This is a genomic window from Gilliamella sp. LMG 34359 (assembly GCF_984569085.1).
Genome location: NZ_OZ474906.1, coordinates 1,038,087 through 1,095,757, shown reverse-complemented (window position 1 = coordinate 1,095,757; position 57,671 = coordinate 1,038,087). Strand labels below are relative to the sequence as shown.

Sequence of the window (57,671 nt, the reverse complement as noted above, 5' to 3'; positions counted from 1 at the left end):
AGAAAATAGATCACAATCAAAGTAATCACTAAAAATAGATTCAAGAAAACAGATCTTCTTAAAAAATTAGGCTAATAATTGCGTTAACTAAGCCTTAATATAAAAGTTATTTAAATTTGATCTATTTTTATACTTTTTTTAAAAATGTGATCTCGCCAACAGATTTTACTTTTCCAATTTAATATACTCGAAAAATATAAATAACTAATGAAACCGGTTTCTTTGCAAAAGAAACCGGTTTCATTGGAAATTTCAAGGAATTTCCAGCAGTTATTTTTTTAAAACCAAAATTAAATTAACTCGATCTAGAGATGAATAGGAGCACTACCAATGGCAGTAGTTTTAACCACCGCTAGAGCATTTGCAACATGCGATGCGGCCAAAAAAGTTTTAGAAGATGCCGGACACGAGATCCGCATTGTTACTCCAGATAAACCATTAAAAGCTGAAGAATTAATACCTTTAGTAAAAGATATTGATGCGCTTATAGCTGGTTTAGATTTTATAACTTCTGACGTGATTAATGCCGCAGCAAATTTAAAAATCATTGCCCGAAACGGGGTCGGTTATGATCGTGTAGATTTAATCGCCGCAAAAAAAAATAACATAGTGGTTACCGTCACGCCAGGTACAAACAGTTTATCGGTTTGTGAACTTGCCTTTTCCTTTATTACCGGATTGGCGCGTAAAATCCATGTTATGGACACAAGTGTCTGTTCTGGCTCATGGAAAAGAGAAGATGGTGTTGAATTAAGTGGTAAAACTATTGCCATTTTCGGAACAGGCTCTATTGGTCGAAACCTTGCCATCCGCTGTTCGGCATTTGGTATGAAGGTTATTGCATATGATCTCTATCCAAATGTAGAACTTCAAGAGAAATATGGTGTGACATATTATGACTCTATGACACCGTTATTCGAATTAGCAGATTTTATCTCCCTACATCTTCCGGCAACCGAACAAACTCGAGGAATGATCAACCAAGAAAACATCAGCAAAATGAAAAAAGGTGTTTACATCATTAATACCGCGCGTGGAGATTTAATTAATAATGATGATCTCTATGATGCTTTAACCAGTGGTTATGTCGGCGGTGTTGGCCTAGACACCTTCACTGAAGAACCTTTCACCGATTCTCGATTTTTTAATCATAAAAATGTCATTTTAACACCACATACAGGGGCATTTACCCAAGATGCCATTGTAAAAACATTAGTTATGGCAGCGCAAGACGTTGTCAGAGTACTTAACGGCAATAAACCATTACATTCAGTAAATCAGTAAAGATTAACCATGAAAAGTCAATATATTCAATATTGATGATTTTGGTATAAGACAAATAAAATTTTATTCATTATTAGAGGTTAATAACATGAAAAATTGGAAAAAATCAGCAGAAGCAGTTTTATCTTTAGGGCCAGTAGTTCCGGTAATTGTAATTGAAGATATTAATGATGCCGTGCCATTAGCAAAAGCACTTATTGCCGGAGGGGTAAAAGTGTTAGAAGTGACTTTACGTACTGCATGCGGGCTTGAGGCAATTAAAAAGATTATTGCTGAAGTTCCTGAAGCTGTAGTAGGCGCAGGAACGGTCACCTCGGTTGAACAACTTAAAGAAGTCACGAAAGCGGGGGTTGAGTTTATTATCACACCAGGATTAACGCCGGCTATTCTAAAAGCAGCTGTTGAAGGTCCGGTACCGGTAATTCCGGGTATAGCAACTATTGGCGAATTGATGACAGCTAAAGAAGCGGGATTAACGGCATTTAAATTTTTCCCGGCAGAAATAAATGGCGGTATAGCAGCACTTAAAGCATTTGCAGGTCCAATTCCAGATGCAAAATTTTGCCCAACAGGCGGAATTAATCTAAACAACTACCGAGATTATCTATCACTTAAAAATGTAATTTGTGTTGGTGGTTCTTGGTTTGTGCCAACTGATTTTATTCGCGAAGGAAATTTCTTAGGAATAACTACATTGGCTAAAGAGGCGGTAGAAGGTGCCCAAAAATTGGCCGGCCAGCATAAATAACTACATAAATAAATACATGAATAACTAAATGAATAAATTTTAGTTATCAAGTCATGTGATGTGTTTTTTATTAACTTATCACAATAAATATTTAAACAATGGAATAAATATATGCATGTAACTTTTCTTCAAGCATTACTAGTTGCTATTTGGATAGCACTAGTTATGTCAAGAGCCTTTCTTGGCGGTGCGACAACTACACTCAGATTTTCACCTATGATGACTGGTTTAGTAGTGGGTATAGTATTTAATGATGTTCATAATGCCATGATAGCCACAGCTGCTATCCAGTTAATTTATATGGGAGTTTTTTCACCGGGGGGGCAAATGCCATCCGAGCCTGCAATTGCAACGGCAATAGCTGTACCTGTGACACTGCTCGGTAACATGTCGCCGGAAACTGCTGTTGGCGTTGCGGTACCTGTCGGTCTATTGGGATCTTACTTATATCAATTAAGATTTTTCGTAAATACATTTGCTATGCAACGATTCACTGACAAATTTGCAGCCAAAGGTAGTAGTACCGGATTAACTTTCTCAATTATTGGTATTCCGATTATCATTGCTTTCATTATCTTTATACCATTTATGTTTACTGCTTTATATTATGGCGCCCCATTTATTGCAGATTTAATCAAAACAAATTCAAGTAGTTTTATATTCCATATCCTTAACGTTATTGGCGGAGGTTTAGCCGCTGTAGGTATAGCTGTAACTGTCTATGTTATCGGTAAACGTAGTTATATTATTTTCTTCCTATTAGCCTATTTTGTTGCTGTTATTGCCAAACCACTAAGTATAACTATGGTCACCTATGCGATTCTTGGTGCCATTATTGCTTTCATTTTTGTTCTAGCTAAATCTGAAACCTTTAATGCGATTAAAGATAATTTAGGTTCTGGTAGTCCAGGAGCAGGGTTTAATCAAGACGAAGATGATTATTAATAGTATCAGATTAATAAGCAAATTTTTAAAAGGTATATACTATGACAGAAATTCAACAAAAAAGTATCGATTTAAAACCTGAAGAGATCACCCAAAAAGATGTCGTGATTGCATGGTTAAGATTTTATTATGCTAACGAAATTCCACATGCGTTTGATCGCTATATTGCCGCTTCACTATTGTGGGCATTAATGCCAATTCTTAAAAAACTTTATAAAGATAAAAATGATTTAATAGCTGCTTATCAAAGACATTTATTATTTTTTAACACCCAGTTAGCTTGGGGTGGCGGTACTATCACCGGTATCATGGCTTCGCTCGAATCTGTCCGCGCTAACGATACTTATGAGGGAAAACCACTTAGTATTGATGATAATTTATTATATAACACTAAAGCTGGATTAATGGGCGCATTAGCCGGCATCGGTGACTCCATAGATTCAGGCACTATGCAATATATATTTATTGCAATCGCCCTACCATGGGCGCAAGAAGGCATGGCAATAGGTGCTTTATTCCCATTCATTGCATTTTCGCTGTATCAAATAATGATTGGTTATTACTTCAGTCAATTAGGTTTCAAACTTGGTAGAAACGCAGCAACTGAAGTGGTGGGTAACAGTATGCAGATGCTAATTGAAGGGTTATCTATTCTAGGATTATTCATGATGGGGATTTTGGCCGCAAACTATATTAAAGTCACCTCAAGCCTCTCTTTTGAACTCTCTGGCAAAAACTTCGTTATCCAAGAAACACTAGATAAGATCCTCCCGGGAATTTTACCGTTAGTTGTTGTTAGTGGGTTATATCTCTATTTTGCGAAAAAAGGACTGAAAGTTACCAATGCTTTAATTGGCCTCACGGTAATTTTAGGTGTGCTAGCCGCAATAGGGATTTTGTAATTTAACTTATTATATAAAGGAAGAAGCTTAATTATGGGTAAAGTTGTTTTAGCTCGTGTTGATAGTCGGTTAATTCATGGACAAGTTGCGACCAATGTTTCAAAGTCAGTTGGTGCAAATGCTCTCTTTGTTGCTGATGATGTATCTGCACATGATGAATTTACTAAAAATATTATTTTGGGTGCAGCATCACGTACCGGTTACAAAATCCGCGTATTAAAAGAAGATGGTGCAATAAGATATTGGCAGGATAGGCAATATGACGATTTTAATGTCATGCTAATTACTAAAAGTATTGAAGTTATGCATAAAATTATTAAAGGTGGTGTGCCGGTGGAAAATCTCAATCTTGGCGGAATTCCACAGTCACCGGGAACTACACCTGTGATTAGTCAAGTTGCCATAACCAAAGCGCAATTAGATCTATTAGTGGATTTACAAACTCGTTACCCTAACATGAATATTTTTTTCCAAGCAACGCCTTCACTAAAAAAAGTAACTTTAGCTGAAGCCGTTAAACTATTTTCCTAAGTAAGAGGAAGTTAACATGATTGGAATCTTATTAATAAGTCATGGAAAAATGGCTGAGGGAATAAAAGATAGTGTTGAGATGATTGTTGGTCAAGCTGAGCAGTTTGAAACATTAGCATTAATTCCCGGGCAAGACATTGAAGAATTGAAAACTAATATCCGAAAAAAAACTGAGCAGTTAAATTCTGGTAATGGTGTGATTATTTTAGTCGATTTGTATGGTGCCTCACCACACAATGCTTCAATGGCATGCATTCCAGAATGGGAAAAACAAGGTATGAATATACGGGTGATCTCGGGTATGAATTTACCAATGACGATAACCGCAGTTTGTAATCGTGATTTCTCAACAATATCGGATCTCACCTTAGCGATTATTGAAGCTGGTCAACAAGATATTAGAGATGTCATTTCAGAACTTCAAGCTTCAAAAAAAGTTATAAGTAATGACGATTATTAATAAATGAAATAAATTAGGGAATTACTAATAATGACTGATAGTGATAAAACGGCTATCAGTCATTCATATAGTTTTCTAATTGAGTGATATAAGTGCCTATGAACAGTTTAAAAGATTTAATATTTCGCTACTGCGTTTTATTTGGCAAACGGTTTTCATATAGAGAAAAAATAGCTTTTTTAAGAGTTATCTCTAAAGAGTTAATCCAGCTAGGTTATTATGTTGATGCAAAAATAGCTAAATTACAATTAGCTAAAAAAAAGTATGAAAATTACTATAATGCTTATATTGGCGATTTAGATAGTGCAGATGTGATTGTTTGTACCTATTATGATACTGGCGTCAATTACTTTAATTTGACTAAAATTTTTGCTTTTGAACAACGTTTCAATAAGCGACGCTACTTTGGGGGACTAATCCCAGTATTCATGCTATTGGCTATCGCAATAAGCCTGAACCTATTTATCTTTCTTCCCAATATTAAAGCATCAGGAATTTATAGTATATCGGGCGCACTAGCGGCCATCGTTACCCTATCTGCCTTCTATATTATTTTGAAATTTAAAAATGGTATTTCCAATAAAAAGAATTTTGTCTGTAATACTTCAAGTATTTTGGTCATGTTAAACACAATAAATAAAATGAATAAATACCAAAAAAAGAGAGTTGCCTTTGTGCTATATGACGGCGGATGTTCAAATCAATATGGTCTTAAAATGATTGAACATTATTCCGATAAGCTAAAAAAGAAGAAGTTTATTTTTCTCGATAGTTTAGGCAATAGCGAATCGTTATTATTTTTTAAACCAAAATCCTTTGAGTTTGCTGCCGAACATATTAATTTTTTAGACGGTAAACTTGAAACAACACTAAAAAAATACTTAATGATTACAGCCGGAGCCCTAAACGAATACAATCAAGTTCAGATAAATAATGCGCATTCACGAGGTGACAATATCTTAGCGGATAGCATTATTGAAAAGCATTCGAAATCGCTACATTCATTATTAACGCTATTAATAACCCCTGAAAAAAGCAAAAACCTAACCGATAAAGTTATCTTGGATAAGTAGTTATGTTGGAGATGCAATTATGTTGGAAATATAGTTATGTTGGAGATGTCGCTAACTTAAGACATCTCCACAATCTTTGTTAACTAATCATCGCTGATCATCAATAGTTACCCCAGCTGGTGGAGTGAATTTAAATTTATCAAGCGGAACTTTACCTAAAGTTTGTTTAGATAAATCATAAAAACTACGCTGACCATCCTCTTCAATAATCGTAAAATTGGAAATCATCCCTGTAGGTAAAACCGATATAACATAATCTTGATTAGAACCGTCAGTTGGTTTAAGCGTAAAAGAGTCCTGTTTTCGTGTTACAGTATAGGTGTTCCAGATAGGATTATGACTATCAGTAATGAGTAACATTAAACGATTATCTACCATTTTTTTCAAACTCATTACACTCACTTGCTCAACCGCTGGAGTATATACCCACATATTTTTCCCATCAGAAATAATCGATGTTTCATCTGGCTCAGTCATGCTCCAATTAAAGTAATAAGGTCTTGTCACCCATAAATCACCTTTACCTTGTTGAACCGGTTGTTTATCTGCCGTTTTGACATCTTGAGAAAAACGGGCATAAAATCCATCAATTTTTGCTAATCGTTCTTGTAACACTTCTTTATCTCCAGCCCATGCTGAAGCAGTTGTTAGTAATCCGATTAAGATTAAAAACTTCTTCATTACCAATCCTTATTCGTTTTGTTTAGTGTAGTATTTTAATAACTCATTTAGGTCAAAATATTACCGTTTTTCTATTAGCGGGGAAAGATATTTTCTTTTCTTTTTCACTTATCAGTTAAGCAGTATATAATAGCCATATTTTGTAAATTTGGATAACGATGCACCATGCCTAGTCTCTCTTTTGAATTTAGCTCAGATGAATTTCAACCTTTAGCAGCAAGGATGCGTCCACGTAATTTATCCGAATACATTGGTCAAAGCCAACTGTTAGGTAAAGACAAACCTTTACCTAAAGCTATTGCAGCTGGTCATTTACATTCAATGATCCTTTGGGGCCCGCCTGGTACTGGTAAAACCACTTTAGCTGAAATCATTGCACACCATGCTAATGCTAAAGTTGAACGTATATCAGCAGTAACGTCCGGTATAAAAGATATTCGCGAAGCAATTGAACGTGCCAAAATTAATCAACAATCAGGAGTAAGAACCATCTTATTTGTTGATGAGGTTCATCGTTTCAATAAAAGTCAACAAGATGCTTTTTTGCCCTATGTGGAAAATGGTACGGTAACCTTTATTGGTGCCACCACTGAAAACCCCTCTTTTGAGTTGAATTCAGCACTTTTATCGCGGGCTAGAGTCTATTTGCTCAAATCATTAACTAACGAAGATATCGAGCAAATTTTACAACAAGCGATGGATGATCCTGAGCGTGGTTATGGCAAGCGAAACATTACCTTGCTTGATGAAACCAAAAAACAGATTGCCGAATTTGTTGGTGGTGATGCGAGACGAGCCCTCAACACGCTTGAATTGTTGGTTGATATGTCAGATGGCAAAACACTCACCTCAGAATTACTTAAAGAAGTCATTGGTGAACGTAGTGCAAGATTTGATAATCAAGGCGATCGTTATTACGACCTCATCTCTGCGGTGCATAAATCAATTAGAGGATCAGCTCCTGATGCCGCACTTTATTGGTATGCAAGAATCATTTCTGCTGGAGGAGATCCGCTGTACGTTGCCCGCCGATTATTAGCTATTGCATCAGAAGATGTCGGTAATGCCGATCCTAGAGCAATGCAAGTCGCCTTAGCTGCTTGGGACTGTTTTACACGAGTGGGGCCTGCAGAAGGCGAACGAGCTATCGCCCAAGCAATTGTCTACCTTGCTTGCGCACCAAAAAGTAATGCGGTTTACCTTGCATTTAACCAAGCGATGAAAGATGCGACATCAAAACCCGATTATGACGTCCCTGAACATCTACGCAATGCGCCAACCAATTTAATGAAAGAATTAGGTTATGGCGCTCAGTATCGTTATGCTCACGATGAGCCTAATGCCTACGCAGCGGGTGAAAACTACTTTCCCCCTGAAATGGCTGATAGCAAATATTATCATCCAACACAACGTGGTGCTGAAAAAAATTACGCTGAAAAACTTGCTTGGTTAGAAGCGCAAAATAAAGCCAGCCTGATCCAACGCTATAAATCTTAAATAATTTAGTCGGTTTTTTAAAGTTAACTAAAGTATGGCAATAATGATAACTATCATTCTCGCTAACTTAAGTAATTAACTATTAATGTAATAGGCATAATATAATATTTAAGATGTAATTTGATATTAATCAAAATATTATCATGGTTAATTAACAGGATTTTATTATCTTCATTTATTAGTAATCATTGTAGTTACTCTATTCACTAATATCATTTAATTACGTTATAATGATTAACATTATGAAGTAGGCAGGATGCTTACCGAATAATAAATAATTAGGATAATTAAAGATAAGAATAAAAAGCAATAGGATATTGAGAATTTAAAGTGAATGGATTTCCGAGAAGTAGATTTTTTATAAGTTGGTTTTATTTAATATTATTCATCTGTAGTCAACAGGCTTTTGCTAGTCTATCACAAACAACCGCTAGAGTAATTGAAGGAACCCCTCCTCATTTATCATCAACCTTAGAAGCGAATATTGATGATTTGGACTTATTTGGTTTAAAAATTGATAACCATAATTATTATGGTGATGAAGTCAATCAATCACCAATTACTAGCAATTACCCTTTTAAAAATAAAATTCAATTAGCGCCGATAAAACAACCAAATGGTCAAGAATATTTTGATGCAGATGGTGATGAATTATTATCTCTTACTGAAAGTCCATATGTTATTGACATGACTTGGTATTATACCGATGTCAATGGCAACCAAGTAGAGTTTACTCCAAGTGATACCGACACCTTTTGTAATTTAGCTAGACAAGATATTCACGCACCATTCAAAATAAAATTATCCACTGATTTTTTAACCCTATTTTCCAAATATGGCACCCCAGACTATTATCAATATCCTAATGCTGATATAACAACAAAACCATCAAAAACTTATACCATCATGCATGATGTTGGAATTTGTTATGCTAAACCAGAAATAAATCCACCAGAATCTGGGATAAATGCCCAAGGACAATGGGATGCTACTTATGGTTTTCTACCGCAATCAAGAACTGACGCTAGCAAAAACTTTCCTTCAACCGGTTTTTATGGTGCTCGATTTCAGTTAATTTTGAGTAATCCAGAAATGGCTAAAGATTATGAATGGTCGATTAAACAAGGCGGTGAGTTAGTACAAGTTAACAAAGATCCAACTACGCACGTTATTACAGTATCATTTGATACGCCAGATGCTAGAGACCCAGCAAAAGCTTGGCAATACATTATGGGTTCAACAGATGGTCATACGGTTATTGTAGAAGGAAAAAATCCTCAAAAAAATACCACTATTAAATATTCATTTACCCTCGTAAAATGGTTTGTCGGTTGGGACGAAAGTAATATTGGCAAACCGCAAGCTTCTATCGGGAGTGCTCAAGATGTTGTTGATGGTTGTAACTCATTAGCTGGAGGTGGTAAATATCGAATTAGTTATAGTCAAGAAGTGGTTAATTCAAACTTAATGTCCAATAAAACATATTACACTAGAGAAATAGGCACACTATTTAGTGAATGGGGGGATCCTAGCCAAAAAGCATATCCAAATTCATGGGCGCCAGCTGAAAACCAGAACAATAAAACAAGACGTATTTGGTTATATGATCCTGATAAAGATGATCTTTGCGACTTGCATACTTACAATGCAAAGTATCACTGTATGCCGGAAACTGGTGCAAAAAATGGATTATGCACTTCAATACGTTGATTGTAAATAACCACTGTGGAAGACAGCGAGTGATTAACCATATCTGAAAATCTACTCGATTCTTTAGAAAAGATGAAAATAATAGATCAAAAATATTTTGATTTATTTTACGTTAATACTTCGACAAATAGATGGATCGAGTCATTTAGTTTATATCTGAAAATCAATTAGATAATAAATTTTCAATGTAAAATAACAAGCCAACTTTTATAAGTTGGCTTTGTTCTTTTTAAGCGTTCAACTTATCTAAGAGTTCTACAACAAAATTTTACTGTCGGCTTAAAAACAAATGTTATTTTCGCTGATTTGACTCATATAAAAGTGGGGCCAAAATGGAATTATCTGGACAGATTACTCGAACTCTCAGCACGAAAGACAATCGGATTCAGTGTTGGGCAACACAAAACAGCCAAGCTTGTTATGCAAACATTAAGGCAAATTAAAGCACCATTATCCTCAATCGCACTATTTCATTCAGACCGAGCAAAAGTGTTTAATAATCAATTATTGGATAATCATTAGGTTACTTAACGCCTATGGCATTTAATAAACAGTTACCCCTTAATTTTGTTGTATGAAAAAGTGTAAACATTCCAAAACCACTATACATAAAAATAAAAAATGGTGATCTGTATCTGGAATAAACGAGTGATTGTCTTAAATATAACTAATTAACAGATAATAAATAACGCCAATATTTCAAATTTAGGCTTGAATACTACAATTAATCGATAGTGTGATTTACAGCGATATGATAGCAAACACCATGGCAACAATGCGAACCAAGATAAAAATAGCTTGTGTAGATATATCAATACTCATTAAATTTGCCTTTTATATTCGAACTCTATTTATTCATAGGTAAAACTTATCATCGACAATTATTACTTTCTACTGCTACTACCTACTGTTACCTTTTTTTATAAAATCCACGCCATTTACTAATCTGTAGCCGTAATCATTGATTTTCGTTAATAAATTTAAAATCGCTGTTTATTAAACACACTATATATAGTAATAAAATGATTAATAGGCACTATATATTGTATATTTTGATAAATATCAATTATCATAAGCGCTATTAAAAATAGATAAACGGATGAAAAATGAACAAATCAATATTGGTAACCAAACGTAATGGCGAAAAAGAACCCATCGACCTTGATAAAATCCATAAAGTGATTACTTGGGCTGCGGAAGGGTTAGATAATGTGTCGGTTTCTCAAGTTGAGTTACGCTCACATATTCAATTCTATGATGGTATTCGCACTTCCGATATTCATGAAACCATCATTCGTGCGGCAGCAGATTTAATTTCTCAAGATACACCTGATTACCAATATTTAGCTGCTCGCTTAGCAATCTTCCATTTACGTAAAAAAGCCTATAACCAATTTACTCCACCACCGCTTTACGAACACGTAAAAAAACTGGTTGCGAGTGAACGTTATGACCAACATCTTCTTGAAGATTATAGCCAAGAAGAGTTTCAACAGATGGATAACATTATCGACCATTGGCGAGATATGGACTTCTCTTACGCCGCGGTAAAACAACTGGAAGGTAAATATTTAGTTCAAAATCGCGTAACCGGTGAGATTTATGAAAGCGCTCAATTTCTCTATATTTTAGTCGCGGCATGTCTATTTGCTAATTACCCTAAAGATACTCGACTAGCCTACATTAAACGCTTCTATGATGCTGTTTCGACATTTAAAATCTCTTTACCTACGCCAATAATGGCGGGGGTACGCACACCTACTCGGCAGTTTAGTTCTTGTGTACTCATTGAATGTGATGATAGTTTAGATTCTATCAATGCCACCGCCAGTGCTATCGTCAAATATGTGTCACAACGCGCGGGTATTGGTATCAATGCCGGTCGAATTCGCGCTTTAGGTAGCTCAATTCGTGGTGGCGAAGCATTCCATACCGGTTGTATTCCTTTTTACAAATATTTCCAAACCGCAGTTAAATCTTGTTCACAAGGTGGTGTACGTGGTGGTGCGGCAACGGTATTTTATCCACTCTGGCATTTAGAAGTAGAAAGTTTATTAGTATTACGTAACAACCGTGGAGTTGAAGAAAATCGCGTTCGACATATGGATTACGGTGTACAAATCAATAAATTAATGTACCAACGCCTGATCAAAAACGAAAACATCACACTATTTAGCCCCTCTGATGTACCGGGACTTTATGATGCCTTTTTTGCTGACCAAGACAAATTTGATGCACTTTATCATCAATATGAACAGGATGTGAATATTCGCAAACGTGTGGTTAAAGCGGTAGAACTTTTCGCACTATTAATGCAGGAACGCGCATCAACTGGGCGAATTTATATACAAAACGTCGATCACTGTAACACTCATAGCCCGTTTAATGCACAAGTTGCGCCAGTACATCAATCCAACTTATGTATGGAAATTGCGTTACCAACCAAACCACTGAATAATATTAATGATGAGAAAGGCGAAATCGCGCTTTGTACCCTATCCGCCTTCAATTTAGGCAAAATTGAATCGCTTGATGATTTCGAAGAGCTAGCTGACTTAACGGTTCGCGCTCTTGATGCATTACTTGATTATCAAGATTATCCTGTACCAGCGGCTAAAAACTCATCACTTAATCGTCGCACCCTTGGCATTGGGGTGATTAACTATGCCTATTATTTAGCTAAACATGGTGTTAAATATTCTGACGGCAGCGCTAACAACCTTACTCATCGTACTTTTGAAGCAATGCAATATTATCTATTAAAAGCTTCCAATAACTTAGCTAAAGAGAAAGGTGCCTGCCCACTATTTAATGAAACCACTTACTCACAAGGTATCTTACCTATCGATACCTATAAGCGAGATCTGGATAGTATCACCAAAGAGCCGCTCCATTACGATTGGCAATCGCTGCGTGAATCAATTAAAACCTATGGTTTACGTAATTCAACTTTATCGGCATTAATGCCATCGGAAACATCATCACAAATCTCTAATGCCACCAATGGTATTGAACCACCTCGCGGTTATATCAGTATCAAAGCATCGAAAGATGGCATCTTGAAACAAGTGGTACCTGAATATAACAAGTTAAAAGATCTCTATGAGTTACTCTGGCAAATACCAAATAACACCGGTTATCTGCATTTAGTTGGCATTATGCAGAAGTTTGTTGATCAATCAATTTCGGCGAATACCAATTATGATCCGACCAAATTCCCGAATGACAAAGTACCAATGAAACAACTGTTAGCTGACTTACTAACAGCCTATAAATATGGTGTAAAAACGCTTTATTACCATAACACCCGCGATGGTGCTGAAGATATTCAAGGGGATATTCAACCCGCATCAAGTGATGATGGTTGTGAAGGCGGAGCATGCAAAATTTAATTGCCCGGCTTAGCACTAAACTAAATGTAGTGGATAACCAATTAGTTATCCCTACTATAGCTACTTTTTCTGAATATTTCATGAAAAGCCACCAAATTTAGGAGTTCAATTATGAGTATGAATTACAGCACCTTCTCACACGTCCACAATGACCAACTGAAAGAACCGATGTTCCTTGGACAACCGGTTAATGTTGCTCGTTATGATCAGCAAAAATATGAAATGTTCGAAAAGTTAATTGAAAAACAACTTTCCTTCTTTTGGCGTCCTGAAGAGGTCGATGTGTCCCAAGATCGTATCGACTATGCTGCCTTGCCGGAACATGAAAAGCATATCTTTATCAGTAATTTAAAATATCAAACATTACTTGATTCCATTCAAGGTCGAAGCCCAAATGTGGCGTTACTCCCTTTAATTTCGATTCCCGAACTTGAAACTTGGGTAGAGACTTGGTCGTTTTCAGAAACTATCCATTCACGCTCTTATACCCATATCATTCGTAACATCGTTAATGATCCTTCAGTGGTATTTGACGATATTGTGACAAATAAAGAGATCCAAAAACGCGCTGGTGATATTGCCGGTTACTATGATGATCTTATTAGCTATGCCAGTTATTACAACCTACTTGGTGAAGGTAAACACATTGTCAATAATCGAACCATCACGATCGACTTGCGCGAACTAAAAAGACGACTTTACCTATGCCTAATGAGTGTTAATGCCCTTGAAGCGATTCGCTTCTATGTGAGTTTTGCTTGCTCATTTGCCTTTGCAGAACGAGAGTTGATGGAAGGTAATGCTAAAATAATCAAACTGATTGCCCGTGATGAAGCCCTTCATCTCACCGGCACCCAATTTATGATCAACACACTACGCAGCGGTGAAGACGATCCTGAAATGGCAGAAATCGCCAAAGAGTGCGAACAAGATTGCTATGACCTCTTCTTACAAGCAGCCAATCAAGAAAAAGAATGGGCTGAATATCTATTTGAAGGTGGTTCAATGATTGGCTTAAACAAAGATATCCTTTGCCAATATGTTGAATACATTACCAATATCCGTATGCAAGCGGTTGGCCTTAAACTACCCTTTGAAGTAAAATCCAACCCAATTCCTTGGATCAACAATTGGCTAGTTTCCGACAACGTACAGGTTGCGCCACAAGAAGCAGAAATGAGCTCATATCTAGTTGGACAAATTGACGCCGAAATCAGTGAAGACGATTTAAGCGACTTCACATTATAATTATCTCCCGAAAAAATCCCTCTCCTTAACTTTTTACTAAAGGAACCTGAAAGGGTTCCTTTTGGTTTGAAATTCGCTAAATTCAGGAAAAGCTAATCAAAACCCAATATTGTATACAGCGAAGCAAGACTAAAAGAGAATCTTGCATATCATATTTTTCAATATTTTCTTGAAAAAAACAACCAATTAACTTTCTGGTTAAAATGGCATATCAGAAATTAAGTAAATAAAAAAGAGAAATTAACCGAATAATTTCTCTTCTTTTTATTAGGAAATAGAGCAAAAACTATTTATTTTTTTGAGATAAATAATTTTCACCATATTGATTAGCTGCAATTAGAGCCGCATAAACATCTTGAGGTTGAACATTACCCGGCATGTTTTTCATCGTATCGTTGTCAGAACAAGATTCTGTTGCAACTTTCTGCATTTTCTTTTCAATATCAGTAGTTACACCAATTTGAGCTAATGAGATAGGTAAGCCAAGATCATAGCAAAAACTGGTAATTTGCTCTAACTCTTCATCACTGGCATTTTCTAAAAAGAGTTGTGTTAACACACCAAAAGCAACTTTTTCGCCATGTAAATACTTATGGGTTTCATCAAGCGTTGTTAATCCATTATGTACTGCATGAGCAGCAGCTAAACCACCACTTTCAAAACCGACACCACTAAGATAAGTATTAGCTTCGACGATTTTTTCTACCGCTGGTGTAACGACTTTATTTTGCACAGCAATCATTGCTTTTCGGCCTTCAGCCATTAAAGTATCAAAGCAAAACTTAGCTAAACTTAGTGCCGATGAAGATACCAATTCACCTGCCATGGTTTTTGCTCCACTTCGATGACAAGCGCGCGCTTCAAACCATGTCGCCAATGCATCGCCCATTCCTGCCGCTAACAAACGACTCGGCGCGTTAGCCACAATTTGAGTATCAATAAGCACAACATTGGCATTGTTTGGTAAAAATAGGTAAGAATCAAAAATACCATCATCAGTATATAAAACAGAAAGTGCAGCGCACGGAGCATCTGTCGAAGCAACTGTTGGGCTTAATACGATAGGATATTTAGCATAAAAACCCACTGCTTTTGCGGTATCAAGCGTTTTACCGCCACCAATACCTAAAATAGCTAAACAATGATTTTCAATCGCCAACTGCATAACACGGTTAACTTCGGAATGACAACATTCACCACCGAATTCCACAATAATATATTTAAGGTCTTGTGATGAAAGACTCTGTTCTAACCGATCTTTAATTAATGGTAAAACAAAAGAGTCGACCAAAATGACAAACTTATTCGCCACTGGTGACAAATATTTTGCAATATCATTGTAAACCCCGGCACCTTGTATATATTTACTTGGTGATTGAATAGCAACTACACTCATTTTTTTCCTATTTTAAATAATAATATTAACGATCTTTTATTGAATTTAAATCCAACATCCTTGTTTAGCTTAAAATAATAATTTTTAATTTATTCCATCAAAGTAAATGATTAAAAAGATAACGTTCCGTAAGCTTTTGTCCAATCATCTTCAAACTTACGAATTGCAGCATCAACCGCTGGATCAGCTAAAAACAATTCAGCTACATCTACTGGTAAAGTAATAGACTTACACCCACTTAATAAGCAATCTAAAGCTTGTCTAGGTGTTTTAAAGCTAGCAGCTAAAATCATTGAAGAAGGAGCATGTAGATCTAGCAAAGTTTGTAACTCATTAACCACATCAATACCACTGCCACTTTGAGCATCAATACGATTTACATATGGCGCAATATACTTTGCCCCGGCTAAAGCAGCTAATAGGCCTTGACCAGCACCATAAACAGCTGTACCTAATGTCGGAATTCCTTGCTTGGTTAACTCTTTGATGGCGATAAGACCTTCGGTTGTAACTGGAATTTTAGTTACGATAGAAGGAATTTTACTGCGTAATTGTTCTGATTCTTTAATCATATCTTTTGCGGTATTACCAATTGTCTGGGCAAAAAGCTGACCTTTAGGACCAATAACCTCTTGTAATGCGAGTAGCACGTCAAAAATAGGTTTACCAGATTTAACAATAATACTTGGATTGGTTGTTACCCCTTTAATAGGAAATATTGGGGCTAGTTTTTTAACGGCTGCAACATCAGCTGTATCTAAGTAAAGTTCCATAACAACTCCTTATTTGTTTTCTTTCGAAAGTTATTTTACTTACTGTAGAAAATATTTCTACTATTTTTTGATATTTATTGGTAAAAATAATTTAAGAGGACAAGATTGAATACTGAAATATAACCACAGTGGAAATATCTTACGATTTTAGGCAGATAAGATAAAAAAACATTCTTTTGTTTGGTTTATTAACAAAAGAATGCTATCAAAAAATATAATTTTAAGTCTTTTTAAACTATCAGACTTTTATTATTAATGAAAATAATTTACGAATTAGCGGCTAACGCCTCTTGTTGTTCTTTGGCATACGCAATGGCATCCATCTTCTTAAAGAAAGGATAATAGCCTACGATAGAAATGACTAAGATAATAGCTTGCAGTAATGCACCTTTCCATCCCGCGACTAAAAATCCGGAAAGAATTCCGGGGGTACTCCATGGAAGCATAACCCCTGAGAAAGGTTCTAAAAAACCAATCACAAACGCAAAATAAACTAATAAACCACTTAAAATCGGTACAACAATAAATGGAATAAACATAATTGGATTAAGCACAATACCAAAGCCAAATGTGATAGGTTCATTAATATTAAATAGTGTTGGAAAGACCACCGCTTTACCTAAAAACTTATATTGCTTAGATTTTGCAGCAACAATCATAGCAAACACAATCCCAAAGGTAATACCAGAACCCGTTAAAAGAATAAAAGAATCTAAAAATTGTTGAGTAACAATGTGTCCTCCGTTACTTAGATCCAAATAACCTTTTTCAGCTAAAATTTTAGTATTATCAATTGCATTGGCGGTTAAGATTGATGTCACTATTCCATTGACAATCGATTGTCCATGCACACCAAACCACCATAAAAAAGAGATAAAAAAGGCAATCGCAATCATACCACCTAATGAATCGGTTAATCCTTGTAAAGGGACTTGTACTAAACTATAAATCGCCTCTAATAAAGTGGTTTGACCAAATGTTTTAAATAGAGCATAAGTAATTAATGCACAGGTAAAAATACAAGCTGCCGGTAAAAACGCCGTAAATTGAACCGCTACCGTTTTGGGTACTGCTTTCGGCATTTTAATCACAATATTGCGACGTAAAAAAAGCGAATAAATATAACCAACGACCAAACCAATAATGATGGCTGAAATCATCCCCTGTCCACCGATCCAAGCTTTAGATACCGTATTATCGATAATTTCACTCGAAATCGGTGCCACCACATAAGAGTTGGAGGTGATAAAAAAAGCTGAAACAGCGAGTACACCAGCTGGTAACGGCTCAAATCCCTCATTTTTGACATAAGCATAAGCAATGGCAAAACAGGAAATTAAGCCCATTATGGCGAAAGTCCCTCCATAAACTTGCATAAAAGGCTCTGTCCAATGTTCACCAAAAATACTCGCTATAAAATTATTAATATCTTTTGAAGGGATTTGACCAATAACTAAAAAAAAACTTCCAACAACGGTTAATGGTAAAATACTTAGCATTCCATCTTTGACAGCAATAATGCCTTTGCTGTTCACAAATACCAAAATTTTGGGCAATACTTTAGTATTGATAAAGTTGACAATTATACTCATCGTTATTCACCCTTTTTCTTATAAAGATTTAGCGCAAATTCAAGTACTTTTTGCCCATCCATTGTGCCATAATCGACCATTGGTATAACTTCTACCGGTAATCCGACCGGATCACAAACTTCTTTTGCCTTAGCTAAAGCATATCCAACTTGTGGACCGAGTAAAGCAACATCAGTATCATTAATATAATCTCGTAAGTTAGCATGAGAGTGTGCTTGAATATCTACTTCAAGGTTTTGTCCTTTCGCTGCTTCCACCATTTTTTCAACCAACATGCTAGTAGAAAATCCTGCTGCACAAAATAATTTAATTTTTATCATAATACTCACCTTCTTATCTTTAAATAATTAATTAGCTATTAAACTGTTAACCGTTTTTCTTAAATCAATAATCTGTTCTAATAATGTAATTTCTGATATGGCTGCCATTAGGTGATCTTGTGCATGAATGAATAAAGCACTAATGGCAATTTTTTCGCCATTGGCTTCCATTGTGAGTAATGCGGTTTGTTCATTGTGGGCTAATTTTAAATATTCATGAGCTTGTTGAAGATCTGCATCGCAACCTAGGTAATTTTTTTCGTTAACTTTGGTTAACGCATTGTAAGCAAAAGATTTTGCCGTACCTGAATTAACAATTAAATTCATAATCACTTGTTCTATATCAGTCATATCATTGTTCTCCTTTTTAACTTACATTTTTGTTATAACTTTCGTTTATTAGAAAATAGCACGAAATGCACTTTCAAAAAGTTGAACTTGATCACATAAACGTAAATAAAATAACTTTCTAATGAAAATATATTTATTTATATATGTAATATCAATGCATTACCTAGTGGCAATAACTTATCTGAAGTTACGATTTGTTAAGGTTAAGTAAGAAAAGATGTAAATTAAGATTTATGAAGGCTACACAATGTTGTTAGCCAAAAAGAGATATATTTGAAAGGATAAATTGATTAATTAGGAATAGATAGCAAATTATCAGCCATTGAAGATATTATAAAAGGTTAACTTATGGCCATTACTATACTTTATGAACAATAATTCCCCTATCTTTTAGTGATTTTTCCATATCGGCGCTGATATTTTTATCGGTAATTATTTGTTTAAAATTATCGGAATCAATAGTATATGGATAAACAAGACCAAATTTAGAGGAATCTGAAATTACAAAATTTTCCGCACCTTTATTCAACACCGCATTAATTACTTCAGCACGCATCATGTCTCTTCCTGTAAAACCGATATCCGGAGTGTAACCATCAATTCCCAAAAAGCTTTTATTGAAGTGAGTTTGATTAATACAAGTTCGGGTTAAAGGACCTATCAAACTTTCGCTTTTCGCTTGTAACAAGCCCCCAAATAAAATGACATCAAATGGTGCATCACGTAATAGCGATGCTATATAGGTACAAACAGTTATAACAACTATTTCACCTTTGAAGTTGAGCAGTTCTCGAGCTAATAATGAATTGGTACTACCGCCTTCGATAAATACAGAATCGCCTTCATTGATTAGGCTTAATGAATATTTGGCTAATTTCTGTTTTAGTGAAAAGTTGACATCTAACCTTTCGCTCATTGAATCACGATCAAGGATCTCAGCAAAACCATGGGAACGTTTAACATAGTTTTGCTGTTCAAGAATGGATAGATCATTACGAATAGTAACCAGTGATACATTAGTTAGTACCGCTAACTCATTCACACTAATCTTCTTTTTACTATTAATCAACTCTAAGATTATTTGGTGACGCTTATTCATATATCCTATCTATTCTGTCAATTTAGAGATAATCAATATGATACCCAAATTTGACCAAATAGGTAAGATCAATTGTTAGTAATTGATAGCTCAGCTTGACTAAATTTAGCTAATTCTAATTTTTTATGGCAACTTAAGGTAAATAAAAAGCCGACTAAAAATCCTACCATTACAGCTGCTATAAACCCCCAAAATGCCACCCCCATAAATACCGGCAATGTAACCAGTCCAGGGAAAGCAAATGACATTGCCGAATTAGCAAAATAGCCCGTCATAGCACCACCAATCGCACCGCCAAGGCAGACACCTATCATCGGTTTTTTAAGTGGTAAATTAACCCCATACATGGCGGGTTCAGTAATGCCAAATAACGCTGATATTCCTGCTGAAAAACAGATAAATTTGAATTGTTTATTTTTAGCTAACAAGAATACGGCAAACGCTGATCCTGCCTGAGCAAATACAGCTGGTCCCATCATGGCGAGAATCGTATCAAATCCATTTAAGTTAATATTATTTAAAGCCAGTGGGATTAAACACCAATGAAAACCAAAAATGACCATTAACTGAATAAGACCACCCAATATAAAGCCAGCTAAAATCGGACTGGTTTGATAGACCGATTGATATCCAATTGCCAGATATTTACTAATCCCAACCCCTAATGGTCCCAATGTGGATAATGTTAAAGTAGAAATAAGAATAATACTAAGTAGTGGTGTTAAAAAGCCACTCACAACATCCGGTAATATTTTCTTAAACAATAATTCAACATAATGCAAAATGCCAACTGCTAATATGATCGGAATCACGCTAGCACTATAGGTAACTGGATAAATAGTTAAGCCGATAAAGTTAATCGTCTCACCTTTATCTAACATCTCAACAAGACTTGGATAAAGTAAAATTCCAGCAATAACCACCGCGGTATAAGGGTTAGCTCCAAATTTTTTAGCTGAAGTATAAGCAAGTAGCATCGGTAAAAAATAAAAAAGACTATTTGCCATTGCATGTAAAATTTTATAGGAGTCACTTTCCATAGCGATACAATCTGTAGTTTGCAAAATAGCTACGATTCCAATCAAAATACCACATGCACATAATTGATTAACAAACGGGAGAAAAATACCCGATATGCCATCTATCAGTACATCAATAACCACTAAAAATTTAGCTTTTGTAGGGGGATTCACTTCATCAATGGTGATTGTGTTCATCATGATTACCTCAAATTAAAATAGTAACTCGGCAGCACCAACTATGCCGAAATCATCGCCTAATTCAGCTTCTTTAAAATAGACAGATAAATCACAATGATTCAAATCATTAAACATACTCTTAACTGGATCAAATAATTTATCACCAATATTTAACAATCCGCCACCAAGCACAAAACAGTTAATATTTAATGCTGAATAAAGGTTATAAAGCCAAACTGCCATATATTTAGCCATTTGATCTATCGCCCAAATAGATAATGAATCGTCTAAATCATAAGCCTGACTAATATGTAACACATCAATAGCATCGTGCGAACCTGCCATATCAAGCATAATGGTTTTATGACCTTCAAGGATCTTTTGTTTAACATGTTTTACAATCATCGCACCAGAACAATACGACATAAGACAACCACGATTACCACAGCCACATTCAATGCCTTCCCCTGGTGTAGCAATCATATGACCAGTCTCTCCAGCCCAACCATAGCGACCACGAAATAGCTTATTATCAATAATAATCCCTGTTGAAATACCAGTACTGACAGGACAATAGAGCATATGTGTAAAACCACGACCTGCGCCATTACGGTGTTCAGCTAAAGCAGCAGTATGCGCATCGTTATCAAGCATAATTCGAATATTACCGCCTAATTTTTTATATAAATAGCTACGCGCAGGGAAATCTTTTATCTTTGGTAAGTTTGCCGTTTTCATAATACGGCCTTCTTCATAAAAAATATAAGAAGGCATACCTATGCCAACACCGCGTAGATTGGAGTAATGAATCTGGTGTTGATTAAGAATAGCATTCACATTATCAGCAATTTCATCAAAAAAAGCTTGTCCATCTAAATTTGCATTAGTCGGTAATTTATTTTTAAAGATGAGATTTTTATTGCTATCAAAAAGTCCATATGCAGTTTTAGTACCACCAACATCAATCCCAATAGTAAAATTATTCATGTTATTCCTCATTATTACTTGTCTCTTTATTTTTGATTAAAACATAAATAACTTTCGATCGAAAGATTAACGACTTACAAATGAATATTTTAATTTTAAAAATGTGATCTAGATCTTAATTTTAAATTTTATGCTCAAAAATGTGATCTAGATCACAGACGCTTTCGTTCGAAAGTTATTATTATGTATCAAAGCTAAGGGAGCAATGTATGATTTTTAATTTACAACGATATTCCACTCATGATGGACCCGGAATTCGAACAGTTGTCTTCTTGAAAGGTTGTTCTTTAGGGTGTTTTTGGTGTCAAAATCCAGAAAGTCAATCGGCTAAGCAAGAAATCCTGTTTGATGAAAGGCTCTGCATTAGTGATTGTGATCTTTGTTCTGCATCTTGCCCAAATTTAATCAAAAAATCAAATGGACACATTCAGATTAATCGAAAAGCAGCCGAACAAACTGATTATCAAAAAATACAAAACGTTTGTCCTAGCTTAGCATTAACTGTATGTGGTGAATCACTATCAGTACAGGATGTGATGCAAACTATCGATAGGGATAGTCCGTTTTATCAACGTACCGGTGGTGGCGTAACTTTGTCGGGTGGTGAACCTTTTATGCAACCTAAATTAAGCCAAGAAATACTTGCTGCTTGCAAACAACAAGGCTATCACACTGCGGTTGAAACGTGTTTGCATGTGCCATGGAAAAATATTGAAGCGTCATTGCCATATTTAGATCTTTTCTTGGCGGATTTAAAACATACTGACGAATCGATTTTTTATGCTTGGACCAAAGGTTCAGCTAAACGGATTTTAAAAAATTTTCAGCACTTAGCAAAGACAAACAAAAAGATCACTGTCCGAGTGCCATTAATTCAAGGATTTAATGCTGATGAGAAATCGATAAAAAGTATTGTTGATTTTGTTGCTAACGAAATACCGACAGATGAGATCCACTTTTTACCGTATCACACATTAGGTATCAACAAATATAAAATGCTCGATCTGCCATATCATGCACCTAAAGAGCCACTAAACGACGCAAATATCATCGATTTTGCAACCCATTACGCCCAACAAAAACAGTTAACCGCTGTTTTACGAGGATAACCAAGGAGAACCTTATGTCTACTCTAGACCTGACTACTGTCACACCAAGGATCCAAGCACATAAAAATGCATTGATTCATATTATTAAACCACCGATTTGCGTAGAACGCGCAGAGCATTATACCGAATCTTACCAAGAACATTTGGCACAACCCGTGGTATTACGTCGTGCTTATGCTTTAGCCAATCACCTAAATAAAAAAACAATTTGGATAAAACACGATGAATTAATCGTGGGTAACCAAGCTTCTGCACCAAGAGCGGCACCCATATTTCCTGAATATACTGTTGGTTGGGTAGAAAAAGAGATAGATGTATTAGGTGATCGCCCAGGCGCAGGATTTGAAGTCACCGAACATGACAAGGAAGTCTTACACCGCGTTTGCCCATGGTGGCACGGTCAAACGGTACTTGATCGCTGTTATGCATTATTCAGTGATGAACACAAATCATTACTCGATACTGTGATGATCAAAGCCGAAGGGAATATGAACTCAGGTGATGCTCACCTTGCCGTTAATTTCCCATTTATTCTGGAAAGAGGCATTGATGGTATTATTGATAAAATTAAGGAACGTCGTAGTCGCATTAATACCACTGATTTTGATGATTTTCATAAAGATCACTTCCTAAAAGCATCAGAAATCTCCATGCTAGCCATGAGTAAATATATTGAACGTTATGCTCAATTAGCCCGTGAAATGGCAACGAAAGAAGAACGTTCATGGCGTAAAGATGAACTATTACAAATTGCTAAAAACTGTGAGGTTATCGCTCATAAACCACCAGAAACATTCTGGCAAGCTGTTCAATTATGTTATTTTGTCATGTTATTGTTACAAATCGAATCAAATGGACACTCGGTATCGTTTGGACGCATGGACCAATATCTCTCTTCATGGTATGAAAAAGATGTTGATCAAGATAAAACATTAACTCGCGAAGCAGCCATTGAGTTATTACACAGCTGTTGGTTGAAACTATTAGAAGTCAATAAAATCCGTTCTGGTTCACACTCTAAAAGCTCAGCCGGTAGCCCGATGTATCAAAACGTGACGATTGGTGGTCAAAAACTGGTCGATGATGTACCTGCTGATGCAGTAAACTCATTATCTTATGCTATTTTAGAGTCTTGTGGACGTTTAAAATCCACCCAACCTAACTTAAGTGTCCGTTATCATGCCGGAATGAGTGATGACTTCTTAGATGCTTGCGTACAAGTTATCCGTTGTGGCTTTGGTATGCCAGCGTTTAATAATGATGAAATCGTTATTCCTGAATTTATTAAACTCGGTGTCGAACGCCAAGATGCTTATGAATATTCAGCAATCGGTTGTATTGAAACAGCAGTACCGGGTAAATGGGGTTATCGCTGCACAGGGATGAGCTTTATTAACTTTGCACGTGTGGCATTAGCGACATTAGAAGGTGGTAAAGATGCAACCAGTGGTGTGGTTTATTTACCACAAGAACAAGCCTTAAGTAAAAATAACTTCAAAAGTTTCGACGAAGTCAAAGCACAGTGGGATAAACAAATTCGCTACTATACACGAAAATCAATCGAAATTGAGTATGTGATTGATACTATCCTAGAAGAAAATGCGCATGACATTATCTGCTCAGTATTAGTCGATGATTGTATCGAACGCGGTAAAACCCTTAAACAAGGTGGCGCGAAATATGATTGGGTATCCGGTTTACAAGTCGGACTGGCTAATACCACTAACAGCTTTGAAGCGGTTAAAAAATTGATTTTTGATGAGCACACCATCAAACAGTCCGATTTAGCTAAAGCATTAGCGGAAAACTTTGCCGGCTCTGCGGGTGAACAATTACGTCAACGCCTACTTAATGGTGCACCAAAATATGGTAATGATAATGATGAAGTAGATTATCTTTTAGCTGAACTATATAACTACTATATTGATGAGTTAAAAAATTATCGCAACCCTCGCTATGGTCGTGGTCCAATTGGTGGTACTTATTACGCTGGTACTTCCTCTATCTCTGCCAATGTGCCATTTGGTGCCCAAACTGCGGCAACACCTGATGGACGTAAAGCATGGACACCGTTAGCCGAAGGTGCTAGCCCATCATCTGGTACGGATACCTTAGGACCAACAGCAGTATTTAACTCATTAGGTAAATTACCAACGGATAAGATTCTTGGTGGCGTGCTGTTAAACCAAAAACTCAACCCATCCACTTTAGACAATCCGCGTGATAAGTTAAAACTGATGATGATGTTAAGAACATTCTTTGAAGTGCATAAAGGATGGCATGTTCAATATAATGTTGTTTCACGTGATACATTACTTGCAGCGAAAGCGCATCCGGATCAATATCGTGACTTAGTTGTCCGTGTTGCTGGTTATTCCGCATTCTTTACTGCCTTATCACCTGATACTCAGGATGATATTATCGCCAGAACAGAACACGTTATCTAATTAATAGCTAATTTATAAACCTCAGCAATTTAAAGACCTACTCTTGTAGGTCTTTTTATCATTTAATCATCAATATAAATTTAAGATAAAATTATTTTGTCACAAACGGTTGGATCCACATTTGCTTATTTTTAAAATCAATTTTAACTCTGTTTTTACTTAAAAAGTCAGCGCCTAATAATCCGTCAGATTGAAATTCATTAGGAAATGAATCAATTATTATTGGCAGAACGCTATCATTCGCGACATTATTCACATCAAGTGATATAGATTTAAAATTATCTTCAGGATCGCTTATTTTTATTGATTCTGGTGAAAGTGATTGTTCTTTGATAAGTGATACCGTTGCTCCGGTATCTAAAACCATTTTATAATTCTTGATACCGTCAGACAGAGTGACGACCAAACCTTCATCATTTAAATCAAAGGGGATAGCAACCCAATTTGGATTTAAGTCGGTTGAAGTATCATCGGATATAGTTAAATTACTTTCAGGATAATTGATAGTTAATACATAATTATCAAACAATTTAAGGCCAATAACAGCTTTAAATGCACTGCTATCCTCACTATTATCATTATCCATCGGATCACTCGAGATAAATAATCCCCAGTCTTTATATTCAACCACTTGCACATTATTAAAGATAAAAGAATTTAATTCTAACTTGTTGACAATAAATGATTTAAGTTCTGTGACACCCCCAGAAAGATCAATCGTTCTGATTTTTTCAGAGTTTTCCGTTTTATTAGCAATCTTATTAATTAAATCCATTGGTAGATGTAAAGCTATTTTCGAACCGGTATCCAACGTCATGGTAATTTTTTCACCTTGAAAATCCATCATGATTAAAGGTAAATTATATTTGCTATCAAAAGTTAGATCCCAAGTGACTTGAGCACTTTGTGCAAAGTGGCTGATAAACAGCATGATTAGCAATAATATTTTTTTATTCATTGAACTATCCTCATTGTATTCTTATTCCTAATATCTCTTTTCAATTTGAAATTACTAAAAATGTTTATTATTGATCCTTTATTTTTTAGCCATTTTAATCGTTATTAATTGATATACAACAATACAATTTCTATATCATGACTTTGTGTTTGCTACCACTGATTATTCATTGTTTTTTGAGGTAGGATCAACAGAAACAGAAAATGAGATTAATGCCAAAATAAAATCGAATTTATATATCTATCCAAAAAACGATAGGCATCTTTTTTTGTTTTGCCACTTTTATAATGACAAATGCCATGTAATTCATTACTATCTTTCCTTACGTGTTTATATCGATATTGATATATGGATATGGCGGTTTTATAACAGGTGACTATATTTATAACAGGTAATTATGCTGTATTTAATGAATGAACGACAACAAGAGATTATTTATAAAGTTAATGAACTCAATCAAGTTAGTGTCAATGAGTTAGCTGAACAATTTAATGTTTCTGTTGTGACCATTCGTCATGATCTCAATTTTTTAGAGCAAAACGGTTATTTAAAACGCGAGCATGGTTATGCCGTAGCAATCGATAGTGATAATCTTGACGCTCGCATGAAGATTAAATTCCCGTTAAAGCAAAAAATAGCTGAATACGCCGCCTCACTCGTCAATAACGATGAACATATCTTTATTGAAGGGGGGAGTACCAACGCCCTACTCGCCAGACATTTAGCCTACACGCGTCGTATCACCCTAATTACCTCAAGCTACTACATCGCTCAATTGCTAAAAAATACCGAATTAAAAGTGGTGGTCATTGGTGGCGAATATCAAAAGAAGAGTGAAAGTGTGGTCGGTGAACTTGCTTGCCTTGCGATAAAACATCTCCATTTTGACAAAGCATTTATTGGTATTGATGGCTTTTTACCGGATACTGGGTTTTCTGGTCGAAACCAAATGCGGACTGAGTTAGTTAATACCATATTAACCAAGCCTAGCGAAAACATCATCATCACTGATTCATCAAAGTTTGGTCAAAAACAGCCATATCAATTATCGCCACTCGAAGCCATTCATCGGGTAATTACTGATCAGGCAATTAACATTGAAGATGAGCAGTATCTAACCGCGAAAAATATTATTGTTGATAAAGTTATTTAGTTAAACAGCAAAAGTCGCTGCTATTAAAGATAATAGACAAAAAATCATAATTAAATTTGAACGCAGATATCTTATAGTGTCTCATAATGAGAAAATGGCCTCTGTTAACTCCACTTAGGTTTTATCAATACAACTGAGGATTAATACCCTGAATAAAAACCATTTTTTGCAAAAATCTAAGTGTGTCGCTTAATTTACTTGACCGCTATAGGTCTGGAGCATTCGTGAGCCAAGACAGTTGTGGTGATTAAGATCTCCTTGAGCTTGTTAAGTAAGGGATTATCGCCATCTCGTCGGCTGATAAGTGACAGCGGAACCGTGCAGTTGGTTTTAAGAGGTTTATAGGTGACCTGTGGAAAATTCGGTAGCTGAAGTACTGTAGGTAACACACAGATACCACGCTGCGCTTGAACCAGAGCCAGAACGGCGATCGGGTCGGATTTGGCGATGACGGTTTGCGGATGAAGACCAATTAGATTTTTAACTACATCAACGGCCTCACCATCACTATTGGCAAGTTCGATAAACGTTTCTTCCTTGAGGTCTTCAAGTTCAATTACCGATTTGGAAGCAAGTACATGACGAACCGACATACCCACAACTACTGGCAATTTTGCAAGTTGATGCACTCGAAGCGTCTGCTGATAATTTTCAAGGACAGGGGCTAGTACACGAAGTCAACCTTATCGGTCATAAGCCTCTCATTTTGTTCCCATGGCTCGATTTGTTGCAGCACTACTTCACCTCAGGCATGACATCCTCTATTCGGGTGAGAGCTGATGTCAGAATACCAGAATGAACAGCGATGATGGCTGAATAACCAATCCGTACGCGCCCCATAAGGCCTTGGCTAACGCGGCACGCAGTTTCCATCGCGCGTTCAATATGTTCAAGTGCTTGATTTGCCTCTCCGAGAAACACCTTACCCGCTTCGCTAAGCGTCACACCCCGACGATTGCGATTGAGTAAGCGGCATCCTACGGTTTCCTCAAGGAGCAGCATTTGCTTGCTCAGCGCCGACTGGACGATGTGCAGACGCTTCGCCGCTCTGCCAAAATGCAGCTCCTCAGCCAGTACGACGAAAGATTTCAGATGACGGAGTTCCATTATTACCTCTTGGAATTACAGGGGGAACATAATGTCATTAGACATTATATGGACCGACTTTTATTATTGTCAACAACATACGACACTCAAAAAGGATCTGCTATGACTAAATCAAAACAGTCTCCGACAATACTTCTATCTTGCGTTGCTACTAGCGAATCAATAAGCCGACGACGCTTCCTGAGCGCTATGGGCATCGCCGGCGGAGCGCTTGCTGTCAGCCAGTTCGGTTTGCCATTCATCGGAAAGCCAATTAGCTCGGCGTTTGCAGCAGCATCAAAAAATGAGGTTCCTTTTTCCGAAAAGCTACCGCTACGCGTCTATGGCAATGATGCTTACCCGACCTACTTCCGTCGTCCATTACCTTTGGATGCACCTCGAGTGCGTTATCCCGGCTTCAAGCCCGGATCAGAAATTCTGCGTAAAGGAACAATTCGACGTGAGGGCGCGATGCCATTACCCTGCGACATTATGTTTGAGCGTGATGTGGCGATCACCCTACGTGATGGTACAGTGATCTACACGGATGTTTTCCGTCCTGTCGGCGATGCTATCCATCCGGCAATTCTCGCTTGGAGTCCATACGGCAAAGAGATTGGTGGTCAATGGTTGGACGAAATTCCAGAACGATATGGCGTTAAATTAAGTATGACGTCTGAAATGATGAAATGGGAAGGTCCTGACCCAGCCTACTGGGTTAATGCTGGTTACGCCGTGATCAATCCCGACATTCGTGGTGCCTATCGTTCAGGTGGAAATATCGTCGGTTGGGGTCGGCAGACCGCTGAAGATGGTTGCGATGTAATTAACTGGATAGCAGATCAAAGTTGGTCTAATGGTAAAGTCGGTATGGCTGGTAATAGCTGGCTGTGCGTTTCGCAGTGGTTTATCGCAGCAGAACAACCGCCACACTTAGCTGCTATAGCTCCGTGGGAGGGTTGCACCGATATTGCTCGCGGTGATTTTCTTCGTGGTGGCATTCCTCGCACCGCATTCCTGGAAGCGCTAATCCAAAGCTTTGGTGGTGAGCACTTTTTGGAAGATATGCCGCGCATGGCTGCGACTGAACAGGATATGACGCCTTACTGGGCAGATAAAGCTGCACGCCTTGAACGCATCGAAGTCCCGGCCTACATCGTTGCCAGCTACGATAATGTTGCTCATACATATGGAACGTTTGATGCGTGGCGCAGAATTTCTTCCAAAGAGAAATGGTTACGTGTTCATAATACCCAGGAGTGGCCGGATTTCTATGATCCTGCTCACCAAGCCGAGCTTAAACGCTTTTTCGATCGATATCTAAAAGGCGAGAAAAATGGCTGGGAAGAAACACCAAAAGTTCGTATCTCGGTTCTCGATCCCGGCCATCAGGATGAGGTTGACCGCATTGTCGAGGAATTTCCTCCAAAAGGTTATGAGCATATCAAGCTTCATCTAACTGATACCTCTTCATTGACAGCCACATCATCCCCAAAACCCGGTGTGGTTTCTTACAAGGTGGATGGTGGCTCAGCTACCTTTTTAATGCCGATCGAGTATGAGGCAGAGCTTATTGGCTACAGCAAGCTTCGGTTGTTTGTCGAAGCTGATGGGGCGGATGATATGGATCTTACCGTTTATTTAGAAAAAGTGGATTCTGCGGGGCGAACCATTATTCGCGAGACCTATCCCGGTGGCGCAGCACCGACCCGTACGGCAAGTTATCTGAGGGTTTCACGCCGAGCTCTGGATCCTGTCCTCTCAACTGAAGCAGACCCAGTACTTCTTTTACAAGGGGAACAGCGACTTTCACCTAAAGAAGTGGTACCAGTTGATATAGGTATCTGGCCGTTGGCAATGAAGTTTCATCCAGGTGAACAGCTGAAACTGACGATCAAACCTTTCCGCAACGATCCCGTCAACCTACCTTTCGGACAGGCGGCGATTGATCTGCCGAAGAACAGCTTTACGTTTGAACCCGGTACGCAGCCGGAGATGATCCATCTGGTTGGTGGTGGACCAGCAACGATGCCGGCATGGGCCAAGGCGCAAGAGGTGATGCCGCTGTCTCGTAACAAGGGGATTCACCATATCCATTTCGGTGCAGAGCGTGACAGTTATCTCCTTGTACCGTTGAAGAAACTTTAAATTGACCAATACTAACGGGTTCCATGCCCAAAAAGAGGAAATTTCTAATGACCAATATACTTCGTGAACAATTAATCGGGGCGTGGCGTCTAGTAAGTTATATAGAGCGACCGCGAGACGGTTCGCCGATACGCCAACCTATGACCGATCGGCCTCAAGGGTTGATCCTTTACACGCCAGATGGCTACATGTCGGCACAACTCTGTGCTCCAGAACGCTCGCATTTTACATCAGGAGACTGGTTCGTTGCTTCTCCTGAGGAGTTCAAAGCGGAAGCAACCACCTATATCGCCTACAGTGGTCCATGGCAACTTGGCGAGCAACCCGGAACGATCATTCACGGCATGGATGTATCGCTTTTCCCAAACTGGTGTGGTTAACGGCAGCTACGCCGAGCACGCATCGAAGGTGACCGCCTCTTCCTTTCTTCAGTCGAGCCAGTAAGTTCTGGCGGTATTGAAATCGATGCAACACTAGAATGGCAAAAGTGCAGCAGACAAATTTAGTGGACTATTAGCCAAATCCTGAGGTTTGTTACAGGTAATTGTCGTGGCATAAAAATAGAGATAAGAAAGCTATTTGGAGAATAATAGAAAAATTTTTTTCGACATTAAGGTTTGGTTTCAATTGACTTAATTCGCTATAACCTATAAATTAGATCTGCTACTTTTTCTTATAAGGACTTAGCTTGATTCATAGCTATACTTAATAAAAAAGGCGGTATTTTAAAGAGAACTTTAGAATTTTTTATACTTAATTACCGCAATTCTTTCTTGTGTGGTTCAAGAGGTTAACAAGAAAGGAAATTGATTCGGTGTGTAAAATTTGCAGCATTCCTGCTTAAAGAATGAAAGTAAGAATCGAATGTCATATTCCATTATCAGATGGTGTTGCGTTCTCTAAGGAGGTATTCTTGAAACCGTTAGATTGTCCTATCAGTCCACTCTCTTTGGTCAAAGACATTAACTCAATACTTAGTAATCACGGTATCACTAAAACTATTACTTCGTCGAATATTACGATAACCGATAAAATAGTTAGTGATTGTGTAAAGCAAGATCAAGTTTTATCAGATTTAATTGTGGACTCTATCTGGCCATCTATAAATTCTTTAACTGTCTATCACTATACATCTAAAGAAAATGCTGAATCAATCCTGAAAAATAATGAGTTTCGTTTATATAGTTTGCTCAGAAGATTTGATGAGCAAGAAATTGAAACATTTTGTAAAAATCATGAACTCTCTGGTTATCTAGATAGTCTTGATGGAGTGGATGGAGAACCAGTGTATAAAGAACTAATGAGCAATATGTACTATGCATCTTTTACTGATACAAACCTGACAGTCGATCAAGAACAGTACTTTTGGAAAACATTCGCGCCTAATGAAGGCGTGAGGCTCAAACTTAGAGTGATAGCGAAAAATCCAAATTTTCGGAAAATGGTGTATGAAAAAACAAAAGGAAAACCGTTAGATTTATTATATGATCTGACACAGTGTATTAAAAATAAATATAAAAGAAATTTTGTGTTATCTGGAATCTCTAGGCTGTGTGCATTCTATCTAGCAAAAGATTTTGACGTTGAAAACGAATATCGTGTTTTATACAGATCTTGGAGAGAAATCGATCCAAACCTTAAAGAAGATAAGAAATATAAATATATAAGAGTTCCTCTCGGACCAATGAATAATTTTGATTATCAATTTGATATCATGGAAATTCAATCTGATACAGATCTTATTATTCCTTCTCAATACAACGTTGTGCCTCGAGATATATAACAGCCAAAAACTCTCTGCTAGACGTTAACTATAAGGGTTAATCACAATATAAGAGTAATGTTTTTAAATTAATGTTAACAAACGTAAGAATTTTACTATGGCAAAGTTGCAATAATAACATCCATTGTTGACCGTTATTGTATTAAGATTCAAACTTCCATGAAGGGATTTTTTGACGACTATGCAAAACACGTAGATGTGAACACATTCGGCTTTCTTAATGTAAAAAATAATATAAGCAAAGTTTGTGAATACCCAAGTTTTAAATTTGGACATTTAACTCATAGACAAACCAGTTTGATCCAATAGCCGGATGGTCTCTAATATAACTATATCCTGTAATCAATTCATCCTATACCTTATTAACTAATGCTTAAGATTTTCCTTCATAATAAACAATAGTCTGTTCAACATCTTGTTCGGTATTTTTTTAGATAAACATTTTTGCCATTATCTAGTCTATCCTTTCTATCCTTCTATTCTGCGTTTTAATAAAACCAAATGGTTTTCCTTAATAACTGAACCGTTGGTGAGTTAACCCCTTCCATAATTAAATCTCTCAATTATTTACGCGCAAAATCTTTATGGATAAGCGCTTTGATATATTCACTATGAGTACTATAAAAACTTTTTTAAACTCTTTGCTCAACGTCAACACGTTGTGATTATGGTGGTGGAATATTCATTGTACTCATTTTAGATACCTCTCTAATAATCTTGGCAAAAATCGCCAAGATTGATGAAAATCATAATGTTTTTTGAATAAAGCTATTTATTTATGATTTATAAAACAAGCTGAATATGCTGCGATTATATAAATACCTATAAATTTTGGATGAAAGAACAACAAGCTAATGACAAACACAATTATTTACAGATGATACATCATTGAGAAACCGATAGGATTAAAAGGATGATAGATTATTGTGTAAACTATTTTCTTAAATCGATGAGTACCTACGATTTATGCAGCCTGATAATCGTTGTGTTTTAGGGTGTGGCGGTTATTAAAGTCAAAAATAAATAATTTTAGATAAGATGATTGAGATTTATTGACTAATTGTCAGTCATAGCTTTTTGTGCTCAACTCAATCAAAAGAGTGGAAAGCTAAGTTAGCGAGTATGATCAATATCATTGATAATTAAAAAGAAATACTAGTTATCTCTATCTGATTCTATATAATAGATTATAGGAATTATTCAAGGGTTATTATTAAAGGTTTTTGCGCATGACAAATCAGTTTAATAAACCACGTTGGCTACGTGATCTATTAAGGTTTTTGCCGTTAAAAAGTCAGTTTGTATTGTCGGGTAACATTAGGGATTTACAAGCGTGTGAAGTGGCTCCTGAAGTTATTACACCACAGACATTTGAGTTAACTTTGTATCGTGCTCTTCGTGAAGTAGGATATAGTCAAGTACTTATTTGGAATCCTTTACTGGGGTTTTATGGTTTACAAACGCCTGATTTACCAGCTGTTAGTATTGATGAGTTATTACATCAAATAGGATTAATACCTGAAGGAGGACGAGCCGCTGCGGGCATTGATTCATTGGCAAACACTTTAGAAAACGTTGTTAATCTTAATAATGACGAACCTGTGGCATTAATTATTGATTTTGCCTCACAGCTAACCATTCGTGCTAATAACCTCACTGCCGCAGAGCATCAACTGTTTACCCGAGCATTAGTCCTCTCCCATCAAGCGCGTGCAAGACCTGCCGGAACAAATCGTAACCCTTTTTTTAATACACTAATTTGGTTGGTAGAAAAAGAGGGGGATTTACCTGACTGGTTATTAGTAAATAATCCACGAATTCGTCATATTCCAGTTTCTAAACCAGACAGCACCTTTCGTCGAGCATTAGCCTCTGCATTAATAAAAGGCCTTTCTGGTTGGCAACAAGCCACTCCAGAATTGCTGGCGAAAGCGGAAGCAACCTTTGTTAATAGCACCGAAGGCATGTTATTGCTTGATATGAATGCTATTACCACATTAGCGAGAGTTGAGGGATTGACCATTAATGATATCTCTGATGCCGTAAGACGTTATAAAGTAGGTGTAACCGAAGACCCTTGGCAGAAAATCGAACGGCAAAAAATAGAACAAGCTGATGACTTTGTATATCAACGAGTTAAAGGACAAAATCATGCGGTTGTCCATATGCTCGACATTATAAAGCGGGCGATTACGGGAGTAGGCGTTAACCGAAAAGGCAATAGACCCCGCGGAGTAGTTTTTTTAGCAGGTCCAACTGGTGTAGGTAAAACAGAGCTTGCCAAGACAATTACCAGTTTACTCTTTAATGATGAAAGTGCTTATATTCGCTTTGATATGTCTGAGTTTAGTTCAGAATTTTCAGATCAGCGCTTAATTGGTTCACCTCCCGGTTATGTGGGATATGATGTAGGGGGAGAGCTAACTAATGCAATACGTGAAAAACCGTTTAGCGTTGTATTATTTGATGAAATAGAAAAAGCTCATCCTCGTGTTATGGACAAATTTTTGCAGATTTTAGATGATGGTGTTCTTACATCAGGGCGAGGTGAGCGTGTTTATTTTTCAGAAGCACTCATTATTTTTACATCCAATCTTGGAATTTATAAACTGAGCGAAACAGGAGAGCGTATTGCTAACGTATCTGCACATGACCAATTTGATGATGTTCAAGAAAAAGTTAAAAATGAAATTGAGCGGCATTTTAAATTTGTCTTAAATCGCCCGGAAATCTTAAATCGAATAGGCGAAAATATCATTGTATTTGACTTTATTCGCCCTGATGTAGCAGAGCAGATATTCCAACAAATGATTGATGGTGTGATTGAAGATTTACAAACACAAGGGGTGATTTTATCTTTTACTCCAGAGGCATTACAAAGTTTGAAGAAGATTGCTTTAGCTGATCTATCAAATGGCGGTCGAGGAATACGTAATCAGATTGAGGCTCATTTATTAAATCCATTGGCTCGTGAGTTGTTTAAGTTAAACCCTCAAGCAGGTCAATCATTAGTGGTTACTCAGTTGCAAATGGGTCGATTAACCTTGGAGTAAATGGTGTTAACAGTTGGTATATCGCGCGTTCATTTTCCTGTGACAACACTAGGGCCGGGTAGGCGACTAGGTATTTGGTTTCAAGGCTGTAGTTTACGTTGTGAGGGATGTATTTCAGTTGATACTTGGGCAACTGCAAAAACGTTTATTCCCATCGATAAACTGATGATGGGGCTCTCCACTTACCTGCCTTTGGTTGATGGCATTACTATTTCTGGCGGCGAACCCTTCGATCAATTTGATGCCTTGTTAGCCATTGTGACCCAGTTACGAGAAAAAACCAAAGTTGATATTTTAGTGTATACCGGCTATAGCATCGAAGATATCAACGATCAGTTACAACAGATTAAACCTTATATTGATGTATTAATCAGTGATCCTTTTCAACGACAAAGTTCACAAACTTTAAGGTTAAGAGGCAGTGATAATCAACGCTTACACTGTTTTACATCACAAGCAAAAGAAAAATTTGCTTATTATCAACAAGCCGTGACAACTGAGGATAAAGTATTAGATGTCATGTTTGATGCAGAAGGTGTCATCTGGTTCGCAGGCATTCCTAGACGTGATGATTTCATAAAATTAGAAACCCTTTTAAAGCGGCAAGGACACCAATTAAAAGTGACCGCTGACAAAGTAAAGAATTAAGGATTTTAGCATGGCGATGATGCGGTTTTGTCCTAATTGTCAAACCGAGCGATCTCTTCAAGAGATTTTTTGTGAAGGAACTATCAATGGTCAACCCTGCGGTTGGGATTTGTCAGCCGTTACTATTAGTGAAGCAGGATGGCGCCCGCAAAGTGTTGTAACGGTTAATGATGTGTTACCACAAAATCATGTAGCGCTCTGTGTTAATGGTCATATCATGGAGGCTGGTGATTTAATTTGCATGGAGTGTGGTGCAGATTTAGCCGAGACAACCGAGATAGATAGTTCAGAAAATAGAGAACAACTACCTTCTGACCAAGAAGAACACGTAACCGACGCCCAAATTACGACCATTGATGATTGGCAATTACTGCAACTCATTAACCAAACTGATGGAGTGTGTCAACGTTACTTAGTCAAAAGATTGCATGATGAAAAACGGGCGGTATTAACACTTTATCATGCTGGTGCTGAGCCTAATATTGAGGTGTATGAGGTGTTACGTAACCTGCCTCGTGAACATGTGCCAGAAATTATTGCTAAAGGTCGTTGGAACGATCAGGCTTATGTTGTGGCAGAAGAGTTAACCGGTGGTATGTTAGCTGACCTTGGTATGGTCATAAATGACATGGATACTATTCGTCATGTCATGACTGAGTTAGGTCAAGCACTCAATACATTTACCGCTGCAGGTTTACGTCATTGTGATTTACGACCAAATAACTTATTAGTACGTACCAAAGAGCCTTTGGATTTGGTGATCACAGGCTTTGGTTCAGCTAGGCTCTCCGAATTTGATTTAGAAGTCATATCGCCTTTGGCAACTACCTTTTATACCTCACCAGAAGTCGTCGCCGGTGGTGTAAGTGTTGCTTCCGACTGGTGGAGTTTGGGCATGATTCTACTGGAGCAATTGACCCAAGGTAATTGCTTTGTCGGACTTAACACCCAAGCATTTATCATTCAAGTATTGGCCAATGGTATAGATATACCAACCACTTTAGATCCACGGTTACAGTTACTATTAAGAGGACTGCTGACCAAAGACCATCATCAGCGTTGGCAATGGCCTGAAGTTCAAGCATGGATTAATGGCGAAGCGGTAGAAGCCGCCGAAAATTTGCCATCGACGGTGCAAGAAGTTGATCTTGATAAGAGTATTTTCTTAGCAGGAAAAAGCTACCATAGAATTAAATTATTTGCGTTAAATGCGGCTAACCCAGTTAATTGGCAGGAAGCAACTGAGCTTTTGTCCCGAGGTAATTTGATTACATGGTTGGAGCAAACAGCTTTTGACGCAACTAACTTAGCTACTATTAGAGAGGTGATGCGTAAGCAGGATTTAACCCCAGATATGCAATTGATGGTGGTTTTAAAGATCTTAAATCCAGATATGCCGCTCATTCTCAACGGTGATATTGTCACACCAAATTGGCTATTGCAACATCATAATGACGGTTACCAGCTTATTACAGGCGTTATTCCAAGCTTACTAAAAACGTCTGAAGTGTGGTTATGGCGTTTACATGAGCGAGCTAATGTGGTTCGCCAGCGCGCATTAAATTTACAAATAAAACTTGATGAAGAAATTTTAAGAATTCATTTGTTATCAGCTTCACGAGCCCAATTAGCCGCGTTATGGTTAGAGAAAAATGCCCTGTTTCCCGCTGCGAATAATGCGGGGATATTGTCATTGTTAGAGCGACGAACCATTAGCGAAGAAGATTTAATTGTTTTACTCAGTGCTGAACTTGGGCAGTTTAAATCCTTAGATACCGTCATTAAGGAGTCACGAGCATTAGGAAAAAAATTGCGTATTGATATAGCTGATGATGAAGCGTTAACAGCGTTAATCGCCAAGCCTCGTTTAACACTTTATCAACAGCTAAATGAAAGGATCACCGGATTTGCCAGCACAGGTTTGGATGAAGTAGATCAGTGGGCAGAACAATACCGCCTTGAAAAACGCATGCCATTATCAAGGTTGTTGGTTTTATTAAGTATTGCACCAGAAAAATGGGTACAGCCACATAAACGGCAGTATACCTCACAGATTATTGATTTTTTCCATAAAAAAGTCACTACATCTATCTTGCAAGGTCCTTTGGTGAGAATGCGCCTAGGAATGTACACTGCACGTGTCGATATTCATTTATTGGGTACCCAAGCAACGTCAGCGAGTAAATTGCTCGATCATATTGTTCAGCGCAATAACCGACAGCAAGCCATCGATGTAGCCGCTTTTCAAGCCAACAACTTCATAGAGTATCAGTTGCGTAATTTACACCGTCAATCCAATCTCTATAAAAGAGATACCGGAATTGATGGATTATACATGGGATTCCCCTTTTTACTTTATCAAGAGCCTAATAGCTATCGACTACCTCGTATTGCTCCGCTATTACTTTGGCCGATTAAACTCAATTATGATATGGGCACTCGCAATCGTATTACGTTAGCTTTTGATAATGAACGTGAAGAGATTAGAGTTAATCCTGCATTAGAAGGCATATTAGGAAAGGCGTTGTATGAGAATTGTAAAAACGTTATAGATGAGTTACTCGCTAGATCTGCACTGACGACACTTGAAGTCATGGATGCCTTGGCTACTTTAGGGCATGTATTGTCTCAACAAGTACAAAACCTACCTATTAGCGTTGAAGCTGAGCGTGGTGAATTGTGCTTTTCATGTTCAGCGGTCTTATTTGATGTAAACTTCTTAGGTCAATCCATCGGTGAAGATCTTAATCGCTTAAAGAAATTATCACCGGTTAATACCGCATTAGAGACAGCACTGCGATTAAAACCTTATCAAGCAGTTGCACAGACTCCAGAAAAACCTGAAGAGTTAGATCGCTATTTTTCAGTAGCTAGTGACCCTTCGCAAGAAAATGCCGTTTTACAAGCCAGACAGCAATCAGGGCTATTAATTGAAGGACCACCAGGGACAGGTAAAAGCCAGACAATTGTAAATATGGTGGGTGATGCGATTGGCCAAAATAAAACCGTGTTGATAGTTTGCCAGAAAAAAGCCGCCTTAGAGGTCGTCTATAAACGCTTAGTCGCCGAAGGACTAGATGCACGCAGTATTATGATCAATGATATTAATGCGAATAGAAATTCTGTGATTAATAGTATCCGTGAACAACTGGATTTATTATTTAAATCTCCTAAAAGAACCGATTGGATCGAAAAACGTAAACAAGTTGCCGCCCAAATTACCGATTTAGAAAATCGTTTAGATAGTTATCATCAGGCACTACATCAAACAGACCCGCAAACACAGTTAAGTTATAGAGAGTTACTTGCTGATTTAATTGGCATAAGTCAACACTATCAGTTATTTGCGGCGCCTCAGTTAAGATCGGTGCTAAGTGATTGCAATCCACAACAGTTAATGGCTTTGAAAAATGAGTGTGCACCGTTGGTGCGTTTTTGGTTGCCAGCCAGTTATGAAAATAGCCCATTAATTCATCTAAAAGCATTTTCCCATGATTTAGCAACGCTAGAGGATTTTAAAAAATTCTTTAGCTATTTTTTAACCGTTGAACAACTAAGAATCAATAAGTTGAGTAGCAGCGCGCGGTTTGAAATAGACAATCCCAAACCCTACCAGCAATGGATTGAAACTGAGGGAAATCATTTTCTAACCATTTCAGAAAGTATTCGATCGCGGTTAGTTAAATGGTTAATTTTGTTTAAACAAAGTGCCCAGACTTCGGCTGAGCTAGACGGTGACTCACTGATAAGGCAACTGACTCTACTGCAAGAGCGCTTAGCTCTGTTAACTGAAAGCAGTTGGTGTAATTTATCGCTTAGACTATGTTTACTAGAGTCTGATGTATTAAATGATTTAACAAACAAAGCAAGACTGATGGTCATACCTAAGCCTTGGTATAGTTTTTTAAGTATTAAACGCTATAAAGCAAAACGAACGTTATTAGCTTATTTAATATCACAAGGCGAACTGCCGAATGTAGAGGCTATTGTTAAGCTTTATAATGCTTTGGTGCTTGAACAAGAATATCGCCCCATTCGTCAAGAAATACAGGCGATTTTCGCTAAACTACAACTGCCTGTGCCTGACAACCATAGCAATATTAATATTAAAAATGCTGTCAATGAAACATTAATAAGTTTACAAGAGGTAAAAAAGTGGGCAGAAAGGATTATGGCTGCCCCGCACAGTGAAGAAGTGGAAAAGTCAGTTCTACAAAGTAAAGTGGCATTTCAACACTTATTAAATGATTATCATACCGCTTTTGAAAGATATGCTGCACGCAAAGCCTCATTAGAGGCATTACTGCCGTTAATAAATTATTTTGAAGATGCATTCTATGCAAACTGCAAAACAGCCATCGAAAACAATGCTGTTTCACCTATATTACTGGTAGAAATTAACCGTGTACTTGATACCCTTGAAGCTTACCAATACTTTAGAAAACGAGTTCCGCAATTATCAACCAAAGCGATGAAATTGTTTGAACGTTTAAGGCATTATCAGCAAGAGTTAAGCAATTTAGCTGTGACTGCGCTCGATAAAAGTTTTAGACAATTATTAGATTATGAGGCTAAACAGACATGGAAAACCCGTATTGAGCAAGACAACCCCGTACTGCTCACTAATGAGGATGAAATACAACAACAAATTCAGGCTTTAGCTACGGCCGATCAAAAGATCCGCGAGTTAAATAAGACTCTGTTTAGGCACAACATTCCTGTCAAAAAGTTAGCGAGTGCTAGACAATGGGAGGATATCACACGATTAACCGGGCAACGCGCAAGAAGATTACGCGAGTTTATCGAGCAAGGAGAACCGTTAGGACTCATGAGTTTAAGGCCTATTTGGTTAATGAATCCCGATATTGTGAGCCGACTATTACCATTAAAATCAGGCTTATTTGATGTGGTTATTTTTGATGAAGCCTCTCAAATGCCGATCGAATATGCAATACCAGCACTTTATCGCGGTAAAGCAGCGGTCGTCAGTGGCGATGAAAAGCAAATGCCACCTAGCTCTTTCTTTAGTTCTCAAGTAGAGCTTGAGGAAGATTTAGATCTAAACTTAACCGCTGAATTAACCGCTGAAGAGCAGCAAGAGGTATTGCAAGGTCAATGGAACTCAAAAGAAATTATGGATTGTCCTGATTTATTGCAACTTGCACGTTCGGTGTTACCTACCACGAGCTTACAAATTCACTATCGTTCGGCATATCGAGAGTTAATCGATTATTCAAATGCTGCTTTTTATATGAATCAATTAAATATACCGGTTCGTCATCCTTTAGATACGATTAAACAAGCTCAGCCTATAGAATATATTTGGGCAGATGGTGTCTATGAACAGCAAACCAATCTTAAAGAAGCCCAAAAAGTGGTTCAAGTAGTATCGAAAATTTGGCAACACTCTTTGGATGAACGTCCTTCTATAGGCGTTGTTACCTTTAATAAAAAACAGGCAGATTTAATTGAGAAACTCTTTTATGAAAAAGCCGCTGACGATGAAAAGTTTGCCTACATCTATAAAGAAGAAAATCAACGGATGGATAGAGGCGAAGATATGTCCATTTTCATTAAAAATGTTGAAAATGTACAGGGCGATGAGCGTGATATTATTGTATTTTCGACAACCTTTGGCTGTAATGAGAAAGGAATTTTTAGACGTAATTTCGGTGTATTAAGTCAACAAGGGGGGGAAAGACGGCTCAATGTTGCCATTACACGAGCTCGTAAAAAAGTCGTTCTGGTCTCCTCTATGCCAATAAACGATATTTCTGACATGTTATCCGGTAAACAGATCGCCACTAACCCAAGAGATTATTTACAATGCTATTTAGCTTATGCTAAAGCGCTATCAGAGGGTCATTTTGACTATAGTAACGATTTACTTAATCGAGTTGCAGGCAATAGCCAGCTTGTTCTTGAAAACGCTGAGACTAAGCAACAAGATGCCTTTCTGGATGATGTTGAAGCCTTTATCCAGTCTTTGGGTGTTGGATATATGCGACAATCCTGTAATGACGTATTCGCGCTTGATTTTGCGATTGAGGATCCGGCGACCAAACTCTACAGTATCGGCATTGAATGTGATGCCCCGATTAATCCATTATTAACCCATGCTCGAGCTCGTGATATTTGGCGACAATCAGTTTTAAAACAGGCAATTCCTAACATTTTACGCATTTCATCACGTAATTGGTATGCAAATAAAGAACAAGAAAAGCAACGTTTAAAAACGTTAGTTGAAACAGTATTAACACCTGAGGTAAGTCAATGAGTGGACCAAAAGTTGTCAGAATTACTACGAAACAAGAAATCACGGCTACCTGTAAAGGCCATTTAGCCCGTCTTGATCAAGCGATCAAACAATGGCAAAAATCGATGGTCAAGCTGGGAGAAACAGATGAAAATTATTATGAAGCGATCCTTGCAACACGAAAAAACTTTGATCAGATGTTTGAAGAGAAACTTTTCTCAGAAATACCCAAACAGGTTTTGGTGGCAATATCCAATCTAGACGATGATATTGCTAAACGTCGACAATTAAAGATAGCAGCGAAAAGCCAGCATGCTATTGAAGTAAAGCAAGCCAAAGAAAATATCAAAGCTCTGGTTAATTTATTAAATCATAAACAAATAGCTATCTCAGATGAATTCAATAACGAATTACAGGCTGCAATTAAAGGAAAATATCAGGGTAATATTAATCAGCTTTTAACTAAAGCCTTTAGTTTACTCAAACCTAACAACACCACAGAACTATCACAACAGCAACAAGCTTTGTTAAATCGTATGGTGGAAGATAATACCACGCAAACCTTTGCAAGTTGGCTAGAAAAACATCATATTGAATTACAGAAAGATCCTTATATTCAAAAAATTGAACACTATCTTGCTGAATTATCATTTGAGCAAAGAGAGATTTATGAGGTATTTATTGAGCGTTCAAATGCCATTGAGCAACAACCAGTAGATAGCCGTCAAAAACTACTGCTTGATAGTATTGTGCTAGACTTGGCTCAAGCAGTTAAAGAGGCCAAGGAGAGGAATGCATTACAGACACAATTGGAATTATTAATAGCTGAATTAAATCAAAAAACAGTGGAACCTTTAGATTTTGATTTAAATACACTTGATACGATTAATATTAACCAATTGAAAGAATTAATTGATAACTGTGAACAAACACTGGCACAAATAACCGAAAAAAACGTAGCAACTTACAGACAACAAGCTATTTTGCAAGGATTGGCTAGTCTTGGCTATGAAGTTCGACATGGTATGGATACTAAGTGGGTGAAAGATGGACGATTAGTTTTACGTAATCCTTCTACACCAGGCTACGGTATTGAGTTAGCTGGTAAAGCAGAAGCTGCACGCATGCAGATACGAGCAGTTAAATTGACTGGCGAAAATAATCAACAACGTGATAACGACATAGAAACCCTTTGGTGTGGTGATTTTCATAAGTTACAGCAATGGTTAGCCAAACAAGGTTCATACTTAACAATTGAAAAAGCATTACCTGTTGGTGCTGTGGCGCTAAAATCTGTTACAACCACTGAAAATGATGCTTTAGAAGGAACGACATCGCAAACAACATTAACTTCTACCAAAAGATAGATAACGACTGGTTTATAAACTAACCATATGTCGTTTATACAAATCGATAATCAGCCACTGACATAACCAACCACCATTGCTATTGAGGTGACTGATATCGCTTAACCAAGCAATATTTGGTTGGTCGGAATTAAACTGCTTGGCTAACTGAGTTATTCACCACCGGTGACCAATATTTTGCAATATCCCCCCTCAGTTTGCATATTCCTCCTTGATGAGTAAATAGTTCTCTACACTCTTCTTTTTCCTAATGTTAAAAAATACTAACGAGCTTTTGTGGTAATAAAATCTAGCCCTCTTACTTTGTTTAACCGCATAATTTTTAATATATTTAATTAAATCAGATTATTAAAAGATAATATCTTGTAAACTTTTACCCAATCATCTTCAGATTCAACCATTGCTACATCAACCGAAGAACTACTAAAAATAACTCAGTCACATCAATTCCACTTACATTTTCCTCAACTAATACCGGCTGATGGTATAAACTCCTCAATTATTTTTACAACAATAGTAAATAATCACTTAAAAAGGCAGCAATGACATTTAAGCAAAAAGTGTAAGTATTGTAACTTGACACTCCTTTAAAATCGCGGGACGATATGGCTATTGAATTAGCTTAATTTGATATGATGACTATGACTGGTACGCATTATTCTATCTCTCCGCTTGATTTTAGTGATGAGCAAATCACTGTCCCCTACCTAAAACAGCAACTCGATGCGTTTCAACAATGGTCGATCACTCAATTTGGAAACCATGTTGATATTGATGATTTAGTCCATTTGCGTAGTCAATTTATCGATCAACTACTTAAACGATTATGGCATTACTATCAAGTTCCCGAACACGTTTCATCACTCTTGAAAAAAAATCGCATTGCACTTATTGCTGTTGGTGGTTACGGGCGTTGCGAGCTACATCCTTTATCTGATATTGATATTTTGATATTAAGTGATAACTCACTAACCAAAGAGCTTGAAAAACAGATAGGCGATTTGGTTCGTTTGCTTTGGGATCTTCATCTGGATATTGGTCATAGTGTCAGAACATTAAAAACCTGTCTGCAAGAAGCTAAAAATGATATCACTATCATGACTAATTTAATTGAATCACGGTTGATTGCTGGAAGTGAGTCATTACTTAAGGAGCTTCAAACCTATATTTTTAGTGATAAAATTTGGCCTTCACCGGCGTTTTATCAAGCCAAAATTAAAGAGCAACAACAAAGGCACCAACAATATCATAGTACCACCTATAATCTAGAGCCCGATTTAAAAAATAGCCCGGGTGGCTTGCGGGATATGCAGATTATTCAGTGGTTAGCTATCCGCCATTTTGGCGGCGAGTTTTTACAAAAAATTACCCATTTTGACTATTTAACGCCAGAAGAAGTTGAAGAGTTTAAAGCATGTCGTAAATTTTTATGGCGCATGCGTTTTGCTTTACACTGCGTTATTAATCGTTATGACAACCGTCTGCTGTTTGATCGTCAATTAAGTATCGCTAAAATGCTAGGTTATAGCGGTGAAGGTAACGCTCCGGTTGAAAACATGATGCATGATTATTATCGGGTGGCACATAATATTACCGAACTCAATCAGATGCTGTTGCAATTATTCGATGAGTCACTATTAAAACGTTATTCACAATATAAAACCTATGATATTGATGAGCATTTCCAAAGCAAAGATAATCTAATTGATGTTAAACATAATCGTGTTTTCACAGATGATCCGGTGATGATTCTTAAGCTGTTTTATACCCTTTTGCTTAACCCGCAAATTACCGGGCTTTACTCCAATACCATTCGGCAACTTCGTTCTGCAAGACGAAAATTAAGCTATCTATTGTGTGAGCAGCCGGAAGCCAGAAAATTGTTTATAAAAATCATCAAACATCCTGATGCTATTAAAAAGGCGATTTTACCTATGCATCAATATGGGATTTTGGCGGTTTATCTACCTGGTTGGCAACAAATTTCTGGGATGATGCAGTTTGATCTGTTTCACACCTATACTGTCGATGAACACACAATACGCTTATTGTTAGAACTGGATCTTTTACGTACAGAAGAAGGGAAACAAAAACACCCCAATAGTTCAAAGGTATTTGCCGAATTATCCAAACCGGAATTACTCGTAATTACCGGATTATTTCATGATATTGGTAAAGGACGACATGGCGATCATTCGGAAATTGGCGCGAAAATGGTGGAATCTTTCTGTCAATTGCATGAATTAGATGCTAAAGATACTGATTTGATTGTTTGGTTAGTTCGTTACCATTTATTGATGTCGGTAACTGCCCAAAATCGTGATCTCCAAGATCCAGAAGTTATTCGTGAATTTGTACAATTGGTCAAAAGTAAACGACGCTTGCAATATTTGCTCTGTTTAACCGTAGCCGATGTCTGTGCTACTAATGAAACCTTATGGAATAGCTGGAAACAGAGCTTAATGCGCGAACTCTACTTAACCGCTGAACGGTCATTTGATTCTGGTATTCACCAAATACCAGAGCAACGTAGCATTGCGCGACAACATAAACAGCAAGCACTAACTGAATTGCTTGCCAAAAATTATAATGAACAGAGTATTAAATATTTTTGGCAGGATTATCGTGTTGACTACTTTTTACGCTATACCGTCGAGCAGATTGTTTGGCATGCTGAGCTGTTATTAAATAAAGATTTACAGCAAACTTTAGTTGCCATTAATCCTAAACCGCATCATGGTGGCAGCGAGATCATTATCTACTCACCCGATAGACCATTTTTATTTGCCGCTGTGTGTAATGCGTTGAGCATGTTAAATTTGAGTATTCATGATGCATTAATTATTACCAATAAAAATGGCTTGGCGCTTGATACCTTTATTGTACTTGAACCTAATGGCCAAGTGGTGCCAGAAAATCGTCACCAAGATATTATTCAAACCTTAAATAAAGTGCTCAATCAATCGGTTTATAAAGGGGTAACGATTAAACCCACTAAACAGAGATTACGTTCGTTTTCGGTGCCAACGCAAGTTAACTTTATCTCATCGTTTAATGACAACCATACTTATATGGAGTTAATCGCCCTTGATAAGCCAGGATTACTTGCTTGTGTCGGCGAAGTCTTTGCAAAATTAGACTTATCGCTAAGGAGTGCTAAAATAGCCACCATTGGCGAACATATTGAAGATCTGTTTATTCTAACCGATAAACACAACAAAGCCCTTGATGATAACACCTGTCAGAAACTAAGCGAATCGATAGTAATGGCTATAGATTCAATAAATTAATTAACGAAAAAATTAACACTATGCAATTTTTTATTATCTTGTTTCCTATTTTTTGTATTTTTATTGTCGGATTTATTTCGCAAAAAGTTCTGAAGTTTGATGTCGCCAATCTTTCTAAAATGTCACTATATGTGCTTTCACCTTTTTTGGCATTTAAAACCTTTTATACCCACACTTTAACTAGCGATTATTTTATCTATATTGTTTATATCTTTGGACTCTGTGTTTCGTTGGTATTGATTGTTAGCATTTGGTCAATCATTATGCGCTATTCGGTCAAAGAGCGCTGTGCATTGATTTTAAGTTCATGTTTTATGAACAATGGTAATTATGGTACGCCGGTATTACTGGTATTTTTTGGTACACTGGGATTCGATTTAGGCGTTATTATGATGGTGTTACAACAATTTGTTATGAGCACCATTGGCATTTATTATGCGGCAAAAGGCAGTTCGCATAGTGATATTGTCAGTCAAAAAGATGTGATTCGAAAAGTAATTCGAATGCCAGTTGCCTATGGGGCTTTTGCCGGCATTATTTTCCAGCTTGGCCACATTCCATTATCAAAATCGATTATGACCTCGATTGGTATGATCGGTGACTCATCGATTGTGATCATTATGATTATTCTTGGTATGCAATTAGCGAAAATCAAAATTACCCAGCTCGATTACCCAAAACTATCATTTGCTTTAACTACTCGGATGGTAATTTCACCAATGGTTGCATTTGCGATGGTGTACTTTATGCCACTTTCGCCAATGTATAAACAGGTTCTTATTGTTTTAGCCGCCATGCCAAGTGCCGCCAATACGACCTTAATGTCGGTACAATTTGATACTCATCCAGAACTGGTATCTAGTGCCACTTTAGTGAGTACCTTGTTAAGTTTGATCACCTTACCAATTGTACTCTCATTGGTTGGCGCACCTATTCCGATTTAAACAAAGAGCATGATTAAAGCGCATTGAACCACGCCAACGAAATCCTAATGGATAAAAAGCGTTTAGCCTGAGTTGGGATAGCTTTTAATCGTTGCCAAGCCACTCTTGTTCAAATTGTTTAACAAATTTGACTAAAATTTCATGGCGCTGCTCGGCGATTTGTTTAGCGGTTTGAGTATTCATCATATCTTTGAGTAAAAATAGTTTTTCATAAAAGTGATTAATTACCGTGTTTGGTTGCTTGTAATTATCTTCATTGAGCTTGGTGCGAGGCAAAATATTGGGATCATGCATGATATTATGTTTGTTACCACCATAATAAAAAGTACGCCCAATACCAATCGCCCCAATTGCATCAAGACGATCAGCATCTTGAACAATTTGCCCTTCCAATGATAGTGTTGTTTTTTGTGAAAGGTTTTTTCGATAGGACATGTTTTCAATAATATCGAAAATAGCACGCATTTCCTCAGTGGTTAAATTGAGTGATCGCAAATAGTCCTGCAATTCATTAATCGCGTTGTCAACATCTGCAATCACTTTCTCATCAATAACATCATGCAAATAGGCACTCATCAAGACAATAAAGGCATTTGCTTGTGGCTGATGGTTGAGAATTTTGTTGGCTAACTTTACCACTCGCTCAATATGCGCCATATCATGGCCAGAGAAATCATGTGAAAGCTTCTGTTTGACAAATGCTTTAACATTCTCTAGGGTGGCTTGTTGTTGGGGTGTTATTGTCATGTTATTACGCTTATTAAAATTGGGGTGATATTTTATTTAATGTCTGAATATGACTTATTTTAACGCAGCTAGCATTTAACCGCTATCTATCCTTTTAAAGGATAGATTGACATATAAAACAGAAATCTTCGCAAAAAAAACACAAAATCTATTTAAAACGAATAATTAATCGAATTTAATATTGAGACTGATGATTATTTAATCTAATTTACTAAAAAATTCCTTGTATTTAATGTTTTTTTATATTTTCTTTAATTTCTTTCAATTGTTTTCACTAATTTCGAGAGGTAGAATGCCTTAATGAAAATTCATTATCACTGCAACTAACTGGAGTTGATTAAGTGAAAATATCAGCACGTAAAGTTCTGCCTTGGCAGCTTATAGAATGCTTCACTCGATATCGTCAATTTATCGCTCTACTATTTGGACTATCTATTTTTTGTATTGCATTGGTAGTGTGTTGGCATTTGTTAAAAACCATCAATCTTAACGATTTACAATCAGCACTACAGCAACTTCCTTATCATGCAATTTTGCTTTCGGGTTTATCGGCAATAGCCAGTTATAGCATGTTGATTGGCTATGAATGGTCGGCGGCACGTTATGCAGGGGTTAAGCTAAAACCGTCAACAATTATAATGGGGGGAATTTGTGCTTCAGCCATTGGTAATGCTGTCGGGTTATCCGCGTTATCTGGTGGCGCCATTCGTTGTCGGCTCTATTTTAAATATGGACTTAGCACCATTGATGTGGCACGGATGTCGATTTTTGTGACCCTTTCGCTAGGCTTTACCTTACCGTTATTAGCAGCAATCGCAGCTTTAATTGATATTAAAAATAGCGTGATCGCCCTCCATATTTCGGCAATGAGTATTGAAATAATGGCTAGTGTGGTGTTGCTTAGTTATGTCGGTGTTTTGCTTTTTTTACATGCGCACCGATTGTCGGCAACACCCAATAACGATACGCGGTTATACCAAATCTTTCATTGGAAAATCCGTTTACCTAACTGGCGCTTAGCTAGCAGTCAACTTGTAATCACGTTAGTTGATACGATTTTAGCTGGGGCGATCCTCTACTTTTTACTACCAAATCAACCAAACTTTATCACTTTTATCTTGATTTATATTCTAGCGTTAGTGGCTGGGGTGCTTAGTCATGTTCCTGGCGGAGTTGGTATATTTGAGGCGATTATATTAGCCGCTTTTTCATCGCAAATTGGTACCGCATCCTTAACGATTGCTCTCGTCATCTATCGGTTGATCTATATTTTATTACCGCTAATTCCGGCAGGAATTTTGTTATTAATTAATGAAGGTAAACACTTTCTATCGGCCCCACAAGTTAAAGAAACTGATACCGGCATTGCGGCAACAATTATGGCGACAGCAGTATTCTTTGCCGGCGTGGTGATGATGTTTTCAAGTGTTATCCCGGGATTTAATCATCATCTTGTCAGTACCTTTATTCCGAAAAAAATTGTCAATTTTGCCCATTTAACTGCCAGCTTAATCGGTGTGTTATGCCTATTATTGGCAATGGGATTGCGTCGCAGGCTTTATTCTGCTTGGGGGTTATCGGTTATATTATTGATATTGGGTAGTATCTGCTCGTTGTTAAGAGGTTTACACTGGATTGAAGCGGCGACATTATTAACCATCGCAATACTCTTGGGCTATTTTCGAGATGCGTTTTATCGTAAAAGTCGATTAAGCATTTTACCTTTTTCATTAAAATCCTTTGTGGTTAGCTTTGGTTTAATTATCCTATTTATTTGGCTTATCTTATTTATCTATCAAGATATTCCATATAGTCATGATTTATGGTGGCAATTTGAATTAGATAGCCATGTTCCTCGAGCCTTACGTGCTGCGTTAGGAAGTTTGATATTATTAAGTGGTGTGATGTTGTTTTGGTTATTCAAACCGGCACTACCGATCTTAACTATTGCCACTAAAGAGGAGTTAAACCAAGCTCATCAGATCATCCTAAACTCAAAACAACCCGAAGGTGGGCTAGCGATGAGTGGAGATAAATCCTTACTCTTCAATCAATCAAAAACCGCTTTTATTATGTATGCAAGGCGCGGACGAAGTATGGTTGCTCTTTATGATCCAATTGGCGATGATAATGCCCGAGCAGATTTAATCTGGGCCTTTAGAGATCTTTGTGATCAACACCATTTACGTCCTGTTTTCTATCAAGTTAACGCAAACAATCTCCCCTTTTATATGGATATAGGACTTAGAGTGATCAAACTTGGCGAGGAAGCATTGGTTAATTTACAAGAGTTTGATTTAACATCAAAAGGTTATAAAGATCTACGATATACTTGGAATCGCGGGCAACGAGATGGCCTGAGTTTGAAATTTTATCCGCCTGGTACTGCACCGCTAGATCAACTAAAAATAGTCTCGGACACATGGCTGAAAAATAAACAGGCAAAAGAAAAGCAATTCTCATTAGGCGCTTTTTCGCAGTCCTATTTAGATAATTTCACCATTGCCGCGATTGAGTACCAAGGTCGCATTATTGCTTTTGTGAATCTATTAGAAACCGAGCAAAACTATAGTGCCAGCATTGATTTAATGCGAGTTCTCCAAGATATTCCTAAGTCAACTATGGAATTTTTAATGGTAGGATTGATTTTACATTATCAGGAAAAAGGGTATCAGTACTTTAGCTTAGGTATGGTGCCACTTGCCGGCATGCAAAGGCGACGTGGTGCCCCGATGATCCAACGCTTAGGCGCGTTAGTTTTTCGCCGTGGCGGACGTTTTTATAACTTCCAAGGTTTGCGTCGCTTTAAAGAAAAATTTGCCACCCATTGGCAACCACGTTATATGGCAGTTCCGGCAGGACTTGATCCTTTGGTCGCCTTAATTGACACCACGATGTTAATTTCAGGCGGGAAATCAAATTTAACGCAGAATAAGAATGAATAAAATGAAAAAAATCCTACGTTATGTTTTATTCTTCGTGATGTTACTATTAATCACAGCATCTATAGCCGTCGGTTGGTATTTTTATAAAAATCAGCGCAGCGCTTCTGTAGATACGATTACGGTCAGTCAAAATTTTTCTATCTTATCGGCTGCACCAAAACAATCGGCCGAAGCCGCGGCTATTATTGTTGCAACCAAAGATAACCATTTTACCGCTGATCAGTTATTAACCTTATCTGAATCAACGGGCGCTAAATTGGTGCAGTTTGAATTACAACCGCAAGGAAGTTGTACCGAACAGCAAACACGCTTCGAACAGGCACTGAAAATCTTAAATGAAGATAAGTTTGTTGTTGCCGGTATGCAAGAAGGTGCGGCATTTGCTTATCGCTGGTTAAGCAAGCAACAAAATGATGATGCCAAAGCTTTATCGATTGAATTTACTTTAGACCATAAAGATTGTGACGCACCTTTACCTACACAAGCAAGTCATGGAATCTGGCAAGTGATTTGGAATAATCCACCTGATGAACAAGTTGCCATTTTTCCTCGCCAACAAAAAAAGATCAAAGTCACCACCAAAATTGGTGAGTATCAGGCATCACCAACTGAGTTGTTAAGTTTACATTTATCCTCTATTTTATTTGGCGAGCATGAACCATTACCGGTGATTGAATTACCGGCTAAAGGTCAACAGCCCCATCCTAACAGTGTTACCTTTTATTATTCCGGTGACGGGGGATGGCGTGATTTAGACAAAATTTCGGCTGAATATATGGCTAACCATGGTTACTCGGTGGTTGGTGTCGATGCGCTAAAGCTATTTTGGCAACATCGTTCGGTTGAACGGAGTGCTAAAGATTTAACCAATTTAATGCAAGAGTATCGAGATAAATGGGGGATTAATAGATTTGTTTTAGCTGGTTATTCCTTTGGGGGAGATATCTTACCGGCGCTCTACAATCGATTATCCAAAGAAGATCAACAAAGTGTGCAAGCTTTGATTATGATTGCCTTTTCTAAAGAAGCTAATTTTGAAATCGAAGTCAGTGGTTGGTTGGGGCAATCGGGCGATGAAATGAAAACTGCCCCTGAAGTGAATCAAATTCCGGCAAATAAATTATTTTGCATTTATGGTGAAGAAGAGAAAGAGGATACCGGTTGCTTACAACCGGAGATGAAAGGCGAAGCATTTCGATTACCGGGTGGCCACCATTTTGATGAAAATTATCAGCACTTAGGGCAAGTTATTATGCAAGCAATCGATAAGCGCATACAGTAATCGTGGCACTTTAGGTAACATTTTTTAAGTCAAAGCATTAATAAAATATTAATGCTTTTTAAGTTTGATTTTCCCTTCAGACAACAACACGCCGCTAAGCGTAAATAAAGTTCCAATTGCCGCAATCCAAGTAAAAGGTTCATCTAAAATAACAACCGCATTAATAATTGTCAAAATTGGTACCAAATAAATATAGATGCTAATTTTTACCGCACCGACTAATTTCACCGCATAATTCCAAGAGGCAAAACAGATAGCCGATGCACCAACACCTAAGAATAAAATATTGATTAAATTGACGGGTTGATTAAATCTTGACAAATTCCATTCAAAATCAAATAAATATAACGCTGGCAACATAAACATTAGGCCATAAAGAAAGAATCTGCGCGTCAGTAAAATAATATTGTAACCATAATTACTACTTCGTTTGGTTAAAATTGAATAACATGCCCAAAATAGACAAGCAAATACCGCCAGTAAATCGCCAAGTGGATTAACTGATAATACAAATTTTCCATTTAAGGTAATTAACACAATACCAATCATCGAAAATAGACAACCGATATAGAAGCTTTTAGCGGGTTTTTCAGTTTTCAGAAAGAAGATCGCCAAAATTGCGGTAAACACCGGCGCCAATGTGGTAATCACCCCAACATTTGAGGCGGTGGTATAGGTTAACGCAATATTTTCACAAAGAAAATAACATGTCACCCCACAAAATCCGGCACCGAGGAACATTAACTCTTGTTTAATCCCCTGCCAAGCAAAAAAGCGTGGCGCTAATAACCAAAGTGTGGCATAACCTAGGGTAAAGCGAAAAAAGAGAATTTCAATGGGTTTAAAATCTGTCAGTAATACTTTGGTTGCCACATAGGTTATTCCCCAAATAAATACTGTCATCAGCGCTATCAGGTGCCCTTTTGTTCTCGATGAAAATAACATGAAAATTCTCTGCTCACTTATTATTGATACGTCATTGATTACCCTAATATTTATTAGCCAAATTAGACCAACAAAATAAGCAAAAGATAAGCCTTGATAATAATTGAAATGACGCTATTTTATGCGAAAGTTAAAATCGTTAGATATTAACGTACTGTTAATTATTGTTCAATAAGTTTGATATAGCAATTATTTTATCCATGGTATGGTCAGTAGAAAAGTGCGGATATTGCAAGGTGTGTGAGATCTAACTAGAATTGTAGATAAAAAAAATCCACTCAACGAATTGAGTGGAGGGCAAAAAAATGAATTAACGTAATCTGAATATATAGACAAACTAAATCATAAAAAGTTCCAACTAATTTTAAAAAAAATTCATATTTTTCTAAAAAATTTATTATTTGTTTGATTTATAATGATTTAATTTTTAGATCTTTTTTCATTTTTATCATATTCCTCAGATTAAATAACCAAAATACCATTTTTTAGCGAGCAAATTACTTAAATGCAATTATCGTACCCTTGATACAAGCTAATGGGTAAATTGGTTATACTCTGATAGGGTTCACCATTGATCATTGCTAACAATATCGAAACTGCATTTTGGGCAATTTGTAAAATTGGTTGACGGATTGTCGTCAAAAATGGCATATGTTGTAGCGTTAATTCTGCACCATCGAATCCCACTACTTTTAATTGTGAAGGTAAAGATAATTTACAGTCTCTTGCGGCATTAATTGTCGCGATGGCTGAGGAATCATCAGCCAGTACTCCATCAATAGATTGCGACTGTAAACGTTGTTTGATTAGCTGATATTTTTCTTGATAACTGATTGAAAAATCCATATCAAGTGTGATCGGCTTAAGTCCGGCAACTTTAATGCTATCTTTATAAGCTTGATAGCGCTTGTTAGCATCCATATCGACATGTTTATCATTGGTAATCGAACCAATATACAGAATCTTTTTACAACCTTGATTGATCAAATGTTGACTGGCCAGATATCCCCCAGCGTAGTTGTCACACGAAATAACCGGTATCGTTTCATTAATTTTACGATCTATTGATACGATATTGAGATCTGGGATTAGGTAATCAGCTAAATTTTCATTCATGGAGTTAACAATTACCCCTTCAACCTGATGTCGCCTCAGCATGGATAAAAAATTCTTTTCCTCTTCTTGGTTATGATGGCTATTGCAAATTAATATTTTATAACCTTGACGAGATAATATTCTCTCTAAATAGCTGATTAACTCCATTTGAAAAGGATTAGTTAAACTGGGAAAAATTAAACCGATCAAATTACTTTTATTATTTGATAATGAACGTGCTAATTCATTGGGATAGTAGCCCAAGGTTTCCATCGCATCTTGAACACGTTGACGAGTTGTTGCGCTAATATAGCCACGATTATTTAATACTCGAGAAACCGTGGTTGGTGAAACCCCTGCTAACTTAGCCACATCATCTCTACTTAGTTTCATAATCATCCTTTAATCATTATTAATATTATTCGCTGATAATTATAAAGCTTTTTGTTATGAGGTAAATCATTGTAATTGAATTGCTTTACCCCTTTGTCAGCCAATATTTTAGTGACATTGATCACAAATTCACTTTTGAATAAGTGATGTCCCTCACAAATTTAGCATTTTAATTGTGGTCTCGGTTGACATATGAACGCGGTTGACATGAAATGAAATAAATTGTTTCAGTATTAAATGACAACGCAATGTCATTTCCTCACACCTAAAAAAGGAGTAAAAAAATGCAAAAATTACATTATCAACCAAAAGGTTATTGGGTTGGCGATATTATGCCATTTGGCAAGAATGGCGTTTTCTATCTTTATGATCAGCGTGACAATCGCAATCCTTGCCCTTTCGGTGAACCTTTTGGTTGGTCACTGGCGACAACCACTGATTTTGTTAATTACCAAAATTTAGGCGATTCGATTAAGAAAGGTGGTGAACAAGATGTTGATCAGTTTATCTATGCTGGCTGTGTGTTTGAAGCAGAAGGTAAAGGACATGCTTTTTATACTGGTTACAATCGTAATTGGGAAAAAGAGGGAAAAACCTCACAAGTCTTGTTACATGCCTGGAGTGACGATTTTAAAACATGGCATAAATCTTCAGAACTGATAACTCTAACTCCCCAACCAGGTTATGACATTAGCGATTGGCGAGATCCATGGGTAATTTGGAATGACGAAAAACAAGAATATTTATTGATATTAGGTGCGAGATTACAAGGTCAGAAAACGGAACAATCAGGTCGAGTGGTGGCATTCACTTCAAAAGATCTTAAAAATTGGCAATTCCAAGGCGATTTTTGGGTAGCGGGTAAATACACCATGATTGAAATGCCTGACTTATTCAAAATTGGCGATTGGTGGTATTTAGTTTATACCGAATATAGCGATCAAAGTAAAACTCGCTACGTCATGAGCCAATCTTTAGAAGGTCCATGGATTACCCCTAAAGATGATGCCTTTGACGGTCGTGCTTATTATGCCGCGAGAACCGCATTTGACGGTAAACGCCGTATCCTGTTCGGTTGGGTTCCAACCAAAGAAGACAATGATGATTTAAAAAATTTCCAATGGGCGGGTACTTTTGTTCCTCATGAAGTTTATCAAAAAGCGGATCATACCCTTGGGGTAAAAGTAGTTGACAGTTTGTGGAACTGCTTTACTCATCCAAAAAAAATTGATGACTTTACCCTCTCATCACCTTATGCACGCAAAGAACAGTTATTAATTGAAAACACCGATAAAACCTTCCGTTTTTCTACAACGCTAAAATTTAGTAAGGATACTCGTGATTTTTCCATTCGTTTAATGAAAGATAAACATACTGGCGAATCCTATGACTTTATTTTTTCACTGGTTGATAACCGTTTAACTTTTGATAAAACTCCTTGTTACCCTTGGTATCGGGTGATGAATAAAGGTTTAGAGCGTCCTATTCATCTTCAAGCTGATCGCGAATATGACTTACAGATCATTGCCGATGATACGCTATTTACTTTATACATTGATGGCACTGCACTCAATGTCCGTGGTTATGATCAATTAGGTAGTGGCTTAGCAATCGCTGTCAGTGATGGAACAGTAACCTGTAAAAATAATATTTTTTCAAATGAAGGATGTTTTCCAGAAAAATGGTAATCGCACTTATCAGACCATTTAACTAGCAAGTTAGATGATCACCATTATCAAGGCTTTTATCGGTTAGTTGTGATCAAAGCCTTGGTTTAGATAGGCGACTATCATCAGTAATCTAAACATGGAAACTTCTCTGGAGATATCATAAT

The 57,671-nt window shown here is 37.2% G+C and carries 42 protein-coding genes and 1 pseudogene (1 of these 43 only partly in view); 28 read left to right on the top strand and 15 right to left on the bottom strand.

The window, feature by feature from the left end; all coding sequences use genetic code 11:
* The first annotated feature begins 330 nt into the window (after positions 1-330).
* The 7 genes from AC5LXV_RS05100 (at position 331) to AC5LXV_RS05070 (ending at position 5,943) form a co-directional block, all read left to right on the top strand.
* Positions 331-1,284, top strand: a complete 954-nt coding sequence (locus AC5LXV_RS05100) for a phosphoglycerate dehydrogenase (protein ID WP_110424181.1) — start codon at positions 331-333, stop codon at positions 1,282-1,284.
* 88 nt (positions 1,285-1,372) lie between these two features.
* Positions 1,373-2,032, top strand: a complete 660-nt coding sequence (locus tag AC5LXV_RS05095; RefSeq protein WP_493467542.1) for a bifunctional 4-hydroxy-2-oxoglutarate aldolase/2-dehydro-3-deoxy-phosphogluconate aldolase — start codon at positions 1,373-1,375, stop codon at positions 2,030-2,032.
* A 111-nt stretch (positions 2,033-2,143) separates the two neighbouring features.
* The gene (locus AC5LXV_RS05090) at positions 2,144-2,977 is read left to right on the top strand and encodes a PTS mannose/fructose/sorbose/N-acetylgalactosamine transporter subunit IIC (protein ID WP_110434423.1); all 834 of its coding nucleotides are present in this window, start codon (positions 2,144-2,146) and stop codon (positions 2,975-2,977) included.
* 41 nt (positions 2,978-3,018) lie between these two features.
* Entirely contained in the window at positions 3,019-3,879 is an 861-nt protein-coding gene (locus tag AC5LXV_RS05085) for a PTS system mannose/fructose/sorbose family transporter subunit IID (RefSeq protein WP_110434424.1), read from the top strand.
* Between the two features lie 33 nt (positions 3,880-3,912).
* Positions 3,913-4,410, top strand: a complete 498-nt coding sequence (locus AC5LXV_RS05080) for a PTS sugar transporter subunit IIB (RefSeq protein ID WP_493467541.1) — start codon at positions 3,913-3,915, stop codon at positions 4,408-4,410.
* Between the two features lie 16 nt (positions 4,411-4,426).
* On the top strand, positions 4,427-4,870 hold the full coding sequence (locus AC5LXV_RS05075; RefSeq protein ID WP_493467540.1) for a PTS sugar transporter subunit IIA: 444 nt from the start codon (positions 4,427-4,429) through the stop codon (positions 4,868-4,870).
* 98 nt (positions 4,871-4,968) lie between these two features.
* Positions 4,969-5,943, top strand: coding sequence for a hypothetical protein (locus tag AC5LXV_RS05070; protein ID WP_110424187.1), 975 nt, complete (start codon positions 4,969-4,971; stop codon positions 5,941-5,943).
* An 87-nt stretch (positions 5,944-6,030) separates the two neighbouring features.
* Here the strand turns inward: AC5LXV_RS05070 and lolA are convergent, their stop codons facing one another.
* Positions 6,031-6,624 carry an outer membrane lipoprotein periplasmic chaperone LolA gene (gene lolA / locus AC5LXV_RS05065; protein WP_034883972.1) on the bottom strand — a complete coding sequence of 198 codons (594 nt, stop codon included), beginning with the start codon at positions 6,622-6,624 and terminating at the stop codon, positions 6,031-6,033.
* Between the two features lie 165 nt (positions 6,625-6,789).
* On the opposite strand from lolA, the gene AC5LXV_RS05060 reads away from it, so the two are divergent.
* From AC5LXV_RS05060 to nrdB, 5 genes are all read left to right on the top strand, one after another.
* Entirely contained in the window at positions 6,790-8,121 is a 1,332-nt protein-coding gene (locus AC5LXV_RS05060) for a replication-associated recombination protein A (protein WP_493467539.1), read from the top strand.
* Between the two features lie 330 nt (positions 8,122-8,451).
* A complete protein-coding gene (locus tag AC5LXV_RS05055; RefSeq protein ID WP_493467538.1) occupies positions 8,452-9,831 on the top strand; it encodes a hypothetical protein in 1,380 nt (459 codons plus the stop codon).
* 306 nt (positions 9,832-10,137) lie between these two features.
* The gene (locus AC5LXV_RS05050) at positions 10,138-10,353 is read left to right on the top strand and encodes a hypothetical protein (protein WP_493467537.1); all 216 of its coding nucleotides are present in this window, start codon (positions 10,138-10,140) and stop codon (positions 10,351-10,353) included.
* Positions 10,354-10,937: 584 nt separating this feature from the next.
* Entirely contained in the window at positions 10,938-13,223 is a 2,286-nt protein-coding gene (gene nrdA, locus AC5LXV_RS05045; RefSeq protein ID WP_493467536.1) for a class 1a ribonucleoside-diphosphate reductase subunit alpha, read from the top strand.
* A gap of 117 nt (positions 13,224-13,340) precedes the next feature.
* Positions 13,341-14,471, top strand: a complete 1,131-nt coding sequence (nrdB, locus tag AC5LXV_RS05040) for a class Ia ribonucleoside-diphosphate reductase subunit beta (RefSeq protein ID WP_110424271.1) — start codon at positions 13,341-13,343, stop codon at positions 14,469-14,471.
* Between the two features lie 286 nt (positions 14,472-14,757).
* Here the strand turns inward: nrdB and AC5LXV_RS05035 are convergent, their stop codons facing one another.
* From AC5LXV_RS05035 to AC5LXV_RS05000, 8 genes are all read right to left on the bottom strand, one after another.
* The gene (locus tag AC5LXV_RS05035; RefSeq protein ID WP_110424190.1) at positions 14,758-15,867 is read right to left on the bottom strand and encodes a glycerol dehydrogenase; all 1,110 of its coding nucleotides are present in this window, start codon (positions 15,865-15,867) and stop codon (positions 14,758-14,760) included.
* A gap of 110 nt (positions 15,868-15,977) precedes the next feature.
* Positions 15,978-16,640, bottom strand: a complete 663-nt coding sequence (gene fsa, locus AC5LXV_RS05030) for a fructose-6-phosphate aldolase (protein WP_110424191.1) — start codon at positions 16,638-16,640, stop codon at positions 15,978-15,980.
* Between the two features lie 266 nt (positions 16,641-16,906).
* Positions 16,907-18,232 (bottom strand): PTS sugar transporter subunit IIC, encoded by a 1,326-nt coding sequence (locus AC5LXV_RS05025; protein ID WP_493467535.1) that lies wholly within the window; start codon positions 18,230-18,232, stop codon positions 16,907-16,909.
* A 2-nt stretch (positions 18,233-18,234) separates the two neighbouring features.
* A complete protein-coding gene (locus AC5LXV_RS05020; protein WP_110424193.1) occupies positions 18,235-18,552 on the bottom strand; it encodes a PTS sugar transporter subunit IIB in 318 nt (105 codons plus the stop codon).
* A gap of 27 nt (positions 18,553-18,579) precedes the next feature.
* Positions 18,580-18,903 carry a PTS sugar transporter subunit IIA gene (locus AC5LXV_RS05015; protein ID WP_110424194.1) on the bottom strand — a complete coding sequence of 108 codons (324 nt, stop codon included), beginning with the start codon at positions 18,901-18,903 and terminating at the stop codon, positions 18,580-18,582.
* A 358-nt stretch (positions 18,904-19,261) separates the two neighbouring features.
* The gene (locus tag AC5LXV_RS05010) at positions 19,262-20,002 is read right to left on the bottom strand and encodes a DeoR/GlpR family DNA-binding transcription regulator (protein WP_110424195.1); all 741 of its coding nucleotides are present in this window, start codon (positions 20,000-20,002) and stop codon (positions 19,262-19,264) included.
* Between the two features lie 68 nt (positions 20,003-20,070).
* Positions 20,071-21,219, bottom strand: a complete 1,149-nt coding sequence (locus AC5LXV_RS05005; RefSeq protein ID WP_110424196.1) for a PTS transporter subunit EIIC — start codon at positions 21,217-21,219, stop codon at positions 20,071-20,073.
* Between the two features lie 15 nt (positions 21,220-21,234).
* On the bottom strand, positions 21,235-22,188 hold the full coding sequence (locus AC5LXV_RS05000) for an ROK family protein (RefSeq protein WP_493467534.1): 954 nt from the start codon (positions 22,186-22,188) through the stop codon (positions 21,235-21,237).
* A 209-nt stretch (positions 22,189-22,397) separates the two neighbouring features.
* Here AC5LXV_RS05000 and AC5LXV_RS04995 point away from each other — a divergent pair, with 209 nt between their 5' ends.
* Together AC5LXV_RS04995 and AC5LXV_RS04990 are read left to right on the top strand one after the other, a co-directional pair.
* Positions 22,398-23,297, top strand: a complete 900-nt coding sequence (locus tag AC5LXV_RS04995; protein WP_110454241.1) for a glycyl-radical enzyme activating protein — start codon at positions 22,398-22,400, stop codon at positions 23,295-23,297.
* A 14-nt stretch (positions 23,298-23,311) separates the two neighbouring features.
* Positions 23,312-25,744 (top strand): formate C-acetyltransferase/glycerol dehydratase family glycyl radical enzyme, encoded by a 2,433-nt coding sequence (locus AC5LXV_RS04990; protein WP_493467533.1) that lies wholly within the window; start codon positions 23,312-23,314, stop codon positions 25,742-25,744.
* A gap of 91 nt (positions 25,745-25,835) precedes the next feature.
* On the opposite strand, the gene AC5LXV_RS04985 is transcribed toward AC5LXV_RS04990, so the two are convergent.
* Positions 25,836-26,702, bottom strand: a complete 867-nt coding sequence (locus AC5LXV_RS04985) for a hypothetical protein (protein WP_493467532.1) — start codon at positions 26,700-26,702, stop codon at positions 25,836-25,838.
* A 409-nt stretch (positions 26,703-27,111) separates the two neighbouring features.
* Here AC5LXV_RS04985 and AC5LXV_RS04980 point away from each other — a divergent pair, with 409 nt between their 5' ends.
* Positions 27,112-27,855, top strand: a complete 744-nt coding sequence (locus tag AC5LXV_RS04980; protein ID WP_493451898.1) for a DeoR family transcriptional regulator — start codon at positions 27,112-27,114, stop codon at positions 27,853-27,855.
* 194 nt (positions 27,856-28,049) lie between these two features.
* Here the strand turns inward: AC5LXV_RS04980 and AC5LXV_RS04975 are convergent.
* Positions 28,050-28,487 (bottom strand): annotated as a pseudogene (locus AC5LXV_RS04975) (LysR substrate-binding domain-containing protein); the annotation flags it as partial.
* A gap of 103 nt (positions 28,488-28,590) precedes the next feature.
* Positions 28,591-28,962 carry a LysR family transcriptional regulator gene (locus AC5LXV_RS04970; protein WP_493467531.1) on the bottom strand — a complete coding sequence of 124 codons (372 nt, stop codon included), beginning with the start codon at positions 28,960-28,962 and terminating at the stop codon, positions 28,591-28,593.
* 102 nt (positions 28,963-29,064) lie between these two features.
* Here AC5LXV_RS04970 and AC5LXV_RS04965 point away from each other — a divergent pair, with 102 nt between their 5' ends.
* The 9 genes from AC5LXV_RS04965 to AC5LXV_RS04925 all read left to right on the top strand — a co-directional run bounded on the left by AC5LXV_RS04965 (position 29,065) and on the right by AC5LXV_RS04925 (position 48,430).
* A complete protein-coding gene (locus AC5LXV_RS04965; RefSeq protein ID WP_493467530.1) occupies positions 29,065-31,089 on the top strand; it encodes a CocE/NonD family hydrolase in 2,025 nt (674 codons plus the stop codon).
* A gap of 47 nt (positions 31,090-31,136) precedes the next feature.
* A complete protein-coding gene (locus tag AC5LXV_RS04960) occupies positions 31,137-31,469 on the top strand; it encodes a lipocalin-like domain-containing protein (protein WP_493467529.1) in 333 nt (110 codons plus the stop codon).
* A gap of 533 nt (positions 31,470-32,002) precedes the next feature.
* Complete coding sequence (locus AC5LXV_RS04955) at positions 32,003-32,872, top strand: hypothetical protein (protein WP_493451843.1); 870 nt, start codon at positions 32,003-32,005, stop codon at positions 32,870-32,872.
* A gap of 1,229 nt (positions 32,873-34,101) precedes the next feature.
* Positions 34,102-35,925, top strand: coding sequence for an AAA family ATPase (locus tag AC5LXV_RS04950; protein ID WP_493467528.1), 1,824 nt, complete (start codon positions 34,102-34,104; stop codon positions 35,923-35,925).
* Positions 35,926-36,573 carry a 4Fe-4S single cluster domain-containing protein gene (locus tag AC5LXV_RS04945; protein WP_493451845.1) on the top strand — a complete coding sequence of 216 codons (648 nt, stop codon included), beginning with the start codon at positions 35,926-35,928 and terminating at the stop codon, positions 36,571-36,573. It begins immediately after the preceding gene.
* Positions 36,574-36,583: 10 nt separating this feature from the next.
* Positions 36,584-42,850, top strand: coding sequence for a protein kinase domain-containing protein (locus AC5LXV_RS04940; RefSeq protein WP_493467527.1), 6,267 nt, complete (start codon positions 36,584-36,586; stop codon positions 42,848-42,850).
* Positions 42,847-44,196, top strand: coding sequence for a hypothetical protein (locus AC5LXV_RS04935; protein ID WP_493467526.1), 1,350 nt, complete (start codon positions 42,847-42,849; stop codon positions 44,194-44,196). The genes AC5LXV_RS04940 and AC5LXV_RS04935 overlap by 4 nt, the downstream gene beginning before the upstream one ends.
* A gap of 632 nt (positions 44,197-44,828) precedes the next feature.
* Entirely contained in the window at positions 44,829-47,486 is a 2,658-nt protein-coding gene (glnD, locus tag AC5LXV_RS04930; protein WP_493467525.1) for a bifunctional uridylyltransferase/uridylyl-removing protein GlnD, read from the top strand.
* A 20-nt stretch (positions 47,487-47,506) separates the two neighbouring features.
* Positions 47,507-48,430 carry an AEC family transporter gene (locus tag AC5LXV_RS04925; RefSeq protein ID WP_110434452.1) on the top strand — a complete coding sequence of 308 codons (924 nt, stop codon included), beginning with the start codon at positions 47,507-47,509 and terminating at the stop codon, positions 48,428-48,430.
* A gap of 84 nt (positions 48,431-48,514) precedes the next feature.
* Here AC5LXV_RS04925 and AC5LXV_RS04920 read toward each other — a convergent pair whose 3' ends face one another.
* Complete coding sequence (locus AC5LXV_RS04920) at positions 48,515-49,177, bottom strand: HD domain-containing protein (protein WP_493467524.1); 663 nt, start codon at positions 49,175-49,177, stop codon at positions 48,515-48,517.
* Between the two features lie 341 nt (positions 49,178-49,518).
* Here AC5LXV_RS04920 and mprF point away from each other — a divergent pair, with 341 nt between their 5' ends.
* Complete coding sequence (gene mprF, locus AC5LXV_RS04915) at positions 49,519-52,122, top strand: bifunctional lysylphosphatidylglycerol flippase/synthetase MprF (RefSeq protein WP_493467523.1); 2,604 nt, start codon at positions 49,519-49,521, stop codon at positions 52,120-52,122.
* A gap of 1 nt (position 52,123) precedes the next feature.
* Positions 52,124-53,404 carry a virulence factor family protein gene (locus AC5LXV_RS04910; protein WP_493467522.1) on the top strand — a complete coding sequence of 427 codons (1,281 nt, stop codon included), beginning with the start codon at positions 52,124-52,126 and terminating at the stop codon, positions 53,402-53,404.
* A gap of 48 nt (positions 53,405-53,452) precedes the next feature.
* On the opposite strand, the gene AC5LXV_RS04905 is transcribed toward AC5LXV_RS04910, so the two are convergent.
* Positions 53,453-54,349 carry a DMT family transporter gene (locus AC5LXV_RS04905; RefSeq protein WP_110424206.1) on the bottom strand — a complete coding sequence of 299 codons (897 nt, stop codon included), beginning with the start codon at positions 54,347-54,349 and terminating at the stop codon, positions 53,453-53,455.
* Positions 54,350-54,850: 501 nt separating this feature from the next.
* On the bottom strand, positions 54,851-55,837 hold the full coding sequence (locus AC5LXV_RS04900) for a LacI family DNA-binding transcriptional regulator (protein ID WP_110434456.1): 987 nt from the start codon (positions 55,835-55,837) through the stop codon (positions 54,851-54,853).
* 284 nt (positions 55,838-56,121) lie between these two features.
* Between AC5LXV_RS04900 and AC5LXV_RS04895 the strand changes: the two genes are divergently transcribed.
* Together AC5LXV_RS04895 and AC5LXV_RS04890 are read left to right on the top strand one after the other, a co-directional pair.
* Complete coding sequence (locus AC5LXV_RS04895; protein ID WP_493467521.1) at positions 56,122-57,525, top strand: glycosyl hydrolase family 32; 1,404 nt, start codon at positions 56,122-56,124, stop codon at positions 57,523-57,525.
* Between the two features lie 144 nt (positions 57,526-57,669).
* Positions 57,670-57,671: a 2-nt sliver of an MFS transporter gene (locus AC5LXV_RS04890; RefSeq protein WP_110434458.1), read on the top strand. The gene runs 1,387 nt beyond the window's last position; only 2 of the gene's 1,389 nt are visible here; its start codon straddles the right edge of the window (only 2 of its three bases are visible, at positions 57,670-57,671); its stop codon lies beyond the right edge, outside the window.

What these genes read in the sequence shown, in the direction of transcription:
- AC5LXV_RS05100 (WP_110424181.1), top strand. Translation starts at nt 331, where the DNA reads ATGGCAGTAGTTTTAACCACCGCTAGAGCATTTGCAACATGCGATGCG.
- AC5LXV_RS05070 (WP_110424187.1), top strand. Translation starts at nt 4,969, where the DNA reads ATGAACAGTTTAAAAGATTTAATATTTCGCTACTGCGTTTTATTTGGC.
- nrdA (WP_493467536.1), top strand. Translation starts at nt 10,938, where the DNA reads ATGAACAAATCAATATTGGTAACCAAACGTAATGGCGAAAAAGAACCC.
- AC5LXV_RS04895 (WP_493467521.1), top strand. Translation starts at nt 56,122, where the DNA reads ATGCAAAAATTACATTATCAACCAAAAGGTTATTGGGTTGGCGATATT.
- AC5LXV_RS04910 (WP_493467522.1), top strand. Translation starts at nt 52,124, where the DNA reads ATGAAAAAAATCCTACGTTATGTTTTATTCTTCGTGATGTTACTATTA.
- lolA (WP_034883972.1), bottom strand. Translation starts at nt 6,624, where the DNA reads ATGAAGAAGTTTTTAATCTTAATCGGATTACTAACAACTGCTTCAGCA.
- AC5LXV_RS05080 (WP_493467541.1), top strand. Translation starts at nt 3,913, where the DNA reads ATGGGTAAAGTTGTTTTAGCTCGTGTTGATAGTCGGTTAATTCATGGA.
- AC5LXV_RS04920 (WP_493467524.1), bottom strand. Translation starts at nt 49,177, where the DNA reads ATGACAATAACACCCCAACAACAAGCCACCCTAGAGAATGTTAAAGCA.
- AC5LXV_RS04935 (WP_493467526.1), top strand. Translation starts at nt 42,847, where the DNA reads ATGAGTGGACCAAAAGTTGTCAGAATTACTACGAAACAAGAAATCACG.
- AC5LXV_RS04900 (WP_110434456.1), bottom strand. Translation starts at nt 55,837, where the DNA reads ATGAAACTAAGTAGAGATGATGTGGCTAAGTTAGCAGGGGTTTCACCA.
- AC5LXV_RS05035 (WP_110424190.1), bottom strand. Translation starts at nt 15,867, where the DNA reads ATGAGTGTAGTTGCTATTCAATCACCAAGTAAATATATACAAGGTGCC.
- AC5LXV_RS05020 (WP_110424193.1), bottom strand. Translation starts at nt 18,552, where the DNA reads ATGATAAAAATTAAATTATTTTGTGCAGCAGGATTTTCTACTAGCATG.
- AC5LXV_RS05095 (WP_493467542.1), top strand. Translation starts at nt 1,373, where the DNA reads ATGAAAAATTGGAAAAAATCAGCAGAAGCAGTTTTATCTTTAGGGCCA.
- AC5LXV_RS04925 (WP_110434452.1), top strand. Translation starts at nt 47,507, where the DNA reads ATGCAATTTTTTATTATCTTGTTTCCTATTTTTTGTATTTTTATTGTC.
- AC5LXV_RS04985 (WP_493467532.1), bottom strand. Translation starts at nt 26,702, where the DNA reads ATGAATAAAAAAATATTATTGCTAATCATGCTGTTTATCAGCCACTTT.
- AC5LXV_RS04990 (WP_493467533.1), top strand. Translation starts at nt 23,312, where the DNA reads ATGTCTACTCTAGACCTGACTACTGTCACACCAAGGATCCAAGCACAT.
- AC5LXV_RS04940 (WP_493467527.1), top strand. Translation starts at nt 36,584, where the DNA reads ATGGCGATGATGCGGTTTTGTCCTAATTGTCAAACCGAGCGATCTCTT.
- glnD (WP_493467525.1), top strand. Translation starts at nt 44,829, where the DNA reads ATGATGACTATGACTGGTACGCATTATTCTATCTCTCCGCTTGATTTT.
- AC5LXV_RS04965 (WP_493467530.1), top strand. Translation starts at nt 29,065, where the DNA reads ATGACTAAATCAAAACAGTCTCCGACAATACTTCTATCTTGCGTTGCT.
- AC5LXV_RS05060 (WP_493467539.1), top strand. Translation starts at nt 6,790, where the DNA reads ATGCCTAGTCTCTCTTTTGAATTTAGCTCAGATGAATTTCAACCTTTA.
- AC5LXV_RS05075 (WP_493467540.1), top strand. Translation starts at nt 4,427, where the DNA reads ATGATTGGAATCTTATTAATAAGTCATGGAAAAATGGCTGAGGGAATA.
- AC5LXV_RS05085 (WP_110434424.1), top strand. Translation starts at nt 3,019, where the DNA reads ATGACAGAAATTCAACAAAAAAGTATCGATTTAAAACCTGAAGAGATC.
- AC5LXV_RS04970 (WP_493467531.1), bottom strand. Translation starts at nt 28,962, where the DNA reads ATGGAACTCCGTCATCTGAAATCTTTCGTCGTACTGGCTGAGGAGCTG.
- AC5LXV_RS05025 (WP_493467535.1), bottom strand. Translation starts at nt 18,232, where the DNA reads ATGAGTATAATTGTCAACTTTATCAATACTAAAGTATTGCCCAAAATT.
- AC5LXV_RS04995 (WP_110454241.1), top strand. Translation starts at nt 22,398, where the DNA reads ATGATTTTTAATTTACAACGATATTCCACTCATGATGGACCCGGAATT.
- AC5LXV_RS05010 (WP_110424195.1), bottom strand. Translation starts at nt 20,002, where the DNA reads ATGAATAAGCGTCACCAAATAATCTTAGAGTTGATTAATAGTAAAAAG.
- AC5LXV_RS04960 (WP_493467529.1), top strand. Translation starts at nt 31,137, where the DNA reads ATGACCAATATACTTCGTGAACAATTAATCGGGGCGTGGCGTCTAGTA.
- nrdB (WP_110424271.1), top strand. Translation starts at nt 13,341, where the DNA reads ATGAATTACAGCACCTTCTCACACGTCCACAATGACCAACTGAAAGAA.
- AC5LXV_RS04945 (WP_493451845.1), top strand. Translation starts at nt 35,926, where the DNA reads ATGGTGTTAACAGTTGGTATATCGCGCGTTCATTTTCCTGTGACAACA.
- AC5LXV_RS05005 (WP_110424196.1), bottom strand. Translation starts at nt 21,219, where the DNA reads ATGAACACAATCACCATTGATGAAGTGAATCCCCCTACAAAAGCTAAA.
- AC5LXV_RS05090 (WP_110434423.1), top strand. Translation starts at nt 2,144, where the DNA reads ATGCATGTAACTTTTCTTCAAGCATTACTAGTTGCTATTTGGATAGCA.
- AC5LXV_RS05015 (WP_110424194.1), bottom strand. Translation starts at nt 18,903, where the DNA reads ATGACTGATATAGAACAAGTGATTATGAATTTAATTGTTAATTCAGGT.
- fsa (WP_110424191.1), bottom strand. Translation starts at nt 16,640, where the DNA reads ATGGAACTTTACTTAGATACAGCTGATGTTGCAGCCGTTAAAAAACTA.
- AC5LXV_RS04950 (WP_493467528.1), top strand. Translation starts at nt 34,102, where the DNA reads ATGACAAATCAGTTTAATAAACCACGTTGGCTACGTGATCTATTAAGG.
- AC5LXV_RS05000 (WP_493467534.1), bottom strand. Translation starts at nt 22,188, where the DNA reads ATGAATAATTTTACTATTGGGATTGATGTTGGTGGTACTAAAACTGCA.
- AC5LXV_RS04980 (WP_493451898.1), top strand. Translation starts at nt 27,112, where the DNA reads ATGAATGAACGACAACAAGAGATTATTTATAAAGTTAATGAACTCAAT.
- AC5LXV_RS04905 (WP_110424206.1), bottom strand. Translation starts at nt 54,349, where the DNA reads ATGTTATTTTCATCGAGAACAAAAGGGCACCTGATAGCGCTGATGACA.